Raw genomic sequence first — 54,504 nt, forward strand, 5'->3', positions numbered from 1 at the left:
TCGACTTGGTCTACGACCGACAATTTAAAAGCTAGCGTGTAATCGCGTTGGCTGCGCCTTTTTCTCGTATCCATTGAGTCCTCCTGAACAAAGGTCAGAAGGTGTAAACCTTATTCAGGACGGGACATCGAACATAAAAAAGGCGACCCTAACACGGTCGCCTTTTGTCATTGCGCGTACTGCTTGCTCAACCCCGGCGGCACGCCTTGCACGTTGGTTTCTTCCCATGGCCCGTTGGGGCTGATGGAGCGGCTCCAGCCGTTGCTCCAGCGGTAGTAGGTGCGCTGGCGGTAGAAGGTGTCGGGCTGGCCATCGAGCACGTAGACCTGCATCTTGCCGTCCCAGTGGCTGGCGGCGCCCGGTGGCGGGGCGAACGTCGGCGATTTGGTCGGCACAGGCTTCGGCGGCGGGGTAACCGGGCCGGAAGGCCTGGTGCTCGGCTGAGTCGAAGGGCCGGACGGCGGGATCGTCGGGCCGGTCGGGCCAGGAGGTGGCCGATGGACCGCACAGGCGCTCAGGCCCACTACCAGGCTGAGCAGGGTGATGCGTGCGAATGCGGTCGTCATGGGCGTTTCCTCAGGATTACTTGTCCGGACTGTCGATGGTCAGCTGTTGCAGTGCAGTAGTGCTGCTGGCCAGGGGTTGACTGCGGCCGATCCACTCGCCAGCGGTCGGAAGACCTGCCCGGGATATGCGCGCAACCAGTTGGACTTCGGCGAAGTTGGACAGTTTCAATTGCGGCATCATTGCGTCGGCGTCACCCAACTCGACGGTGACCGGCAGTTCGGCGACGGTAATGCGTTTAGCCGCCAACGGTGCCGGAGGGCCACTGACGGCGCGGGCGAAGATGAACACAGTGTCGCTCGGCAGCGCCTTGGCCTTCACATCGGCGGACACATCCACCCGCACCTTTATCACGGCTTTTTCGGCGACGGTGCCCCCGCTTTCCTTCAGGCTCTGCGCCGCCCGGTCGATGCCGCCTTGCAGCGCGGCACGGGAATTATCCTCCGGTGGCAGTTGGGCCAGCAGGCGTGTCCAGTAGTCGATGGCCTCTTGATAACGCTTGCCTTCAAACGCCGCGATACCCAACAGGCCGAGGCTGGTGACTTCCTTCGGATCCAGCTTCAGGGCTTCATCGGTCAACGCCTGAACCTTGGGCGACCACTGCTTATCGTCAGCGAAGTATTGCGCCTGGGCCCACTGGCCAAGCAGCTCCGGCTGGCGGCCAGCCAACGCCACGGCACGCTCGAAGACTCTGGCCGCATCGGCCGAACGATCCTGGGCCATATAGGCGCGGCCAAGGAAGTACAGGCCTTCGGCTGAATCCGGTTGGGCCACAGCCGCGCGCTCCAGGCGCTGGGTCATGTCTTCCATGGACACCGGCGGCTGGGAGAACTCGCGGGTCAGTTCGACTTTGTCGCTGGCGCCAAAGTGCAGGTACAGGCCCAAGCCAAGCACGGGCACGAGGACGGCGGCGAGCAACGGCAGCGGTTTGCCCAGACGCGACTCGCGGGGCTTTTCGACGCCTTCGGTATCAGCCAGCAGTTCGCGGGCCGCTTCGGCGCGACCGGTGTCGAGTTGCGCGGCGTTGAGCACGCCTTCGTCCTGCTGCACTTGCAGCTCGGCGACACGCTCTTGGTACAGCGCCACGTTCAGCGCGGTGCGATCCTCTTCGCGCTGGGCACGACGGCCACGCAACACAGGGATCAACAGGAAACTCAGGGCAATCAGAAGCAGCAAGCCGGCTGCGAGCCAGAAATCAATCATCAGTCTTGGTGTCCAGCAATTGGTCGAGGCGTTTACGCTCTTCGGGGGACAGTGCGTCGGAACCATCGGTTGGCGCCGCGCGGCGACGGCGCACGATCACCGCCATAACCACCACGCCCGCCAACAACAACCCGGCGGGGCCGAACCAGAGCAGTGCGGTCTTGCCGGTGAGGGCCGGTTTGTAGCGCACGAAATCACCGTAGCGGTCGACCATGAAGTCGATGATCTGCTGGTTGTCCTTGCCCTCACCCAGCATGCGGAAGATCTCCTTGCGCAGGTCGGCGGCGATGGGCGCGTTGGAGTCGGCGATGTCCTGGTTCTGGCACTTGGGGCAGCGCAGTTCCTTGGTCAGTTCGCGAAAACGCTCGCGATCACCGTCCTTGGCAAACTCGTAGGTGTCGATGGCCGCGTGGGCCACACCGACCAAGCCCAGCGCCAGCACGGCAGCGGCTAACAGACGTTTCATGGTTTGGCCTCATCGACCAGCGCCTGGTACTTGGCGGCCAGTTGCTCACGCCACACGACTTCGTCGATCACACCGACGTACTTGTCGCGGATCACGCCCTTGGCGTCGATAAAGAAGGTTTCCGGGGCCCCGTAGACGCCGAGGTTGAGGCCGAGATTGCCGTCTTCATCACGGATATCCAGCTGGTATGGGTTGTGAAACTCGGCCAGCCATTTCAAGGCTGCTGCGTTGTCGTCCTTGTAGTTGATGCCGTAGATCACCACACCCTTCTCCGCCAATTTGTTGAGCACTGGGTGTTCGACGCGGCAGGAGATACACCAGGTGCCCCACACGTTGACCAGCGCCGGTTTGCCCAGCAGGTCGGCACGGGTCAGCGTCTTGTCGCCTTGCACGTTCGACAGAGAGAACTCGGGGAACGGCTTGCCGATCATTGCCGAAGGCAGCTCGGCCGGGTCCAGGTACAGGCCGCGATACAGGAACACCGCCACCACCAGGAACAACGCCAGCGGCAACACCATCAACCAACGCTTCATACCGCCGCTCCTTGCAGACCGAGGGCTTCACGCACCCGGCTCTTGACCTTGACTCGATACCGCCGATCCAGCGCGGCCAGCAAACCACCAAAGCCGGTGAGCAAACCGCCAAACCAGATCCAGCGCACAAACGGCTTCACATGCACGCGCACGGCCCAGGCGCCCTCGCCCAGCGGTTCGCCCAACGCCACATAGAGGTCACGGGTGAAACCGGCGTCGATACCGGCTTCGGTCATCATCGAGCTCTGCACGGTGTAGAGGCGTTTTTCCGGGTGCAGCACGCTGATTTCCTTACCGTCGCGCACTACCCGCACAGTGCCTTTGTCGGACGTAAAATTCGGCCCTTCAAAGTGCTTGGCGCCCTCAAAGATAAACTGATAACCGCCCAGGTCCATGGACTCGCCCGGCGCCAGGCGCAGGTCGCGTTCGGCGCTGTTCTGGCTGGACAGCACCACGCCCAGCGCACACACGGCGATGCCAATGTGGGCGATCTGCATGCCCCAGTAGCTGCGGGTCAGCGTCGGCAGGCCTTTGATCAAGCCTTTGTGGCGGGTCTTGTCGAAGAGGTCGCGAACACCGGCCAGCAGTACCCAGGCGGCGAGCATAAAGGTGGCCAGTACCGCCCAGTTGAAGTCGCCATAGGCAATGCCGGCGATCACGGCCAGCGCGACGCTGCCCAGCAGTACCGGCATCAGCATGCCGGCCAGCCATTTCACCGGTGTGTCTTTCCAGCGCACCAGTACGCCGACCGCCATCACCACCATCAGCAACCCCATCAACGGGATAAACAGCGCGTTGAAATACGGTGGGCCGACGGACAGCTTGGCGCCGCTCAGGGCATCCAGCACCAGCGGGTAAAGAGTGCCGAGCAGGATCATCGACGCAGCGACCACCAGCACCAGGTTGTTGCCCAGCAGCAGGGTTTCCCGCGACCACAGGTTGAAGCCAACGTGGCTCTTGACCACCGGCGCACGCAGGGCGAACAGGGTGAGTGAGCCGCCCACCACAAACAGCAGGAAGATCAGGATGAACACGCCGCGCTCCGGGTCGGACGCAAACGCATGCACCGAAGTCAGTACGCCCGAACGCACGAGGAACGTGCCGAGCAGGCTGAGGGAAAATGCGGCGATGGCCAGCAGCACCGTCCAGCTCTTGAACACGCCGCGCTTTTCAGTGACGGCCAGGGAGTGAATCAGCGCGGTGCCCACCAACCACGGCATGAACGAGGCGTTTTCCACCGGGTCCCAGAACCACCAGCCGCCCCAGCCGAGTTCGTAGTACGCCCACCAGGAGCCCAACGTAATGCCAATCCCCAGGAAGGCCCAGGCGACGATGGTCCACGGCCGCGACCAGCGCGCCCAGGCGGCATCCAGGCGCCCGCCCAACAAGGCGGCGATGGCGAAGGCGAAGGCCACGGAGAAACCGACGTAACCCATGTACAGCATCGGCGGGTGAACGATCAGGCCAATGTCCTGCAGCAAGGGGTTGAGGTCATGCCCATTCGACGGGATCTGCGGCAGGATGCGGCTGAACGGGTTTGAGGTCATGATCAGGAACAGCAGAAAACCAATGCTGATCATGCCCATCACCGCCAGCACCCGCGCCAGCATCACTTGCGGCAGTTGGCGCGAGAACACCGACACGGCGAAGGTCCAGCCGCCGAGGATCAATGCCCACAGCAGCAACGAACCTTCGTGGGCGCCCCACACGGCGCTGAACTTGTAGTACCAAGGCAGCGCGGTGTTGGAATTATTGGCGACGTAGGCGACGGAAAAATCGTCGGTCATAAACGCGTAGGTCAGGCAGCCAAACGCGAACAACAGGAAGGCGAACTGACCCCAGGCGGCCGGCTGCGCCAGGCTCATCCACAGGCGATCACCACGCCAGGCGCCGAGCAACGGCACCACGGCCTGCACGATGGCGAAGCACAGGGCGAGGATCATCGCCAACTGGCCCAACTCGGGGATAAACAGTGCGGACGTCATCACTCAACCCTCCTTAACGGGTGTTGGCGCGGATTGGCCGCTTTCTTTCAAGGCCTTGGTGACTTCCGGCGGCATGTATTTCTCATCGTGCTTGGCCAGCACTTCATCGGCCACCACCACGCCGTCGGCGTTGAGTTTGCCCAGGGCGACAATGCCCTGGCCTTCGCGGAACAGGTCCGGGAGGATGCCGCGGTAGGTGATGGTCACGGCCTTGTTGAAGTCGGTGACCACGAAGGTCACGTCGAGGGAATCGCCGGAGCGTTTCAGCGAGCCCTTCTCCACCATGCCGCCGGCGCGGATGCGCGTATCGACAGGCGCTTCGCCATTGGCGATCTGGGTCGGGGTGTAGAACAGGTTGATGTTCTGTTGCAGGGCGCTCAGGGCCAGGGCCACGGCAATGCCGACGCCGGCCAGGATGGCAAGGATGATCAACAGACGCTTTCTACGCAGCGGATTCACTTTTCGGTCTCCCGGCGCAGACGACGCGCCTCTTGTTGCAGGTAACGCTTGCGGGCCAGGATCGGCGCGGCGACGTTGAGGGCCAGCACCGCCAGGCAAATGCCATAGGCCGTCCAGACATACAGGCCGTGGTGGCCCATGGCGAGAAAATCACTGAAAGAAGCAAAGCTCATCCACGCGCTCCCAGGCAGGTTTGCACTTCGGCCTTGACCCAACTGGCGCGGGCTTCACGCTTGAGCACTTCAAGGCGCATGCGCATCAGCAGCACGGCGCCGAAGAAGCAGTAGAACCCCAGCACCATCAGCAGCAACGGCGCCCACATTTCCACGGGCATTGCCGGTTTTTCGGTGAGGGTGAAGGTGGCGCCCTGGTGCAGGGTGTTCCACCACTCCACCGAGTATTTGATGATCGGGATGTTGATCACGCCGACAATCGCCAGTACCGCACAGGCCTTGGCGGCGCTGTCACGATTACTGATCGCGTTGCCCAGGGCAATCAGACCGAAGTACAGAAACAGCAGGATCAACATGGACGTTAGTCGCGCATCCCAGACCCACCATGATCCCCAGGTGGGTTTGCCCCAGATCGCACCGGTGACCAGCGCCACGGCGGTCATCCACGCGCCGATGGGCGCAGCGCATTGCAGGGCCACGTCGGCCAGTTTCATCTTCCACACCAGGCCAACGATGCCGCACACCGCCAGCATCACGTAGCAGGACTGGGCCAGCATCGCGGCGGGCACGTGGATATAGATGATGCGAAAGCTGTTGCCTTGCTGGTAGTCCGGCGGCGCGAAAGCCAGGCCCCAGACCAGGCCGATGCCGATCAGCAACACGGCGAAGAGGCTCAACCACGGCAGCAGTTTGCCACTGATGCCATAGAACCATTTGGGCGAGCCAAGCTTGTGAAACCAGGTCCAGTTCATTGCTGTTTCTCACGGTTGCTTCGCGTCATGGCGAGAAGCGTAGGGTCTTTACTGACTCAGCGTGTCACGCTGGGTCAGACCTCATTATTCACCGACGCTGATCTTCAGGCCGGCGGCTATGGCAAAGGGTGTCAGGGTTACCGCCAGGGCGGTCAGGCTACCAAGCCACAGGAGGTAACCGGTCGCCGGCATGCCCATGAGCGCGGCCTGCAAAGCGCCGCTGCCAAGGATCAGTACCGGGATGTACAACGGCAGAATCAACAGGGCCAATAACAGGCCACCGCGCTTCAAACCGACGGTCAACGCTGCGCCCACGGCCCCCAACAGGCTGAGCACTGGCGTGCCGAGTAACAAGGACAGAAGCAAAACCGGCAGGCATTCAACGGGCAAGCCCAGCATCATCGCCAACAGCGGCGAGAGCAAGACTAGCGCGAGGCCGGAAAAAGCCCAGTGTGCCAGCACCTTGGCCAGTACCAGAAGTGGCAAAGGGTGCGACGAAAGGACCCACTGTTCCAGGGAACCGTCTTCGAAATCACTGCGAAACAGCCCGTCCAGCGAGAGCAGAACCGATAAAAGCGCCGCCACCCACACCAGTCCCGGAGACAAGCTTTGCAACAGTTTAGTCTCGGGGCCGACCGCCAGCGGGAACAGCGCAATCACAATGGCAAAGAACACCAGCGGGTTGGCCAATTCAGCCGGGCGACGGCACAACAGCCGCGCTTCACGGGCGACCAGCAGGGCGAAGACACTCATGCCGACCACCGGCCCAGGTCGAGGTCGCGGTAACCGGCGGGCATGCGAGCCAGGGTGTGATGGGTGGTGAGCAACACGGTGCCGCCCTGCTCGCAGTGCCGCGCCAGGTGCTCTTCCAGTTGGGCGACACCTTGTTTATCCAGGGCAGTAAAGGGCTCGTCGAGAATCCACAACGGCGGGCCCGGCAGGTACAGGCGCGCCAGGGCCACGCGGCGCTGTTGGCCGGCGGACAGGGTATGGCAAGGAACGTCTTCAAAGCCCTTGAGACCGACAGCGGCCAGGGCCTGCCAGATGGCGTCACAGGGAGCAGGATGATGCAGGGCGCTGAGCCAACTGAGGTTTTCTTCGGCGGTGAGCACGTCCTTGATGCCGGCGGCGTGGCCGATCCAGATCAGGTTTCGCGCCAGTTCAGTGCGTTGTTCGCTGAGGGGTTTACCGTTGAGCCGCACTTCGCCCGCCGTCGGCTGCATCAGCCCGGCCAGCAGGCGCAGCAGACTGGTCTTGCCACTGCCGTTGGGGCCGCTGACCTGCACCATATCGCCACCCGCCACACGCAGGTCGAGGTGCTCGAACAGCAGGCGCAAGTCGCGTTCACAGGCAAGCGCTACGGCTTCAAGAAGAGGGCTGGTCAAGAGATCGCGGGCCTTTACGGTTCAAGTCGGCGGTGCAGCGGCCGTTAAAGAGAGATGCACAATAACGGCTTTGGCGACCGATTTTAGAGAGCTGGATCAAATAGTTGTGAGGTTTTTACCGCTCTCTTTGCAGACGGGCGGCATTATACATGTGATGCCCTACGCTAAAGAGGGCAATTTCCCCAGAGACGATGCGCACGATGACCGGCGAGATCAACCTTCCTACGCTCCCTCCCACCCCGACAGCCGGGCAAAGCCCCGCGCCTGCGACGGGTGAATTGCTGAAACTGCTGGAGCCGCAGATCGGGCTGATCGACCCGGGAAAAACCGCGAACGCCGAAGTCATCGCGCTCAAGCAAGGCGGTGAAGCCTTTCAGCTTCTGCTCAAGCTGACCCTTGAAGGCGGCCGCCAGACCCTGGTGCAAGCCAGCAGCGCCCAGCCGTTGCCATTGGGCAGCAATGTGGCGGTGAGCCAGACGCCGGCGGGCAACCTGACCTTGAGCTTGCAACAGGCCTTGAGTGCCAATGTGGCGGCCCTGACCCGCATCGACACTGATCAGATGCCCGTGGGCACGCTGTTGCAGGCCAAGGTGCTGACCACCCAGATGTTGCCCCAGGGCACCGCACAACCGGCGATCTACCGCTCGCTGGTGACGGTGCTCAACAACGCCCTGGCCGGTGCGACGCTGACGGTGGAAAGCCCTCAGCCCCTGCGCGTGGGCAGCCTGCTCAGCGCCGTGGTGCAGAACGCGCAGACCCTGAGCTTCGTACCGTTGAGCGGGCTCAAGGATCAATTGGCCGTCACTCAACAACTCTCGACCCAGCAAAGTCGGCAAGGCTCGCTGGATGCGGTGTTCACTGCACTGCAGAACCTGCCGCGCGGCGACAGCACCTCCGCCGACCTGCGCGCCGCCGCCGACCGCTTGCTCGCCGCCCTGCCGGACCTGGCCCAGGTAAGTAATCCCAAAGTGCTGGCCCAGGTGGTCCAGAACAGCGGCGCATTTCTTGAAGCCAAGCTGCTCGCCGGGCAAAACCCGCAAGTGCCGCCCCTGGATATGAAGGGCGCGCTGCTGCGCCTGGTCGCGGATCTGCTGCCTGCCCTGCCCACCAGCACCAACTTGAATGCGATCCTCGCCGCCAACACCCTGGCCCAGGTGATGCCGAATTTCGTGCGCAGCCCGCTGAATACGCTCGGCCAAGTCAGCGCGCGACAGGCACCGGTTGGCTTCCCACTGCCGGAGCGGCTGATGGCCAAACTGGAAGGCGAAGGCGACCTGGAGAACCTGCTGCGCCTGGCTGCGGGGGCCATCTCCCGCTTGCAGAGCCATCAGTTGTCGAGCCTGGAACAAACCGGCACCACCGCCGATGGCCGCCTGCAAACCACCTGGCAGTTGGAAATCCCCATGCGCAGCCTGCAAGACATCGTGCCCTTGCAGGTCAAGTTCCAGCGCGAGGAACCGGCGCAGGACAAGGACCAGCCCGAACGCAAGGACAGGAAAGACCCCAGGCAAATGCTCTGGCGCGTCGAGTTGGCGTTCGATATGGAGCCGCTGGGGCCATTGCAGGTCCAGGCGCAACTGACCCAGGGCAAACTGTCCAGCCAACTGTGGGCAACCCGCCCGTTCACGGCCAGCCTGATCGAAAGCCATTTAGGCAGCCTGCGCGAGCGGCTGGTGACCTCTGGCCTCAACGTCGGCGACTTGGATTGCCACCTCGGCACGCCGCCACGCGGGCCGAAAACCGGACTGGAGCAACGCTGGGTGGATGAAACCGCATGAACAACGCAAACCCGCCACGCCAGGCGATTGCCCTTAAGTACGACGGCCAGCAGGCGCCCACGCTCACTGCCAAGGGCGACGATGCCCTGGCCGAAGCCATCCTGAAATTGGCGCGGGAAAATGAAGTGCCGATCTATGAAAACGCCGAGCTGGTGAAGCTGCTGGCACGCATGGAGCTGGGCGACAGTATCCCGGAAGAGCTGTACCGCACGATTGCCGAGATCATTGCGTTTGCCTGGACGCTGAAGGGCAAGTTCCCGGTGGGCTATGACCCGTACGCCGCGCCGGCAGAGCGCGACGTGACCGAACGCGGGGATGACTACTGAATCAGCCCGGCACCACACTGGCCAATACGCGGGCCGCTACCGAGGTGGTAACCGGCTTGCGCTGAGCGTGCTGTTTCAACGCCTGCTCGAACGTCTGCCCCTCATACCGCCGCAATGCCGCACCAAACGCACTCGCCTGCGCAGGCGGAAGTGGCGCGGTGAAGGCCTCGATGAACGGCGCGTCAATCACGGTGTTGCGAACACGCTCTACCTCTGCCTGTACGGAACGGCTATCCCGGGCAGTGACCTTATCGAACAGGGCTTGATCCTTGATCACAAAATCCTTGGCACCGGGTGCGCGTTGAGCAACGAGCACATTCTGCTGACCGTTCCAGGCCGACAGTGAATATTCCTTAAGCCTGTCCTGACTGTTCTTGACCGACTCGATACTCGGGCCACGATGCTCCAGACCGGCACTGAAAAACTGGCTCAGGACATTGAAGTCCATCACCGCCTCATCGGTGCCGCGCTTGAGAATCCGACAGCACAAGGTCGCGAGGTCCACCTGGATATCGTGGAAATGCAACTTGGGTTCCTGGCTCAAGCGTGCGATATCGGCGATTTTCTGGTTGAAATCGTTTGGCCACAGGTACAACGCATCCCGCGTCAGTGGCTGCCCCAGGCGCTTTTCCATGGGGCTCATGAACTGCTGAACCAACGCCGCGCCCTGGTCATGCACCTGCAACATGCTCGTGCCGGGCATACGGTTTTGGATCATGTTCTTGACAACATCGGTGTTGAGCGCGAACTGGCCGGTGAGAAAGGTGGTTTTACCCGCTGATGGCGCACCCCGAACTATCGAGACATCCTGCGACAAGGCAGGTGCCGGGTCTTGAAGAATGGACTGGAATTGCGTCAGGTATTTTTCTGCCACCTGTGCGGTCAGGTTCTTCAGAATGTTGGCATTGAGGCTGTCCACCTCGGGCAGCCAGACATTTTTCTTGCCCAGGGCCTGCGCCAGTGTCGGCAAGGTTTTGTCAGCCGCAGCCGGGTCGGCCCACCGCAGCCGCTCATTGTCCTGCAATCGTTGCAACTGCCCAGGATCACGCGTCAGCGCCTGCCAGGAGGTAATGCTCGGATCGGCGATCATGCAGGCAAGCCGCTCCCGATAAGTATTCTCGGAAAGCGGCGTGCCGATCAGTTGATTCAAAACCCCACGTGCAGTGCTTGAATTGATCGACGCTGCAGTGAGCAAGCCGGGTTCGGCGAGAGCGGGTGCCGCCACGCCAGGAGCGGAAGTAGCAGGTTGGATAGTCATCGTCAGGCCTCCAGTAACCAAGACTCAGAAAATTAACCTGCCCGTTCTGGATGGCTCATAGGACTTATCTTGACTGTGCCCCCGCCACCGGTGAATTGTGTGTCAGCCAAATACCTCACTCAACGGAATGAAGTTGACCCGATCGCCGATAGCCAGCGTCGTGCCTTCCAACACCTCCACAAACCCTTCCGCCCACGCCGCACTGCGCAGCACACCGGAGCTCTGGTTGCGGTAGATGATCGCTTTGCCTTGCTCGACGCGACCGCGCAGGTATTCGCGGCGGTTGCCTGGCTTGGGCCACTCGAACCCTACCGGCACTTCAAAGCGCAGCGGCTCGACGTCTTGCACCCCTTGGCGGCGCAGCAGATAAGGGCGTGCCAGCAGTGCGAACGTGACCAGCGTCGACGCCGGGTTGCCGGGCAGGCCGATCACCGGCACGCCACGGAAGTGGCCAAAGGTCAGCGGCTTGCCGGGTTTGATCGCGAGTTTCCACAACGCCAGCTCACCCTCTTCACGCAGGGCGATCCCAAGGAAGTCCGCCTCGCCCACCGACACACCGCCCGTGGACAGGATCAAGTCGACACGGCCCAAACCGCCCAGGCGCGCGCGGGTTTGCTCCAGGTCGTCAGGCAGGATGCCAGCGTCAATCACTTCGCACCCCATGCGCGTAAGCCATGAGCACAGCACGCGTCGGTTACTGTTGTAGATCTGCCCCGGCCCGAGCGGTAAGCCGGGTTCGATCAATTCATCGCCGGTCGACAACACCGCCACGCGCGGGCGACGTATCACCGCCAAGCGATCATGGCCGAGGGACGCCGCCAGTCCCAGTTCAATCGGGCCCAGACGCGTGCCGGCCGACAATACCAACTCGCCTACGCTAGTTTCCTGGCCCTGGGGACGGATGTTCTGGTCGAGGTGCAGGGGCTCGGTGAAGCTCACGCGCTCATCGGCGTGGACCACGGCGTTCTCCTGCATTTCCACGCAGTCTGCCCCTTCCGGTACCGGGGCGCCGGTGAAGATGCGGGCGCAGGTGCCGGCGGCCAGGGGTTGTGGCGCCTGGCCTGCAAAAATGCGTTGGCTGACCACCAGCGGTTCGCCGGTCCAATCCGCCAGGCGCACGGCATAACCGTCCATGGCACTGTTTGGCCACGGCGGCAGGTCGAGGGTTGAGATCAAGTCTTGCGCCAGAACACGGCCGTCGCACTCCGCCAGCAGCAGGGCATCCTGCTCACGGATCGGCGCGGCGTCGGCCATGGCCAGCAGTTGGGCCAAAGCGTCCTCTACCGGCAGCAGCGCGCCGGTCTTGCCGGGCTTACCCACGGGATTCACAGGGTTCGGCCTGTTTCAGGTGCGGGACGAAGTTGCATGGGCGGTGACGGTTGTCCAGTTGCTCGGCGAGGATGCCGTCCCAGCCGGTACGCACCGCATTGGTAGAGCCCGGCAGGCAGCACACCAGGGTGCCATTGGCCAGACCGGCCAGGGCACGGGACTGCACAGTGGACGTGCCGATGTCGGCCACGGAAATCTGGCGGAACAGTTCGCCGAAACCGTCGACCTGCTTGTCCAGCAGGCAGCTCACGGCTTCGGGGGTGCTGTCACGGCCGGTGAAGCCGGTGCCGCCGGTGATCAGCACAACTTGCACCACGTCTTCGGCGATCCAGTGGGCGACCTGGGCGCGAATTTTGTAGAGGTCATCCTTGAGCAGCACGCGCTCGGCCAGGTTATGGCCGGCGGCTGTCAGTCGGTCAACGAAGACCTGGCCCGAGGTGTCGGTGTCCAGGGTGCGGGTGTCGCTGACGGTCAATACAGCAATGTTCAGGGGTACGAAGGGCGCATCTGCCTTGGCTTTCATGGCACGGTCCGGTTGTCGAAGGAACAGCCCGGTGTTATATCACAGGCCCCTGTTTACCTGCCGTAGCGGAACCCCTATGTCGTTAGATTCTTCGCCCCTGCCCTGCTCGATTCTGCTGTTGTCGGGTGGACGCGGCCAGCGCATGGGCGGCCAGGACAAGGGCCTGCTGGCGTGGCGCGGCCAGCCCTTGATCGCCCATCTGCAAGGCCTGGTGCGGCCACTGACGGATGACCTGATCATCTCGTGCAACCGCAACCAGGATCGCTACGCGCCCTATGCCGATACGCTGGTGAGTGACGACAGCCCGGACTTCCCGGGCCCCCTCGCAGGTATCCGCGCCGGGCTCGCCGTAGCGCGCCATGAGCACCTGCTGATATTGCCGTGCGATGTGCCGAATATCGACACACGACTACTGGCCGACCTGCGCGAGACCGCGCGGCAAAACCCATTGGTGCCCGTGATGGTGCGTCACGGCGCATTCTGGGAACCCTTGATCTGCATCATCCCCACCCACCTCAAAACCGAGGTAGAACGGGCCTGGAACACGGGTGAGCGCAGCCCGCGCAAGATCTTCCTGCAGTTGGGCGGCGTGGGCCTGGCGTGCCCGGCAGATGACCCGCGCTTGGCAAACCTTAATACGCCCGAGCTGTTAAAGCCGAGCGCTGACGTGTCAGAATGAAATTTCGCACAAGGAACTTTGGCGACGTCTTACACGTCTCAAGGTCAGCAATCAAAAAGTATTCTCTCGGAGACAAACCCATGACTCAACGGACCATCGCCGCTCTCATGCTTGCACTGGGCCTCGCCACCCTCGCAGGTTGCGCTTCGCCAACAGTGATCACACTGAATGACGGTCGCGAAATCCAGGCCGTCGACACCCCGAAATACAACGAAGATTCGGGTTTCTACGAATTCGAACAACTTGACGGCAAGCGCACCCGCATCAATAAAGATCAGGTTCGCACCGTAAAAGACCTGTAAATCTTAGCGTTTGCCAACAAGGCCCGCCTCGCGCGGGCCTTGTCGTTTCTGGCGGTTACCAGTCTAGGGTTATCTGGCTGCGGAAACTGCGTTCTTCACCCGTAACCGGGTCGATGAACCGCACCCCCTGGGCGAGCAGTTTGAGGGGGTTGGCGTAGTCGTCTACCGCGTCCTTGATCACGTCGGGGTAGAACGGGTCGTTGCAAATACTCGCGCCGAGGGCGCTCATATGCACACGCAACTGGTGCTTCTTGCCGGTCACCGGGAACAGGCCGTAGCGCCACAGATCGCCGTTTTTCTCGCGCACCTCCACCGCCGTTTCGGTGTTGGCGGTGCCAGGGCCTTCCTGCATGCGAAAGAACGGCTCGCCATCGACCAGTCGGCTTTTATGCACCCTGGGAAAGCTCAGGTCAGGCAACGCTGGTGCAATGGCTTCGTAGAACTTATCGATCTGGCGTGTGGGAAACAGCTGCTGATAGGCCGAGCGGCTGGCGGGGTTGGCCGAGAACAGCACCAGCCCGGCGGTGTGCCGGTCGATACGGTGCAAGGGCACCAGTGAGGGATTATCCAGGCAGCGAATCAGGCGGCGCAGCAAGGTTTGCTCGACGTACTCGCCGGCCGGGGTCACGGGCAGGAAGTGCGGTTTATCCGCCACCACCAGATGCTCGTCGGCATACAGGATGGTTTCCTGCGCCGGGATCACCTTTTCGTTCGGTACTTCACGGAAGTAGTAAATGCACAGACCTTCCTTGTAGGCCAGGTCCAGCTGGATGGGGCTGCCGTTGATATCCAACACCCGCCCACGGCCGATGCGGTCCAACCAGTGTTCACGGCTGATCGCCGGGAAGTGCCCGCACAGGCAATCGAGCACGGTCGCCCAAGGGCCAGGCGGCAGGTACAGGGTGCTGGCTTGATGTTGGGACGCGGAAAAACCGGAAGTGGACATGCCGATGCTCGAAGCCTTGAAAAACCGGCAGGCATTATCCCGCATGAAGCGGGACTCAGCCTAGGGCGGATCTCAGGCTTTGGCCAATTGCGCCCGCAGGACAGGCGACGCACTGGCCGCGTCGGTGAACTCCTTCAGCCAGCGCAGCACATCCACCGCGTCCCAGCGGCCCGGATCGTACAAAGCGTAAAGCAGCCCCTGATAACCCACCACGTCCAGTTGCTTGTGGTAACCGGCGCGCTGGAACAACGCTTCGATCTCCGCGAAGCAGGTATTGAAATGCACTTTGTTAAAGGGCGTCTTGCCTTCCGTGACCAGGCCATCGAGGCGCAGCTCGTTCACCGCGTCGCGCACGACGTCGGCGGACATGCGATTGACGCTGCTTTTCAGTTGTTCAACATTCACCACGGGCGTTCCCTCTATTCAATCGCTGTACAAACATACAGTAACGTAATAATTGGAAACCCGCCATCGCAGAAGCGTCAGCGCAAGAAGGCGACAACCTGCTCAGTGTCGAAAGGCCAATCCAGTTCGGCACCGGTGTCCACCCTTCTGAGCACCGGAATCCGCAGGCCGTAGGCTTCGGTGAGGTCAGCGGGATCGGTGATATCCACCAGTTCCACCAGCAACCCGTGTTCGACGAGCGGCATGATTTCGGCTTCGGCAATCTCACAAAGATGGCAACCCAGGGTGCCGAACAGCTGGCATTCAGGAAGCATGACGAAAGGACCTGATCAGAAAACAGATCAACATTCTAGGCCTGCTCAGTACTGGTGGCGAGCCGATAAACCCTGATCCAGATCAGCATGGCCTATAACTGATTCAGCGATTCTCGCGGCTTTTTGCCCGCTCACCCTGCAACGGAGATGCTTGTGTTCGCCAACCTGCTGATCATTCTGGCCTCATCCCTGGTGGTGATTGCGCTGTTTCGCCGGCTGCAACTGCCGCCCGTGCTGGGCTACCTGTGCGTGGGCCTGGCGGTGGGGCCTACGGCGCTGGACTGGGTGAACGACAGCGAAGAGCTGCCCGACCTCGCCGAGCTTGGCGTGGTGTTCCTGCTGTTTTCCCTGGGCCTGGAGTTCTCCCTGACCAAGATGCTCGCCCTGCGCCGCGTGGTGTTTGGCCTGGGTAGTTTGCAGGTGCTGGGGTGCAGTGCGCTGTTGGGGGGCGTGTTGATGGGCTTTGGCGTGGCGCCCGGCATCGCCTTGCTGCTGGGGGCGGGGCTGGCGTTGTCCTCCACGGCGATCGTCAGTAAAGAGCTGGGCAGCCTTGGGGAAATTTTCAGCAGCCATGGGCAGAATGCGATTGGCGTACTGCTGTTTCAGGACGTGGTCGCCGTTTTGCTGCTGACCCTGGTGCCGGTGTTTGCCGGCAGCAGCGACCACGCCTGGTACTGGGCGCTGCCGCTGACCCTGGGCAAAACCGTGGTGCTGTTTGTTGGCCTGCTGCTGGCCAGTCGCTGGTTGTTGCCGCGCCTGTTCCGTGAGGTCGCCGCGTCCCATTCGGCAGAACTGTTTGTGCTGCTGGCGCTGGTGATCGTGTTGCTGACCGCCTGGCTCACCCACTTGCTTGGCCTGTCCCCGGCCCTCGGTGCGTTCCTGGCCGGTATGCTGCTGGGAGAGAGCCATTACCGTCACCAGATCGAAGCGGATATCCGCCCGTTTCGCGACATCCTGCTGGGGCTGTTTTTCGTCAGCATCGGCATGTTGATTGACCTGCAGTTGTTCATCAGCCACAGCCTGCTGATCCTTGGCCTGACGCTTACACTGATGCTGGTTAAAGGTTGCGTGGTGGCGGTGCTGGTCAAGCTGCGCGGCAGCGACAGCGAAACAGCCTGGCGCAGCGGCCTGGCCCTCGCCCAAGGCGGTGAGTTCTGTTTTGCACTGATGGCGCAAATGCAGCAAAGCCGGCTGATCCCGGATCAATTCAATGGCCTGCTGCTTGCCGCCACGTTTTGCTCAATGCTGCTGACGCCACTGCTGTTGCGTGCCGCACCGGCAATTGCCCTGCGCCTGCACCGCAAGCCCAACCAGCAAGTGCAACTGGAAGAAATCACCGCGCTCAATGCCGAGCTGCGCGACCACGCGGTGATCTGTGGCTACGGCCGCGTCGGGCAGTCCATCGGGCGTTTTCTGCGCCACGAACAACAAACGTTTATCGCCCTGGATGACGACCCGGAACGGGTACAGGAAACCGCCACCGAAGACAGCAGCGTGCATTACGGCGACTGCCGTCGCGGCGCCTTGCTCAGTGCAGTGGGGCTGGAACGCGCGCGGTTGGTGGTGATTGCCGTGGACAACAGCGATGTCGCCCTGGTGGTGCTGAAGGAGGCGCGTCGCATCAACCCCGATGTGCCGATCCTGGTGCGTACCCGCGATGACAGCCAGTGGGCCGAGTTGAAAGCTGCGGGCGCCAGCGAAGTGGTGCCCGAGCTATTGGAGTCGAGCCTGATGCTTGCCTCCCACGCCTTGATCCTGCTGGGCCTGCCGGACCAACAGGTGCAGGCGCGGGTCGACGAAGTGCGGCATAACCGCTATCGACTGCTCCACGGCTTTTACACGCCGCCGAACAGCGACGACGCGCCGATCAATCCTGACTGACCGCGCCGATCTTGTGGATCGACAGATCCGCGCCGTAGTACTCCTGCTCCTGGCTCAGGCGCAGGCCGCCGACGCGCTTGATCCCGCCGTACACCAACAGGCCGCCGCCAAATGCAACCGCCACGCCGAGGCCGGTGCCGATCAACTGGCTGATCAGGCTCACGCCGCCCAGGCCGCCCAACGCCGTCTGGCCAAAGATGCCGCAGGCAATCCCGCCCCACACACCGCACAGGCCATGCAGCGGCCACACACCCAGCACGTCGTCAATCTTCCAGCGATCCTGGGCGGCGATGAAGCACCACACAAACAGCCCTCCGGCGACTACCCCAGTGACCAGCGCGCCCACCGGGTGCATCAAGTCGGACCCGGCGCAGATCGCCACCAGCCCGGCGAGCGGGCCGTTATGCAGGAAGCCTGGGTCGTTACGCCCGATCACCAACGCAGCCACTGTGCCACCGACCATCGCCATCAACGAGTTGACCGCCACCAGGCCGCTGACGCCGTTGAGGGTTTGCGCGCTCATCACGTTAAAGCCGAACCAGCCGACGATGAGAATCCACGACCCGAGCGCCAGGAACGGAATGCTCGACGGTGCAAATGCAACCAGGCGCCCTTCCCTGTAGCGCCCGTTACGCGGGCCGAGCAGCAACACCGCCGCCAACGCCAGCCAGCCGCCCATGGCGTGTACCACCACGGAACCGGCAAAGTCATGGAAGCTGGCACCAAAGGTCGCAAGCAACCAGGCTTGCAGGCCGAAATTGCCGTTCCAGACCATGCCTTCGAAAAACGGATAGATAAACGCCACGATCAATGCGGTGGCGCACAACTGCGGAGCGAACTTTGCACGCTCGGCAATGCCGCCGGAGATAATCGCCGGGATTGCCGCCGCGAATGTCAGCAGGAAGAAGAACTTCACCAGGCCATAACCGTGGTCGGCGCTGATCACCGCCGCCGGTTGCATGAAGCTCACGCCGTAGGAGATCCAATAGCCTATAAAGAAATAGGCCAGGGTGGAGATGGCGAAGTCGCTGAGGATCTTCGACAGTGCATTGACCTGGTTTTTCTGGCGTACCGTGCCGACTTCCAGGAACGCGAAGCCGGCGTGCATGGCCAGCACCATGACCGCGCCGATCAGGATAAACAGGGTGTTTGAGCTGTGGACCAGGGTGTCCACCGCACTTTGCAAATTTTCCATGGAGGTTGGCAGGCCTGCATTAAAGGCAAAAAGCACCAAAGCGGTTCAGGCCACGATTGCACGCACTAAATTGGCACCGCCGGCTCCGCCCCTCTTGAGAGGGCGTGAACCGCTTTAGCGCAGCGTTCAACACAACAGGCCGTTGCCGACAGGGTTTTTCCGCGAGTTTCAGTTATTTAGGGTAAGGTTTTTGATGGCTTGAGGCCTTACCGCCCAGATTCAGCGCAGGCACTCGTGCATGCGCACCATGGCAAAGCAAAAGCTGTACCACACAATTGCACTGAACCTTCACCGATGCGGGTGACTCGAAACCACACGTACCGATCAGCCAATCACGGAGATAACCATGGCCAGAAAAACAGCACAGACAGCCCAGGAAATACTGATGGCGGATTTTCAAACCCTGGTCAGTGACACCGAAAAACTGCTGGATGACACGGCGATCCTGGCCGGCGACCAGGCCGACGAGCTGCGCAGCAAGATTCATGAAAGCCTGCTCAAGGCCCGCGAAACACTGCAACTGACCGAAGATTCCTTGCGCGAGCGCGGTCAGGCGGCGGTCACTGCTACGGAAGATTACGTACAAGCCAACCCTTGGCAGTCGGTGGGTATCGCGGCCGGCGTGGGCTTTTTGATCGGCCTGCTGGCTACAAGGCGCTAATCATGTCTATCGGCGAAAGCGGCTCGGCTACGGGCGCAAGTTCTACCTCACGACGCCTGGGCGCGGCCGTTCTAGGCTTGCTGCACAGCCACGTCGAACTGTTCGGCATCGAATTGCAGGAGCAGAAAGCACGCACCGTCAGCCTGCTGCTGTTTGCCGGCTTGGCCTTGGTGTTTGCCCTGTTATTGCTGGTGGGGTTGTCGACACTGGTGATGATCCTCGTCTGGGACACCGGCTACCGTCTGACCGGCATCATCTGCCTCTGCGTGTTCTACAGCCTGGCCGCCGCGTTCTGCGGGGTGCGCTTGAAAGCTGCGGTGTTCGATGAATCCACGCCCTTCCACGCCACGCTTGAAGAGCTGGCCAATGATCGGGAGCGCCTGCTGCCATGAGCCTGACTGAGATCCCGCACAACACTTCCCGTCGGGAAATGCGCAAGGCGCTGATCCGCCTGCGCATGGAAATGCACCGCCAGGAAATCCGTCACGAGTCCCAACAATTGATGGCACCGCTGCACAAAGTGCGCGACATGCGCCACAACTGGCAGGACAGCCTGGGTATCAAGCACGCGCCGCTGTGGGGCGTGGCGGCGGTGACGCTGATGGGTTTCTTTACCGGCAAGGGGGCCAAGGGCGGCAGTATCAGCAGCATCACCCGACTGGTGCGGCTGGGCGCCGGTTTGATCCCTCTGATCAAATTGGCGATGGCGGGGACTTCACGCAAAGGATAAGCCCTGCTGGCTGCATTCTTGCAAACAGAATCGGCCCGGCCTTCGTCATTGAAGGCCGGGCCTCTTTTTTTCGCTATCTCCCATAAGGAGGCCCTGTGATTGACGGGCAACCGCTCGCCTGCTTCCAGCCGTTTATCGACACTGCCACCGGACGCATTGCCGGCGTAGAGGCACTGGGACGCCTGCGCCAGGCCGACGGCAGCTTGCAGTCCGTGGGCCCGTTGTTCGCCGACCCGCGCACGCCAGGCACGACCTTGCGCCGCCTCGACCGGCAGCTGCGCGACAACGCCTTGAGCCGCCTGCATGAAGCGCCCCAAGACTGGTTTCTGAGCCTCAACATCTCGCCGCGCTGGATCAACCGATTGCGTCCGGGCCAGGCCCTGCCGAGCCTGAAACAAATCCACGCCCATGGAGTTGACCCGCAGCGCATCGTGTTCGAGATCACTGAACTGGGCGGTGATATCCAGCGCCTGGCCGATGTGGTCGCGCGGTATCGCCAGGCCGGTGCGCGCATCGCGATTGATGACTTCGGCGCGGGCTACTCCCAGCTTGACCGGGTACTGGCGTTGCAGCCGGATATCCTCAAGCTGGACATGCGCCTGTTCCAGGAAGCCGCCAAGGGCGGGCCAAGCAGTGATGTGGTGCGGGCACTGGCTCAGATGGCGGAAAAAACCGGCTGCTGGATCATTGCCGAAGGCGTGGAAACCGAGGCACAACTGAGCTTTGCCCTGGAATGCGGCTCGCGCTATGTACAAGGCTATCTGTTTGCCCAGGCACAGTTGGACTGGTTCGCCGCCGACGCTTTCGTACCGCGCTTTGCCCAACTGCGCACGACATACGTCCAGCAGAAACTGGCGGAGCGTGGGCGCATCATGCACCTGCGCCAGCAATTGACCGAGTTGATGAAAATCCTGCAAAGCTGGGCCCTGGGCCAGGCGCCGCTTGACCAGTTGCCGCAATTGCCGGATTTCCCCTGGCTGCTGCGTTTTTATCAGTGCGACCGGCATGGCACGCAGCTCACGCCCAACCTGGAATGGCGCCATGACGCCTGGCAAGCCGACAACCGTTACCTGGGCCACAACTGGTCGTGGCGCCCGTATTTCTACCACCTGCTGGCCGAAGGTTGGGACGAGCGGCGCCTGACGTTGTCCTCGACTTATCGCGACGCCACCACCAACCAGTATTGCCTCACCGCCGGACAATTCTTCGATAACGGTCAGCGCTTGCTGTTAATCGATATCGACGCGGCCGGGTTGTAGATTTTCGCTTGCCCCGCCAGGGCGGAACCGGGAAGCTGGGCGGGTCATTCACCGCACGGAGAGTACCCGCCTTGGATTGGCCTACCCTGCTTACCCGCGAACGGCTTGGAAAGCCCCTGCACAGCCCGGAAGAACTCGGCCGCAGCCCCTTTCACAAAGACCATGACCGCATTATTTTCTCCGGCGCGTTTCGCCGCCTGGGCCGCAAGACCCAAGTGCACCCGGTGTCCAGCAACGATCATATCCACACCCGCCTGACCCACTCCCTGGAAGTCAGTTGCGTGGGCCGCTCCCTCGGCATGCGCGTCGGCGAAACCCTGCGCAGCGCCCTGCCCGACTGGTGCGACCCGAGTGATCTGGGCATGGTGGTGCAATCGGCCTGCCTGGCCCACGACATCGGCAATCCGCCATTCGGGCATTCCGGGGAAGACGCTATCCGCCACTGGTTCCAACAGGCAGCCGGGCGCGGCTGGCTGGATGACATGAGCAGCGCCGAGCGCAATGACTTCCTCAATTTCGAAGGCAATGCCCAAGGTTTCCGGGTACTGACCCAGCTTGAATACCACCAGTTCGACGGCGGTACGCGGCTGACGTATGCCACCCTGGGCACTTACCTGAAATACCCCTGGACCGCTCGCCACGCCGACGCTCTGGGCTACAAGAAACACAAGTTCGGTTGCTACCAGAGCGAGCTGCCGATTCTCGAACAGATCGCCCACAAGCTCGGCCTGCCACAACTCGAAGAACAACGCTGGGCTCGTCACCCACTGGTCTATCTGATGGAAGCCGCGGATGACATCTGCTACGCCCTGATCGACCTGGAAGACGGCCTGGAAATGGATCTGCTGGAATACGCCGAAGTCGAGTCGCTGCTGCTTGATCTGGTGGGCGACGACCTGCCGCAGACCTATCGGCAACTCGGCCCCCAGGACTCGCGCCGACGCAAGCTGGCGATACTGCGCGGCAAGGCCATCGAGCATTTGACCAACGCGGCGGCCAGAGCCTTCGTCGAACAGCAGGATGCGTTGCTGGCCGGCACCCTGCCCGGCGACCTGGTGGAGCATATGCACGGCCCGGCCAAACGCTGCGTGCTGGATGCCAAAGATATGGCGCGCAAGAAGATCTTCCAGGACAAACGCAAGACTTTGCATGAAATTGGCGCCTACACCACGCTGGAAATACTGCTGAACGCCTTTTGTGGCGCGGCATTGGAGCAGCATGGCGGGCGTACGCCGTCCTTCAAGAACCGGCGCATTCTCGATCTGCTGGGCAACAATGCACCGAATCCTGCTTGGCCACTGCACGCCTCGTTTCTGCGCATGATCGACTTTATCGCCGGCATGACCGACAGCTATGCCACTGAGATGGCGCGGGAAATGACCGGGCGTTCAAGCCCTCAGTAACGTCATGCATCAAGTTGCCTGTTCCCTGAAGAGAATCGCCCTACGACGGGAACAGAGCGGCCTGATCGAATTCGCACAAACACCCGAGGAATAATCGCGCACGCTCCGGGCGAATCTGGCGAACCGTTCTTGCGTGCCTCCCATCGACGCTTGACTCACCGTGTGCCTTCTATGCCCAAGTACCCCCTTCGGATCCTGTTGGTAGAGGATCACCCCTTTCAATTGCTCGCCACCCAATGCCTGCTCAAAAGCTTCGGCTTTGAGCATCTGACCCCGGCGGAAAACGCCGAACAGGCGATTCGCTTCATGACGCAGGCCGAGGCGCCCTTCGACATTATCCTGTGCGATCAGTGCCTGCCCGATCTGCCTGGGCTTGAACTGATTGAAATCGCCAGCCGCCGTGGCTTTATCAAGGCCGCCATCCTGCTCAGCGGGCTGCCCGTGACAGAACTTTCAACGCTGCAGGCCCTGGCGCTCAAACGGGGCCTGCCGTTGCTCGGCTACTTGCCGAAGCCATTAAACAAAGATGAACTTGCAGGTTTGACCCTGCCATTACTCACACTATAAATGTAGGACTTAAAACATATAAACCCGTCGAAAACTGCACGCATAACGTCCGCAAAATCCCTGGCACCACGATTCAGTTCACGCCCCTGCGAAATATAGGCTTTTCGCCCTACAACGCCTTATCAGCCGGTAGGCCTTTACCTTTTTTGATGTAGGAATTTTCCTGTTTTATACCTACTCCCCTTCAAGTTCATGCTCCTGCCTTAGCTTCTGAGCTAATGTGCCCGCTTTATTTGCACACGCATGGAATACGATCATGAACACAGTTTTTATTATTGATGACCACCCGGTTATAAGGCTCGCCATACGAATGTTGTTGGAACATGAAGAGAATTTCAAAGTCGTCGGCGAAACGGATAACGGGTGCGACGCCATCCAAATGGTCCGCGAATGCATGCCGGACCTGATCATCCTCGACATCAGCATTCCGAAACTCGATGGACTGGAAGTGCTGTGCCGGTTCAACGCCATGAACACCTCGATGAAAACCCTGGTGCTGACGGCTCAATCGCCCACCCTGTTTGCCACCCGCTGCATGCGTTCAGGTGCCGATGGCTATGTGTGCAAGGAAGGCGACCTGAGTGAACTGATGAGCGCCATCCGTGCCGTCTTGTCAGGTTACAACTACTTCCCCAGCCAGGCCTTGAACACCAATGACGAAAGCGGCAAGGAGCTTGAACTGTTCAAGGCCGTTAACGATCGCGAGTTAATGGTATTGCAACTTTTCGCACAAGGTCGCACCAACAAGGAAATCGCCAAAGGCATGTTTCTGAGCAACAAAACAGTAAGCACCTACAAAAAGAGGTTAATGCAAAAACTTCAAGCCAAGTCTTTGGTAGAACTTATCGAGATGGCAAAACGAAACGCGCTAGTGTGAGAAAGCGGATGCCCAGCCGTATAAAGGACTATTTGATTATATTGAGTGCCGGTTTGTGCTTCAGCACTGCCGTGCCTGCAACCCCTCCAGCGAGCCCGGAACATTTCGACCTATTGAGTCGCGCAAACTCCATGCAACTGGAAACCCACCTGAACAAGGCCCAGCGCCAATGGCTCCAAAACAAACGGGAATTGGTGCTGGGAACGGCATACCCGGACTATCCGCCGTTTGACCTGACCTCCAGCGGGCACGACTACGAGGGACTCACCGCGGACTACGCCGGCCTCCTGGCCACGGCATTGGCCTTACCGATAAAGGTATTGCGCTACCCCTCCCGAGAAGCCGCCATTCGGGCCCTTGAAGCTGGGGATATCGATTTACTGGGCTCCTCCAACAGTTTTGAAGCGGCAAACCCCAACCTGACCCTGTCTGAGCCCTATGCCGCAGACCGGCCGGTGCTGGTGACCCGCGAAGGCGAGACCCGCAGCCTGAGCGACGGACTGGCCGGGATGCGTCTGGCACTGGTCTACCACTACCTGCCGCTGGGCGAGGTGGAGAAGCTGTACCCCAAGGCGATCATCCGCGCCTACCCCTCTTATCAAAACGCCTTGAATGCGGTGGCTTTCGACCAGGCTGACGTTTTTCTCGGCGATACCATCTCCACGCACTACATGATCAACAAGGGCTACCTGAAAAACATCCGCATGGCGAACTTCGGCAAACATGAAGCCTATGGATTCAGCTTTGCGATGCCCCAGGAGCAGCAAACCCTGTTGAGCATCGTCGACGCAGCACTGAGGGCCGTGCCTACCACCGAAAGGGAAGCGATCGCCAAGCGCTGGAGTGCCGGCAGCGACATCCTGTTGACCGACCAGAAGCTGCAACTGACGCAGCGCGAGGAACGCTGGCTCAGAGACAATCCGGTGGTCAAGGTGATCGTGAACCCCACCTTTGCGCCGCTGACGTTCTTCGATGCCGATGGCAATTTCCACGGCGTCACCGCCGACCTGCTGGAACTGATTCGCCTGCGCACCGGGCTGCGCTTCGAGATCCAGCGCGGGCGGGATGTGAACGCAATGATCGAAGACGTCGAGACAGGCAAAGCGGACATCATCGGGGCGATCATCCCGAGCGTCGAACGCGAGGCTCAAATCAACTTCAGCCGCCCTTACCTGGAAAACTCCTACGTAATGCTGACGCGCAAGGACGGCCAGGCACCCACAGGTCTGGAGGAAATGGAGGGCAAACGCCTGGCGATCACTCAGGGCAGCCCGCTGAAAAAATTCCTGCGCGAGCAGTTCCCAAAGATTCAACTGGTAGAAGCCGGTGACACCTTCAAGTCAGCCGAGATGCTCGTACAAGGCCATGTGGAGGGCGCCGTGAATACCCTGGTGGTCGCCAATTACTTTCTGACCTCGCAGATGTTCCAGGACAAGGTTCAAATCAGCTTCAGCATTGGCACCATGCCCGCCACCTTTGGATTGGCGACGTCACGCAGCGCCACGGAACTCAGCTCGATCCTCGACAAAGCCCTGCTCAGCATCGCCCCGGATGAGCTGGGGGTGATCAACAGTCGTTGGCGCGGCTATACCGCCGCCTCAGACAGTTACTGGCGTGACTATCACCAACTCATTGCACGCATCATCATCGGCACCGGGTTGCTGCTGCTGATTTCCCTGAGCTGGAACGCTTACATGCGCCGCCAGATCAGTCACCGGAAAATGGCCGAGCGCGCCCTCAATGATCAGTTCGAGTTCATGCGCGCACTGGTCAATGAAACCCCGCACCCGATCTATGTACGTGATAGCAGGGGGCTGCTGCAGACCTGCAATGACAGCTACCTGCAGGTGTTCGACGTCAAGCGCGAAGACGTGATAGGCAAAAGTGCGGTCCAGATCAGCACAGCCCTTGCAACGGAAGCGGCGCAATACCATGCCGACTATCAACGCGTGGTGGCCGAAGGCAAACCGATGATCCTGGACCGTCCCCTGCATATTCGCGGAAAAAAACTCACGATCTACCACTGGATCCTGCCGTACCGTGACTCGGTCGGTGAAGTTCAGGGCATCATCGGTGGCTGGATAGACATCAGTGAGCGACGCCAGCTGTTCGACGAACTTCGTACCGCCAAGGAACGAGCCGACGAAGCCAACCGGGCCAAGAGCACGTTCCTCGCGACCATGAGCCATGAAATCCGCACACCGATGAACGCGGTGATCGGCATGCTGGAACTGACCCTCAAGCGGGCGGACCAGGGCCACCTTGATCGCCCGGCCATCGAAGTGGCCTATAACTCAGCCAAGGATCTGCTGGAACTGATCGGCGACATCCTGGACATCGCGCGTATCGAATCCGGGCGCCTGAGCCTGGCACCGGAGCGCGTCAACCTGCGGGAAGTGATCGAGTCGGTGGTGCGTGTCTTCGACGGCCTGGCGCGTCAAAAGAGCCTCAGCCTGATGCTGGAGTTCACGCCAGACCTTGAAGACACTGAAGTCTTGATCGACCCACTGCGCTTCAAGCAGGTGCTGTCGAACCTGGTCAGCAATGCCATCAAGTTCACCGAGCGTGGCCAGGTAAAAATCAAGGTACAAGTCTTACCCACTGAGCTGGCGCAACAGGTCGAGATGAAACTGGTGGTGGAAGACACCGGCATCGGTATCAGCCGGGACGACCAGAAGCGCCTGTTCGAACCCTTTGCCCAGGCCGACAATTCCGGGCAACTGGCCAGGAGCGGCGCAGGCCTGGGGCTGGTGATCTGTCGCAGCCTGTGCGCCATGATGGGCGGGCAACTGAGCCTGAGCAGCGTGCCCATGGTGGGTACCCAAGTGCATGTGAGCCTGAGGATGACGCGCCTGCAACCGGTGACGACGGCGGACGAACTCAAATCCGAGGCGCCTGCAAGCGCGACCGTGCTCAATGTGCTGGTGGTGGACGATCACCCGGCGAACCGTTTGCTGATGTGTCAGCAACTCGGTTTCCTGGGCCACCAGTTCACTGCCGCCCAGAACGGGGCCACCGGTTTCCAGGCGTGGCGCCAGGAGCACTTCGATCTGGTGATCGCCGATTGCAACATGCCCATCATGAACGGCTACGAGTTGAGTCGCTCAATCCGCGAATATGAACAACGCGAACACCTGAAGCCCTGCGTCGTGCTGGGCTTCACCGCCAATGCACAGCCCGAGGAGAAGCATCGCTGCGCAGAAGCAGGCATGAACGACTGCCTGTTCAAACCCATTAGCCTCACGGCGCTGGAACGGCAACTGGCAAAGATCAGTCCGCAACCCACCCACATGATCCTGGACCTCGGCAATTTCGAGAACCTTACCGGTGGCGACCCGCACATGAGCCGTCGCTTGCTGGAAGAGCTACTGAAAAGCAGCCGTCAGGATCGCCAAGAGTTGGTCGCACTGATGGCTGCGCAGGCCCCGGCCCAGAACATCATCGAACAGGCTCACAAGATCAAGGGCGCTGCCCGCATCGTTCAAGCCAGTACGCTGGCCTCGCACTGCGAAGCCCTTGAACAGACCTGTGCCCACGGCGATGAACGACACCTGATCAATGCGGGTGTGAAATCCCTGGAAAAGCTGATGCTGGAGATGGAGAGGATGCTGCAGGTGCAGCTTGACGGGATGGAGGGTCAGTAAGGGGGCGTGCTGCGCCCCCCTGCTTGATCAGCAGTCGGTCAAGCGCAGGAAGATCGCCGCCAGATGTTCGATTCCCGCCTGGTCCTGAGGGGTAAAGCGGGCCAGCAAGGGGCTATCGAGGTCGAGGACGCCAATCAACTTGCCGTCCTTGACCAGTGGCACCACCAGTTCGCTGTTGGACGCGCTGTCACAAGCGATATGCCCGGGGAACGCGTGCACATCTTCCACCCGTTGGGTTTGCCGCGAGGCCGCAGCGGCACCGCAGACCCCTCGGCCAAACGGAATACGCACACACGCGATCTGCCCCTGGAATGGGCCGAGTACCAGCTCTTCATTGCGGTTGAGGTAAAAGCCGGCCCAGTTCAGGTCATCCAACTGGCTAAACAGGAAAGCGGAGAACTGCGCGCTGTTGGCGATGAAATCGCGTTCATCCGCCAGCAGCGACTCCAACTGGGCACACAGCAGGGCATAGCCACCGAGACCGGTGCCGGCTTGTTGTAAATCGATCATGGTTGACGCTCCAATAATTTGAGGCCCACCCAATAACGGGCGAATTGATACGCGCAACGGCCGTTGCGGTTGCCGCGCCCGGTCGCCCAGCGCACGGCCAGAATGTCGAGGGCTTCATCGCGCTGCCACTGCAAACCCGCCTTGTTCGCCAGCTCACCGATCCAGTGCTCGACCACATCCAGAAAATGCTCCTGGGTGAACGGGTAAAACGACAGCCACAAGCCAAAACGGTCGGACAGGGCAATCTTGTCTTCCACCGCCTCACTGGGGTGCAGTTCGCCATCCACGCGCTTCCAATTGTCGTTGTCGCTCTGGTTTTCCGGCACCAAGTGACGGCGGTTGGACGTGGCATACAACAGGACGTTTTCAGGCGCCTGTTCCAGGGAGCCATCCAGTACGCTCTTGAGTACCCGGTAGTCGCCCTCGCCGGCCTCGAACGACAGGTCGTCACAAAACAGGATGAAACGCTGCGGCAGCTTGAGCAGTTGCTCAACCACACGGGGCAAGTCGGCCAGGTGGTCACGCTCGATTTCGATCAGGCGCAAACCGGCCTCGGCATGCTGGGCGAGCAACGCGCGCACCATGGACGATTTACCGGTACCGCGCGAACCCCACAGCAACGCATGGTTGGCGGGCAGCCCATCCAGAAACTGCTGAGTGTTGCGCGCCAGTGTTTCACGTTGCTTGTCCACGCCAATCAGGTCGGACAGGCGCATGTCCAGGCTCACATCCAGGGGCAACAGGAAACCACTGCGGCCTTCACGCTGCCAACGGGCGGCCAGGCAATGGTTCCAGTCGATGGCTTGGCGTGGCGCGGGCAACAAGGGTTCCAGACGAGCGAGCACTGCATCGGCCCGCTCCAGAAAGGCATTCAATCGAGAGTCCACGATTATTCCTCTGGCAAGTTCTTGTAAAAGATGGCGTATTGGCAACCCTGCGACAGACCGCTTGGGGCTGCGTAAAAAACGATTTATGCCGGGCAAGCCTGAGCCTGTGGATGTTCAGCTATGCTTGCCGGGCGAAGGGAAACGTGAAGTGGTTCAACACTCGATGGATATCAAATTCGCCCACCGCTTGTCTTTTAAACAAGCCAGATTGACTGTGCTGGTCGGTTTCGTCTTGGGAACCTTGCTCAGCCTGATCCAAATCGGCATTGATTATGCCAGTGAAGACGCATCCATCAACCGTGAAATACGCTCGCTGATCGAAATCAGCCATAACCCGGCGTCACGTATTGCCTACAACATCGATGCGGAACTGGCCCAGGAGCTGACCCGCGGCCTGTTGCACTCCCCAGCCATCATTCGCGCGCAGTTGATCGACAACAACGGCGTGGTACTCGCCGATGTCGACCGGCCACGCAAGGAAAGCACTTACCGGCCTATCAGTGACTTCATGTTTGGCGCCAACCGCCAGTTCGAAGACCAACTGTTCCTGAGCCACATGCCTAACGAGTCACTGGGCGTACTACGTCTGGATGTCGACACCTACGCTTTTGGCAGCCGGTTCCTACGCCGCGCCGAGATCACCCTGCTCAACGGATTTGCCCGCAGCCTGCTGCTGACCGGGATTCTGCTGGGCCTGTTCTATGTGATGCTGACTCAACCGCTGGTGCGCATTATCCGTGAACTGAGCACCCGCAAGCAGGCCCGCCTGGATTGCCCGCCGGGGCATGAGCACGATGAAATCGGCGTGTTGGTGAATGTCGCCAACCAGCAATTCGAAAACATGGAAACCGAAATCCAGCAACGCCGTCACGCCGAAGACCGATTGACGGAATACCTGGGGCAACTGGAGGACATCGTCTCCGCTCGCACCCTCGAACTCAAGGCCAGCAACCAGCGCCTGACCCAGACCAACAATGAGCTCGAAGCGGCAAAGATGAATGCATTGGCCATGGCTCAGGCCCGGGCGGCTTTCCTCGCAAACATGAGCCACGAAATCCGCACCCCGCTCAACGGCCTGCTGGGCATGATCGCGCTGTCGCTGGACAGCCCGTTGAACGCCGAGCAACGCCAGCAACTGTCTATCGCCCATGACTCGGGCAAAGTGCTGGTGGAGTTGCTCAACGATATTCTCGACCTGTCCAAGTTTGATGCCGGGCAGTTGGAGCTGGAGCGCATCCCGTTCGACCTCGGCGCGCTGGTGGAAGACACCGCGAACCTCTTGTCACAGAACGCAGCGCCGAGCGTGGAACTGACGTGCCTGATCGACCCGCAGTTTCCGGCCCAGGTACTGGGCGACCCGACCCGTGTGCGGCAGATCGTCAGCAACTTACTGTCCAACGCCCTCAAGTTCACACGCTTCGGTCGCGTTGATGTGCGCCTGCACACCCACGACGGCGGCGTGCGTATTGAAGTCTGCGATACCGGCATCGGCATTGCGCAGGATGCCCAGGTGAAGATCTTCCAACCGTTCACCCAGGCCGGTGCCGGTATCACTCGCCAGTTTGGCGGGACGGGCCTGGGTCTGGCGCTGACCCACAACCTCTGTGAAGCCATGAAGGGACGGTTGAGTATCAGCTCGGAGGTGGGCTTTGGCAGCCAATTCTGCGCAGACCTGCCGCTGACCACCCATTTGCCCGCCGTGCAGCCGCCGCCGCTGAGCGGCCAGGTCATCGCCATCACCAGCGCTGGCGGCGGCCTGACGGAGTTGCTCACCACACTGCTGCCCAGTTGGGGGCTGACACCGCGTTGTTTCACCATGGATGACGATTTGAGCGGGCAAACGCCTGACCTGCTGATTACCGATTGCCCGGAATGCCTGTTCCGCATACGGCCGGGCATTACCGCGCCCATTTTGCTGGTGACGGCCTATGGCAATTTCATGCCCAGCGAGGAAGTGGCAGCGCTGGTACCCCTGCACCAACAGGCGCGTCCTTTGAGCCGCACCGCGCTGTATCAGATCCTGCTGCGCAACATGCACAGAGGCACGCAGTTGATCCTTGATCCGATCCAGCTGGATGCGGCCCCCCTCGCGCATCGCGCGCGCATCCTGCTGGTGGAGGACAACCCGGTCAATCAACTGGTGGCCAAGGGCATGCTCAGCAAACTGGGCTGCGAGGTGATTGTGGCGCCCCATGGCGGCGAAGCGCTCAAACTCCTCGAAGAGCAACCCTTCGACCTGGTGCTGATGGACTGCAACATGCCGGTGATGGATGGCTATGAAGCCAGCCGACAGATTCGCCGCAGCGGGCGCTGGCCGGACCTGCCGATTGTCGCGTTGACCGCCAACGCCCTGTCCGAGGAGCGCGAGCGGTGCCGTGCGGCGGGCATGAATGACTACCTGGCCAAACCGTTCCGCCGCGAAGAACTCAATGCCCTGCTGGACCTGTGGGTGCCTCGGACGACAACGCTCTGATCTGCGCCAGCAACTGATCCAGACCGTCACGCAAGGCGTCAGCCTGGTTCAGGTCAACCCCACTGGCGCACAGCAACCGGGTTTTCAGGGCGAGGGTCTGATCACGCAGCTGTACGCCGCTGTCACTCAGGCTCAGGTGAACCTCCCGCTCATCCTGGGCACTGCGCCGGCGCCGCACCAGCGCAAGTTGCTCCAGACGCTTGAGCAAGGGCGTCAACGTACCCGAGTCGAGCATCAGGCGTTCGCCCAGGGCTTTGACTGTTGGTTGCGACGTTGGCGTGTCGTGCCACTCCCACAACACCAGCATCACCACATATTGCGGATAGGTCAGGCCCAATTGGTCGAGCATCGGCTTATAGGCGCGTGTAACAGCCCTGGAAGCAGCGTAGAGCTTGAAACACAGCTGGTTGTCCAGGGCCAGGGACACGGCGGGCGGCTGGATCATTTGAGCAGGGCTTCGATCTCTTGGGTCAGGTCCTGCGGCTTGGTGGTGGGGCCAAAGCGCTTGACCACCTGGCCGTCGCGGCCGATGAGGAACTTGGTGAAGTTCCACTTGATGCCTTTGGAACCCAGCAGGCCCGGCGCCTGTTTTTTCAGTTGCACGAACAGTGGATGGGCATCGCTGCCATTCACGTCGATCTTCTTGAACAACGGGAAGCTGACACCGAAATTCAGCTCGCAGAATTCTGAGATCGCGCCTTCGTCACCCGGCTCCTGCTTGCCGAACTGGTTGCAGGGAAAGCCCAGCACCACCAAGCCCTGATCCTTGTATTGCTGCCAAAGCTGTTCCAGCCCCTTGTACTGCGGGGTGAAACCGCACTTGCTGGCAGTGTTGACCACCAGCACGGCCTTGCCGGCGAAATCGGCCAAGGTCTTTTGCTCACCTTTGATGGTGGTGCAAGGGATGCTCAGCAGGTTGTCGCTCATGGCAGTGCCTCAAGAAAAAGGGAGAAGAAGGAGAAAGATAGTAGGCGATTCAATTGTGTGCAATTGAATTGATCGGAATGATAGTGCCTTATGGGCACGGGATGAGGGAGCAGGCTCCCTCACCACGAGGACTCAGCGCGGGACCAGGTCCAGGCACACCGAGTTGATGCAATAACGCAGACCGGTCGGCGGCGGACCATCCGGGAACACGTGGCCTAGATGCGCATCACACTTGGCGCAGGTGACTTCGGTGCGGATCATGCCGTGGCTGACGTCACGGATCTCGATCATCGCGCTGTCGGCAATCGGCGCGTAAAAGCTCGGCCAGCCGCAGCCGGAATCAAATTTGGTGGCGGAGTCGAACAGCGGCTCATTGCAGCAGATGCAGTGGTACACGCCGCCGGTCTTGGTGTCGTTGTACTTGCCGCTGAACGGGCGCTCGGTACCTTTGAGCCGGCACACGTTGTACTGCTCGGGATCGAGCATGGCTTTCCACTCTTCAACGGTTTTCTGCAACTTATCCATCGGTACACCTCGGCAACTGAAAAAGCCTGATCTGTGTCTTTTCCATGGATCAGGCGGCACGTATGATTGCGCCTCTTCAAAACGCCAGTCTGGCACCCGCGCTATCGGCATTCAAACGTATTTATGGGTGCGGGCCCCGCAGGTTTCACAGTACGGTAGTGTCCACACCGTCTGGATCGTTCATTTTCAGGATCACATCGCCATGCAGGTCAGCAAATCGAACAAGCTCGCCAACGTCTGCTATGACATTCGCGGCCCAGTGCTCAAGCACGCCAAGCGCCTGGAAGAGGAAGGCCATCGCATCCTCAAGCTGAACATTGGCAACCCGGCGCCCTTTGGTTTCGAAGCGCCGGACGAAATCCTCCAGGACGTGATCCGCAACCTGCCTACCGCACAGGGCTACAGCGACTCCAAGGGCCTGTTCAGCGCACGCAAGGCGGTGATGCAGTACTACCAGCAGAAGCAGGTTGAAGGTGTCGGCATCGAAGACATCTACCTGGGCAATGGCGTGTCCGAGCTGATCGTGATGTCCATGCAGGCGCTGCTCAACAACGGCGACGAAGTGCTGGTACCAGCACCGGACTATCCACTGTGGACCGCCGCCGTGACCCTGGCCGGTGGCCACCCGGTGCACTACCTGTGCGACGAGGGCGCCGATTGGTTCCCGGACCTGGCCGACATCAAGGCCAAGATCACCCCGAACACCAAGGCACTGGTGATCATCAACCCGAACAACCCTACCGGCGCGGTTTACTCTAAAGAAGTGCTGCTGGGCATGCTCGAACTGGCCCGCCAGCACAACCTGGTGGTGTTCTCCGACGAGATCTACGACAAGATTCTCTACGACGATGCGGTCCATATCTGCACGGGCTCCCTGGCGCCGGACCTGCTGTGCCTGACCTTCAACGGCCTGTCCAAGTCCTACCGCGTGGCGGGCTTCCGCTCCGGCTGGATCGCCATCTCCGGTCCCAAGCACAACGCCCAGAGCTACATCGAAGGTATCGACATGCTGGCCAACATGCGCCTGTGTGCCAACGTGCCGAGCCAACACGCAATCCAGACCGCACTGGGCGGCTACCAGAGCATCAATGACCTGGTTCTGCCCCAGGGCCGCCTGCTGGAGCAGCGCAACCGCACGTGGGAACTGCTCAACGCGATCCCGGGCGTGAGCTGCGTGAAACCCATGGGTGCGTTGTACGCGTTCCCACGGATCGACCCGAAGGTGTGCCCGATCCTCAACGACGAGAAGTTCGTGCTCGACTTGCTGCTGTCGGAAAAACTGCTGGTGGTGCAGGGCACCGCGTTCAACTGGCCGTGGCCGGATCACTTCCGCGTGGTTACCTTACCGCGTGTGGATGACCTGGACATGGCGATTGGACGTATCGGCAATTTCCTCAAGTCCTATCGCCAGTAGGGGATATGGCGCTGTACGACCGACATTCGGTCGTACAGCGATTATCTGGCAACACTTCTCTGTCTTTACCCCTCCCCTCATACCGCCCGTGCCGCTCTATGGCCTCAAGCCCCCTATAATTGTTGGGCCACAAGACCATGAACGGCTTGTAAGGGGTAGCATTCCCGGTCGGAAAATCCCTTCAAGACTCTACATTCGAGCTGTAGGACACAGTTTGAAATAGTCGCTCGGTTGAATCACCCCATGCCGCACCTTATATACCCCGCAGTAAGCGACATATTAAGCATGAGGAGAACTCTACAACCATGATGCGCATCCTGCTGTTCTTGGCCACCAACCTGGCGGTCGTGCTGATTGCCAGCATCACCCTGAGCCTTTTCGGCTTCAACGGGTTCATGGCGGCCAACGGGGTTGATCTGAACCTCAATCAGCTGCTGATTTTCTGTGCGGTCTTTGGTTTTGCCGGCTCGCTGTTCTCGCTGTTCATCTCCAAGTGGATGGCGAAGATGAGCACCAGCACCCAGGTCATCACCCAACCACGCACTCGCCATGAACAATGGCTGATGCAAACCGTGGAGCAGTTGTCCCAAGAGGCAGGTATCAAAATGCCCGAAGTCGGGATTTTCCCTGCTTATGAGGCCAACGCCTTTGCAACGGGCTGGAACAAGAACGACGCGCTCGTGGCCGTCAGCCAGGGCTTGCTCGAACGTTTCTCACCCGATGAAGTAAAGGCAGTACTCGCGCACGAGATTGGCCACGTTGCCAACGGCGACATGATCACCCTGGCATTGGTGCAAGGCGTGGTGAACACCTTCGTGATGTTCTTTGCGCGGATCATCGGCAATTTTGTCGACAAGGTGATCTTCAAGAACGAAGGCGGTCGCGGTATCGCCTACTTCGTGGCGACCATCTTTGCCGAAGTGGTACTGGGCTTCCTGGCCAGTGCGATCGTGATGTGGTTCTCGCGCAAACGCGAGTTCCGGGCAGACGAAGCCGGCGCACGCCTGGCGGGCACCAGCGCAATGATCAGTGCGCTGCAACGCCTGCGCTCCGAACAGGGCCTGCCGGTGCACATGCCTGACAGCCTGACCGCCTTCGGCATCAACGGCGGCATCAAGCAGGGCCTGGCGCGCATGTTCATGAGCCACCCACCGCTGGAAGAGCGTATTGACGCGCTACGTCGTCGGGGCTGATACCCGGTAATGCAAAAAAAAGGGGCGATCGGATCGCCCCTTTTTTGTGGGCGCCCCTTTATACCCACGCCATTTTGTAGACGCGCTCGTCCAAGCCTGTGACGCCGTCCTGCACGAACTTCCAGCTCTCACCAAGAATGTCTTGCTCCTCGATCACCTGCAGGCTCCAGTGCGCTTCCAGCAGCACCTTCACCTCGTCATCCGTCACGGCAAACGGCGGGCCGGCCTTTTGCGTCTGGTCGTAGTCGAGGGTGATGAGCAATCCTTGGCAGCCTGGGCGCAAGCGGCTGTTCAGATGCTCGGCGTACTGCGCGCGCATCAGCGGTGGCAAGGCGATCAGGGCGGCGCGGTCGTAGAGCGCAGTGCAATCAGCCAGCACCTCAGCGTCCAGGGCGAAGAAATCACCGCACCACACTTCGATCAAATCCGCCTGGTACACCTTGAACGCGCCGTGCCGAGTGGTTCGCGGCGTCAGGTTCTGCTCACTGAAGAAGGCTTCAACCGCTTGCTCCGACAGTTCAACGCCGAGCACGCGATAGCCGTGGCTGGCCAGCCACATCAAGTCCAGGCTTTTGCCACACAGCGGCACCAGTACTTTGGCCCCCTCAGCAAGCCCCAACGAAAGCCAGTGCCGCTGCAGGTAAGGGTTGACCTCGGACCGATGGAAGCCGATCTGATTGCGCGCCCAGCGCTCCTGCCAAAACTTAGGTTCCATGGATCCCCCAGAAATCTCGATCAAAAGGCACTAAAACTTATATTAGATTTAGATCAATGATCTGATTGAAGATGGGCCCATGTTAACGCTCAGGACCCCCCTTATGTTCCCCAGCCTGTTTATCTCACACGGTTCGCCCATGCTCGCCCTGCAACCTGGCGCCAGCGGCCCGGCGCTGCAACGCCTGGCGGCCGAGCTGCCCCGCCCGAAGGCAATAGTGGTGGTGTCGGCGCATTGGGAAAGCCAGGATTTGCTTGTCAGCGGCAGCGCCACACCGGAAACCTGGCACGACTTCGGCGGCTTCCCCCGTGAACTGTTTGCCGTGCAGTACCCGGCGCCGGGCGACCCGCAACTGGCCCGCGAGATTGTCCAACTGTTACACGCCGATGGCCTGAATGCGCGCATTGACGACCAGCGCCCTTTCGACCACGGCACTTGGGTGCCGCTGTCGCTGATGTACCCCGCCGCGGATATCCCGGTGGTGCAGGTGTCCCTGCCCAGCCACATGGGCCCTGCCCTGCAGACACAAGTCGGCCATGCCTTGGCCAGCTTGCGCGAGCAAGGTGTTCTGCTGATCGGTTCCGGCAGTATCACTCACAACCTGGGCGAACTGGACTGGCACGCCGGGCCTGAAAGCATCGAGCCTTGGGCGAGGGGTTTCCGCGACTGGGTCGTGGAGAAGCTTGTTGCCAACGACGAAGCCGCACTGCACGACTATCGCCGCCAAGCGCCCTACGCAGTTCGCAGCCATCCAAGCGATGAACACCTGTTGCCGCTCTACTTTGCGCGTGGTGCGGGCGGGGGTTTCAGCATCGCGCACCAAGGTTTCACCATGGGCGCGCTGGGCATGGACATTTACCGCTTCGGCTAACTCGTAATGGTTAAAACAGCGACGCAAAAAAAATCCCCGAACCAGTCGGGGATTTTTTATGTGCGATCAATCAGCCCAAGGGCGGATCAATCTTCGCGGTAGCGACGCAGCTTCAGCTGCTTACCGGCAACGCGAGTGTCTTTCAGTTTGGTCAGCAGCTTTTCCAGACCGTCTTCCGGCAGCTCCACCAGGGAGAAGCTGTCACGGACCTGGATGCGACCGATGGCTTCACGTGCCAGGCCACCCTCGTTGAGGATAGCGCCCAGCAGGTTCTTGGCAGCGATACCGTCACGCGCGCCCAGCGCGGTACGGCAACGAGCACGACCTTCAGCCAATGGAACCGGAGCACGACGCTCACGATCACCACGGTCTGGACGGTCGCCAGTACGCTCTGGACGATCACCGCGTGGCGCGTTGTTCGGTACCAGTGGGCGTTCTTTCTCGATGGCTGCCAGGGTCAGGGCCTGACCGTTGGTTGCCTTGCGCAGCAGAGCTGCAGCCAGGGCACGTGGGGTGCAGCCGATATCGGCGGTCAGGCGGTCCAGCAGGTCGCCGTGGGTCGATTCAGCGTCAGCCACCAGTGGCGACAGGCTGTTGGTCAGTTTCTTGATGCGGGCATCGAGAACAGCCTGGGCATCCGGCAGGCGGACTTCGGCAACTTTCTGACCGGTTACACGCTCGATCACTTGCAGCATGCGGCGCTCACGTGGAGTCACCAGCAACAGTGCACGACCTTCGCGACCTGCACGGCCGGTACGGCCGATACGGTGAACGTAGGACTCTGGATCGTAAGGCATGTCAACGTTGAACACGTGGGTGATACGTGGAACGTCGAGACCACGAGCGGCTACGTCGGTCGCTACAACGATGTCCAGACGGCCATCCTTGAGGGAGTCGATCACGCGCTCGCGTTGGTTCTGGGCGATGTCACCGTTCAGCGCAGCGGCTTTGTAGCCTTTGGCTTCCAGGGCACTTGCCAGGTCCAGGGTCGCTTGCTTGGTACGCACGAACATGATCAGGGCATCGAAGTCTTCGACTTCCAGCAGGCTCAATACAGCCGAGGTCTTCTGGTCAGCGTGAACCAACAGGTGAGCCTGTTCGATCGCGGTAACGGTCTGAGTCTTGGTCTGGATCTTCACGTGTTGCGGATCGCGCAGGTGGCGTTCGGCAATGGCACGGATCGACTGTGGCAGAGTGGCCGAGAACAGTACGGTCTGACGGGTCGGTGGCAGCGCCTTGAAGATGACTTCCAGGTCATCCATGAAGCCCAGCTTCAACATTTCGTCAGCTTCGTCGAGAACCAGGTGGTTCACGGTCGACAGTACTTTTTCGTCGCGACGCAGGTGGTCGCACAGGCGGCCTGGGGTCGCCACAACAATCTGAGCGCCATTACGGATGGCTTTCAGTTGCGGGCCCATCGGCGCGCCGCCGTAAACGGCAACAACGGTAACGCCTGGCATTTGCTTGGCGTAGGTTTCAAAAGCGGTTGCTACTTGCAGCGCCAACTCACGGGTTGGCGCCAGGATCAGGGCTTGCGGCTCGCGCTTGGCAGGATCGATGCAGTGCAGGATAGGCAGGGCGAACGCGGCGGTTTTACCGGTACCGGTTTGCGCCTGGCCAATCATGTCCTGGCCGGCCATGATGATCGGGATCGATTGCTGCTGAATCGCCGAAGGTTCTTCGTAGCCGGTCGCAATGACGGCAGCAAGAATGTTCGGGTTAAGATTAAAAGCGGCGAAGCCGCCGGTTTCCTGGGTCATGGGTCTGCCTCTAAGTGCATCCGCAAAGACCCATGCTCCAAAGCTGCGCATGCCGTGTTGAGACTCAAGAGTCGCCCTGGCTGCTTTGTCGGCGGGGATTTGCGAAAACGAATGAATGAAAAAGATTCGTCAAGGGAGAGTCCGCTGTGCGGACGTGCAGCCGAAGCTGACTTCGGGGAATTGCGCTACCTAAACGCGGCCCGGTTAAAGGCCGGCGCGCACTATACCGGAAATACCTGAAAAAGGGAGCTTTTTTTATCGCAAAGCGCCGATAAACCGCGCTGCGTCACAGTCTTTGCAGATAAGCCGGCCAGGGTCTATTTTTCAAAGGCCCGGCCCTGTTGGTGATAACGCTTAAACGATTCACCCAATGTTCGAGACCTTTGGTCTGAAATCCTTCCCTGCGCCCGAGGGCACACCCGATGAATCAAGCCAGCAGCAGCCGCGTCAGCCGTGAACTCCAGGGCCATGTCCTGCTGTTGGGCCTGGACCGGGTGGCCAAGCGCAATGCCTTTGACCTGGATTTGCTCAATGAGCTGAGCCTGGCGTATGGCGAATTTGATCGAAACGACGCTGCGCGGGTCGCTGTCGTCTTTGCCCACGGCGACCACTTCACCGCCGGGCTGGACCTGGCCAATGTCAGCGCCGTGATGGCCGGCGGCTGGCAACCGCCGCTGGGGGGCTGCGATCCGTGGGGCGTGTTCGCGGGTCCGCGGGTAAGCAAACCGGTGATCGTCGCCGCCCAAGGCTACTGCCTGACCATCGGTATCGAATTGATGCTGGCAGCGGATATCAACCTCTGTGCGAGCAACACGCGCTTTGCGCAGATGGAAGTACAACGTGGGATCTTTCCGTTTGGCGGTGCGACATTGCGCTTCCATCAGATCGCCGGCTGGGGCAACGCCATGCGCTGGCTGCTCACTGGCGATGAGTTCGACGCCCATGAAGCCCTGCGCCTGGGTCTGGTGCAGGAAGTGATGGCCAGCGAAGACTTGCTGCCCCGCGCCATTGAACTGGCCAACCGCATTGCGCGCCAGGCTCCGCTGGGCGTGCAGGCTACCTTGATGTCGGCGCGACTGGCGCGCATGGAGGGTGAGACCGTGGCCGCCGCCGCCTTGCCGCCGATGGTCGACAAGCTGTTCAACAGTGCAGATGCCAAGGAAGGTGTACGGGCGATGATCGAGAAGCGGCCGGGGGTATTCAAAGGCATATGAGTGGGCAACTCCGGCGCCATCAGGGCAAGCCCCCTCCCACAGGAGAATGCGGTCCAATGTGGGAAGGGGCTTGCCCCCGATGACGTCAGCACAGACAACTAAGTAGCCGGCCGAATCGCCTTGATCAACGGCTGCAACGAATACCCCAGACGCGGCGCCAACACTTCAGCCCGATTAGAAAGCGCAGCCAGATCCAGCACCTGATCCAACTCCGAAGGCACCAGCAAAATCACATTGCCCTCCTTCACCGGCAGCTCCCAGTAATGCCGGTGATACAGCCCACGCAACAACGCCGCGCCCAGTGGTTTACCGTCGTCAGTCGCCCACTGGTTGATCACCAGCCAACCACCGGGGTTGAGCTTTTTCTGGCAGTTTTCCAGGAAGGTCCAGGCCAGGTGCCCGACGCCTGGGCCGACATCGGTATAAAGGTCGACGAAAATCAGGTCGGCCGATTCGGCAGTCTCCAGCAATTCCAGGGCGTCGCCGATGCGGATGTACAGGCGCGGATCATCGTCCAACCCCAGGTACTCGATGGCCAGACGTGGTACGTCCGGGCGCAGCTCGATGGCTTCGACGTCTTCCAGGGGCAAGAACTTCAGGCACGCCTGGGTCAACGTGCCAGCGCCGAGACCGAGGAACAACGCGCTTTCCGGCTGTTCATGGCACAACGCGCCGATCAGCATCGCGCGGGTGTAGTCGTACTCCAGCCAGCTCGGATCGGCGGTGAACACGCAGCTCTGCTCGATGGCGTCGCCGAATTCGAGAAACCGGTAATCGGCCACTTCGAGCACACGGATCATGCCGAAGTCATCATGGACCTCGGCCAGCAGGCGCTCGACACGCTCCTCTGTCATCACTACTCCTAACGGGTTTGCTCTACGCCAAAGGCGCGATTGTCGGCCAACCGGCAGCAGCAGGTCACGCACTAATTGCTGATAACATTGGCGCCCGACCGTCAATCAACCAATCGAGTTCATGATGAGCCAACCCTGGAGCCCCGACAGCTGGCGCGCCCTGCCGATCCAGCAACAACCCCAGTACCCGGACGCCGCACACCTGTTGCGGGTGGAGCAGAACCTGGCCAGCTACCCGCCGCTGGTGTTTGCCGGGGAAGCCCGTGAGTTGCGCCGCCAGTTTGCCGAAGTGACTCAGGGTCGCGCCTTCCTGTTGCAAGGCGGTGACTGCGCCGAAAGCTTCGTTGAGTTTTCTGCGGCGAAAATCCGCGACACCTTCAAGGTGTTGTTGCAGATGGCGATTGTGATGACCTTCGCCGCCGGCTGCCCGGTGGTGAAAGTCGGGCGCATGGCCGGCCAGTTCGCCAAGCCGCGCTCATCCAACGACGAGACCATCGACGGCATCACCCTGCCCGCCTACCGTGGCGATATCGTCAACGGCATCGGCTTTGACGAAAAAAGCCGCGTACCCGACCCGGACCGCCTGTTGCAGTCGTACCACCAGTCCACCGCCACCCTCAACCTGCTGCGCGCCTTCGCCCAGGGCGGTTTCGCCGACCTGCACCAGGTTCATCAGTGGAACCTGGACTTTATCGCCAACTCCGCGCTGGCCGAGAAGTACAGCCAACTGGCGGACCGCATCGACGAAACCCTGGCCTTCATGCGTGCCTGCGGCATGGACAGCTCGCCGCAACTGCGCGAAACCAGCTTCTTCACCGCCCACGAAGCGCTGCTGCTGAACTACGAACAAGCTTTCGTACGCCGTGACAGCCTGACCAACGACTACTACGACTGTTCGGCCCATATGCTGTGGATCGGCGACCGCACCCGCCAGTTGGATGGCGCCCACGTCGAGTTTCTGCGCGGCGTAAACAACCCGATCGGGGTCAAGGTCGGCCCGAGCATGAACCCCGACGACCTGATCCGCCTGATCGACATCCTCAACCCGGACAACGACCCAGGCCGCTTGAACCTGATCGCCCGCATGGGCGCAGGCAAGGTCGGCGACCACCTGCCCAACCTGATCCGCGCCGTACAGCGCGAGGGCAAGCAGGTGCTGTGGAGCTCGGACCCGATGCATGGCAACACCATCAAGGCCAGCAGCGGCTACAAGACCCGCGACTTTGCGCAGATCCTCGGCGAAGTGAAAGAATTCTTCCAGGTGCACCAGGCCGAGGGCAGCTACGCCGGCGGAATTCATATCGAGATGACCGGGCAGAACGTCACCGAGTGCATCGGCGGCGCGCGGCCGATTACCGAGGATGGCTTGTCGGACCGCTATCACACCCATTGCGACCCACGGATGAATGCCGATCAGTCGCTGGAGCTGGCGTTTCTGATTGCCGAGACCTTGAAACAGGTCAAGCGCTGAGATTTAGGCTGACAGGACTGAGGCCATCGGGGGCAAGCCCCCTCCCACAGTTTGACTGCGTTCACAAATCCAAATGTGGGAGGGGGCTTGCCCCCGATGGGGCCCTAGAGCCCAGCAAGCCGCAGCCGAGCGGCACTTGGCCGCTGGCAATTGAGCTGCACCTGCTCAAGCCCCAACCATTGCGCCATTTGCCGCAGATGCTGCGCCAGCGCCAGCATCCCCTCCTCATCCAGCCCAGGCTCTTCCTCGTGCACCGCATGCACCGCCAAGCGCCCATTGGCGCGTTCGGCCCGCAGGTCGACGCGGGCGGCGATCCGCTCGTTGTGCAAAAACGGCAGCACGTAATAGCCATACACCCGTTTGTCTTGCGGGGTGTAGATCTCCAGTCGGTAACGGAAATCGAACAGGCGTTCAGTGCGGGCGCGTTCCCAGATCAACGAGTCAAAGGGCGACAGCAAGGCGCTGGCCGGTACGTTGCGCGGCGTTTTTGGCTCCGGCAGGCAATATGCCGACTGCTTCCAGCCCTGAACCCGGCAGGTCAGCAATTGGCCGTTCTCCACCAGCTCAGCCAAGCGAGCGCGACTGTCGGCAGGGTCGAGGCGAAAGTAATCACGCAAATCTTTTTCAGTGCTGACCCCCAGGGCGGTGGCACTGTGCAGCAACAACCCGCGCTGGGCCTCGGCTTCAGCCAACGGGGCTTGCTGGAGAATGTCAGCGGGCATGACGCGCTCGGGCAAGTCGTAAAGGCGCTCGAAACCGCGTCGACCGGCCACGGTGACCAGCCCGGCAGCAAACAACCATTCCAGCGCGTGCTTTTCATTACTCCAGTCCCACCAGGGGCCGGCGCGCTCCTCACGGGTGGACAGGCTGCCGGCGCCGAGTGCGCCCTGTTGTTCAACGGTCTTGAGCACACGCTGAATGATGGCCTGCTGCTCGCGCCCAAAACGCGCCATCTGCGCATAAATGCCCTGGCCCTGCTGCGCCCGCACCATGCGCCACCGCATCAATGGGTACAACGCCATGGGCAATAGCGAGGCTTCATGCCCCCAGTATTCGAACAGCGAACGCCGCCGGCCCTGGCTCCAGGCAGCCTCCTCAAGCAGTAAAGGGGAATAGTGACCCAGGCGGGAAAACAGCGGCAGGTAATGAGAACGCACCACGGCGTTGACCGAATCAATCTGCAACACGCCCAAGCGGTCGATCAATCGGTTGAGGTGCGCGGCCTTGATCTGCGCAGGCGGCTGGCGCCCGGAAAAACCCTGAGCCGCCAGCGCCATGCGTCGAGCTTGCTTGAGTGAAAAGGACAGGTCGGCGGGCATGGAAAACTCCTTGAGGGCTCGCGACCTACCCTACTGCATCCCGGGTCATTTTCGCAGCGGGTCTTCCCAGAAATGCCGATGGGTTTCCTGTTCCACATCGGCGCGGCTGAGGCCGATGTCCTTGAGCGCATCATCGCTCATGCTCGCCAGCATCTGGCGTTCGTAGCGCAATGCCTGCCAGCGGGCAATCCTTTGAAACAACCCGGCAAACGGATGCTTCGCCATCAACACGTAACCTTTCTGACCTTTCATCTTCTCGCCCTCCCTTGGGGATGACGCCAGTGTGTGCGGGGCACTATGATCAATCCAACGAATGTTTCTTATGCAACACATCCCGGAGATTGATCAATTGTCCGGCTACCCGAGCATCGACACTGAAGTGCTGCGTACCTTCGTTGCCATCGCTGACCAGGGCGGTTTTACCCGCGCTGGCGAGCTGGTCAACCGCACTCAATCGGCAGTAAGCATGCAGATGAAGCGTCTGGAAGAAGACGTGTTGCAGCGCAAGCTGTTCGAGCGCGATGGCCGGCAGGTGCGACTGACACCCGAGGGCCAGGTGCTGCTGGGTTATGCGCGGCGCATCCTGAAACTGCACAGCGAGGTGTTCAACACCCTGCGCGAGCCGCATATGGTGGGGCTGGTGCGGATCGGCACGCCAGACGACTATGTGATGCGCTTCCTGCCGGGGATCCTCAAGCAATTTTCCAAGGCGTACCCGCTGATCCAGATCGAGCTGCATTGCGAGTCGTCAACGGTGCTGATGCAGCGGCGGGACCTGGCGCTGACCGTGATCAGCCGCGAGCCCGGCAAAGAAATCGGCGAACTGTTGCGCACTGAGCGGATGGTCTGGGCTGCAGCGCCGTGCTTCTGCGTGGAGGAACACGACGCCGTGCCCCTGGCGGTTTCCGGCGACGACTGCCTGTATACGCAGTGGACCCGTGCCGCACTGGATGCCTGCGGCCGGGACTATCGCCTGGCGTACCACAGCACCAACGTCGCGGCGATCCAGGCGGTGGTGAGTGCCGGCCTCGCCGCGATGATCTGCATGGAAAGCCTGGTGACCGACGACTTGCGCATACTCGGCAGCGACGAGGGGTTCCCACCGCTGCCGTCGATGAATCTGCACTTGCTGCGCAACCCGCACATCACCTCGCCGATCACCGAATGCCTGGCCGAGTACATTCTGGAAGGCTTCAGAGTTTAAAGGTCAGCATCACCGCGCACACCACCAGGAAGCCGCAGAACAGGCCACGCAACAAACGCTCGGGCAAGGCATGGGCAACTTTCACGCCCCAACTGATACTGAGCAGGCCACCCACTGCCAGGGGTATGCCGATCATCCAATCCACTTCGTGGTGCCAGGCGTAGGTGACCAGGGTCACGCCGGTGCTGGGCAGGGCCAAGGCCAGAGACAAGCCTTGGGCGACCACTTGGGTAGTGCCGAACACACTGGTCAGCACCGGCGTGGCCACCACGGCCCCGCCTACACCAAACAAGCCGCCCATGGAGCCGGACGCGGCGCCCAGCACGCCCAGCCAGGGCCAGGAATAACGCATCTGCGCGGTCGGCGGTGCGTTGCGGGTGAACATGCGCAACAGGTTGTAGGCCGACAACGCCACCAGAAACGCAATGAAGCCAATCCGCATCGCCCCTGCATCCAGGCCCACTGCCCAGATCGAGCCCAACCAGGCAAAGCTGAAACCCGTGATGCCCAGCGGCAGCGCGTGACGCAGTTCAATCCGGTTGCGCTGGTGATAACGCCACAGGGCGAGCATCACGTTTGGCACCACCATCACCAGCGCGGTGCCTTGGGCGATCTGTTGATCCAGGCCAAACAATACGCCGAGCACCGGGATCGCAATCAGCCCGCCGCCGATGCCAAACAGCCCGCCCACTGTGCCCAAGGCCGCGCCCAATACGAGGTACATCGCTAAATCCCACACCGCTCATTACTCCATAATCCAGGCCTCGCATGCTACGCAGTCGGCCCTGGCGCGGAAACGCACAGCAACGCACAATGGCTGTGCCAATCTCGCATAAGCATTCAGTCATGAACCCCAATACCCTTACCGACCAGCTGAGTCTATTTCTCGATGTACTGGAAACCGGCAGCTTTTCCGCCGCCGCACGCCGTCATCCGTTGACGCCCTCAACGGTGGCGCGGCGCATCGACAGCCTGGAAAGCTCCGTGGGCAGCCGCTTGTTCCAGCGCAGTACCCACGCGGTAGTGCCGACGCCAGCGGGCCTGGCGTTTGCAGAGCGGGCGCGGCGGATTGTCAGCGAGTTGCAACTGGCACGGGCTGAAGCGGTGTCTCTGAGCCATGCGCCGGAGGGCTTGATCCGCGTGGATGCGCCCGCGGCGTTTGGTCGACGGCACCTGGCGCCAGTCATCGCGGATTTCCTGAAGGTGTACCCCGGCCTGGATGTACATCTGCATCTGATCGATAGTTTTGTGGATATGCAGGGCGCGCATCTTGGCAAGGTCGACCTGGTGCTGCGGGCCGGGCATATCGTCGATACCCGTCTGATCGCCACGCCCCTGGCCAGCATCGTGCGTATCGCCTGCGCCAGCCCGGCCTACCTCAAAAGCCGTGGCACGCCGGCCCATCCCCGGGAGTTGAGTGATCATGATGGCCTGGACTGGGATGGCCTGGCTCCGATGTTCGCGTGGCGCTTCGAACTGGACGGGCGCCGTGCGACCTATCGCCCACAGCGCATCCGCATGAGCGCCAACAACGCAGAAGCGCTGCTCTCAGGCGCCTTGGCAGGCTTGGGCATCGCCCATCTACCCACTTGGCTGGCCAGCGAATACCTGGTGCGTGGCGAATTGCTGCCGCTGTTTTGCGAAGATGGTCTGCCCAGCCCGGAAACTACCGGGATCTATGCGCTGCGCCTGGAACAACAGGCCAACGCACGCAGCCGCTTGCTGCTGGAATACCTCAAATCCCGTTTCAGCCCTGTTCCGCCATGGGATCTGGCGCTGCAGAGCGGCCTGGTCTGACCTCCTGGACAGAATTGTCTGGCGCATTAAAGATTTGCTCGCTAGATTCCAGCCCATACACGTATTTAAGGCACCGCCATGAGCAAAAATCCTGACCCGTGCGAACCCCTGATGCTGAATAACCAGCTGTGTTTCGCGTTGCACTCCACTTCATTGCTGATGACGAAGGTCTACAAGCCTCTGCTGCAAGCGCTCGGCCTGACGTACCCGCAGTACCTGGCCATGATGGTGCTGTGGGAAGAGGATGGTTTGACTGTCGGCGAAATCAGCAGCCGCCTGCTCACGGACCCTGGCTCCCTGACGCCACTGCTCAAACGCCTGGAAGCCGAAGGCCTGCTCAGCCGAACGCGCAGCCGCGAGGATGAACGCGTGGTGGTGGTGGAACTGACTACCGCCGGCCGTGCCTTGCAGGACAAGGCCATGGGTATTCCACAGTGCATCCTTGGGGCCAGCGGGTTGGAGTTGGAACAATTGCGCAAGCTGCAAGCGGATCTGATTGCATTGCGCAGCAACCTGCAAGGCGCCGTTTAATACGCCCAATGAAAATGCGGGATGTGGCGCTTCACGAAAAATACTTTTAAATTTATCTTGCGCGCTAAACATTAGCGCTATACATTCGCCTCACCAACTACTTAGCGCGCAAACATTTAGCGCTATACACCAGTGAGGACAACACCATGCAAACGCTCTATACCGCAGTAGCCACCGCCACCGGCGGCCGTGATGGTCGCGCTGTTTCCAGCGATAACATCCTCGACGTCAAGCTCTCCACGCCAAAAGAACTGGGCGGCGCCGGAGGTCAAGCGACCAACCCGGAACAACTGTTTGCTGCCGGCTACTCGGCCTGCTTCATCGGCGCCCTGAAATTCGTCGCCAGCCAGACCCAACGCAAAATCCCGGCTGACGCCTCGATCACTGCCTACGTCGGCATCGGCCAGATCCCCGGCGGTTTCGGCCTGGACATCGACCTGCATATCAGCCTGCCTGGCCTGGCGCAGGATGACGCGCAAAGTTTGGTCGACGCAGCTCACCAGGTCTGCCCGTACTCAAACGCCACCCGTGGCAACGTCGATGTGCGCCTGCATGTAACCGTCTAACCCACGCCGCCGCTCAAGGAGAAGAACATGAACACATTTGGTAAAGCGCTCACCGGCACCCTGCTCGCCTTGTCCATCAGCCACGCGTTCGCCGCCAATGGCGACGTTGAGCACAACACCCAGGCTTTCCTGGATGTATTGAACGCCGGCACCGGCAAGCCGATGGAACAATTGACGCCCAAGGAAGCGCGCGCGGTGCTGACCGGCGCCCAAGCCGGGGTGAAGCTGACGCTGCCCAAGGCTGATGTGAGCCAGAAGACCATCCAGGTCGATGGCAAGCCGCTGGACCTGACCATCGTGCGTCCGGCCGGGGTCAAAGGCACATTGCCAGTGTTCATGTTCTTCCACGGCGGCGGTTGGGTGCTGGGGGATTATCCGACCCACGAACGCCTGGTGCGTGATCTGGTCGTGGGTTCCGGGGCGGTGGCGGTGTTCGTCAACTACACGCCGTCACCCGAGGCGCATTACCCAGTGGCGATCAACCAGGCGTACGGCGCAACGAAATGGGTGGCCGAGCACGGTAAAGAGATCAATGTCGACGGCAAGCGCCTGGCGGTCGCGGGCAACAGCGTCGGCGGCAATATGGCGGCCGTGGTCAGCCTGATGGCCAAGGACAAGGGCACGCCGGCGATCAAATTCCAACTGCTGTTATGGCCGGTGACTGACGCCAATTTCGAGACCGCGTCCTACAACCAGTACGCCGAAGGGCACTTCCTCACCAAAAATATGATGAAGTGGTTCTGGGACAACTACACCACCGACGCCAACCAGCGAGCCGAGATCTATGCCTCGCCGCTGCGGGCCACCACGGACCAACTAAAGGGTTTGCCGCCCGCGCTGATTCAGACGGCCGGCGCCGATGTGCTGCGTGATGAAGGCGAAGCCTATGCCCGCAAACTGGATGCAGCCGGTGTGCCGGTGACCACCGTACGTTACAACGGCATGATTCACGACTACGGTTTGCTCAATGTAGTCAGCCAGGTGCCGGCGGTGCGTTCGGCACTGCTGCAGGCATCGGATGAGTTGAAGCAACACTTGAAGTAAAAACAGCGCCCATAAAAAACCCGACTCATGGTCGGGTTTTTTTATTTCGTACGGTAGGGCCAGAATTACTTCTTGGCGCGACCTTTGTACGAACCGCCTTCGCGGGTGTCGATCTCGATCAGGTCGTCGATTTCGATGAAGTCAGCTACCTGCAGCTCGGTACCGTTAGCCAACTTGGCTGGCTTCATTACCTTGCCCGAAGTGTCGCCGCGAGCGGAACCTTCGGTGTAAGCAACTTTACGCACGATAGTGGTCGGCAGCTCTACGGAAACCAGGCGCTCTTCGAAGAAGATCGCTTCGCAGATGTCTTCCATGCCTTCTTCCACGAACGGCAGAACGGCTTCGATGTCTTCAGCGTTCAGCTCGTACATGGTGTAGTCGGTGGTGTCCATGAACGTGTAGGTGTCGCCGCTGATGAAGGACAGGGTCGCTTCTTTACGGTCGAGGATTACGTCGTCCAGTTTGTCATCGGCGCTGTAAACGATCTCGGTCTTGTAACCGGTCAGCAGGTTCTTCAGCTTGGTCTTCATGATTGCGCTGTTACGACCAGACTTGGTGAACTCAGCTTTCTGAACCAGCCAAGGGTCGTTTTCGAGACGGATCACTGTACCGGGTTTCAGTTCTTTACCAGTTTTCATTGCATATATCCGAAATTTGGATGGGATTTACAAAAATCAAGGTGGCGTATCATATCCAACTTTCATAAAACTGTACCAGCGCCGTCGCAAGATCGGCCTGCAAGGCCTGCTCCAGACACCACGTTTCGGCGTTCTGGCTGACATCTGGCCAGTGTTCCAGCAGCATTTTCCACGGCTGCGCCATGTCGCCCTCGGTGTTCCAGGCCTGCCAAAGCGCGATCAGCGCCGCCTTTGCAGCCGGTGACAAGGCGGCGGTGTACAGCTCCAGGAAGGCATCGAGCTTGTCGAGGTGGATGTCTTCGTCCTGGCGATAGATGTGCCACAGCAGCGGGCGCCCGGCCCACTGGGCGCGCACGAACGAGTCTTCACCGCGCACGGCGTTGAAGTCGCAGCACCACAGCAGGTGGTCATATTGCTCCTGACGCACGAACGGCAGTATCTGCACGGTCAGTGCATCACGCTGATGAACATCCCCGGCGGCGAGCTCTTCTACTCCAAGCCAGCGCTCTACATCACCGAGGATGCGCCCTTCCGGCACCAATAGATGAGTGGCACGCCCGTCCGTCGACAATACGTCCAGCCAACTGGCCAGTCCGGCATTTTCATACGCAAACAGTGAGAACAGACGCGCACCATCAGTTGGAAACACCCCCAGCGATTGCAGGAATTGTCGCTGCGCAACAACATCCCGCTGAAAAGCCCTACGCTGTTCCAGCAACCCGGCCTCACGCAACAGACCACCCGTACCGGGCCGGAAGCCAGGGAAAAAGAAATACTTTTGTACCCCCTTGAACTTCACCGACGGCAGGCGATGACAGCCCACTACCCAATCCTCGGCGCTGAGATAATCCAGGTTCATCCACAACGGCGTGCGCTCACACTCGGCCATGGCTTCCATATAGTCAGGCGGTAACTGGCAAGCGAAAGCGGCTATCACCGCATCAGCGGCAGGGGTTGGTGACCAATCGGCTGGCCAGTGGCGCACATCGACGCCCTCTTGCCATTGTTGCTCGCGCTGCACATCCACCTCGGGGCACATGCGTTCGAAGGCCCGCAGGTCATCGACCCACAAACGCACCTCGCAGCCATGCTCCGCCACCAATTGCCGGGCCAGGCGCCATGTCACGCCAATGTCGCCGAAGTTATCGACAACGCTGCAAAAAATATCCCAGCGGGCTTTCATTCCGGGCTCCAACACTCAAAGGCTCGATTGTCCGCATAAATGCGCCGATGCAGAAGGCTTGATCGCGATTATTCTGCATGGAGGCTGTGCGACAATCGCCGCCATTATCCCCGTAGCAAGGAGTTCCACATGCCCTCTAGCGCGCCTTTGTCGCTGCTCAAGCTGTGCATCGCTATCGCCTTGGGCGTATGGCTGGGGTTTATCGCCATCGCGCTGACCACTTGGCTGGCCTCGCGCTACCTGTTTCCGCAAAGCCTCGCGCCGGTGGCCCAGGCGGTCCAGCAATTGGGTAAACCGGCCGTTGTCGCGCCGGAGCCGCCCAACCGCATGTTCGAGCAGTACCAACAAAACCTGCAAAAGCAGGAACAGCAACAAACCCTGGACCAGGCGCGTAGCAACGCCCGTAACCTGTCCAACCCCAAATGCCAGTTCTGGCTGCAACAAGACCAGAATGCGCCCAATGAAAAAAGCCGGGCCAATGTCCTGCAATTCTGCGAATGATCAAGCACAGCCATGAATAAGCACGCCGTCCTCCAGTTGATCCTGGAAAAGCTCACCGTCGACCTCGATATAGCCCAACGCGCCGCGCAGACTGCCTACGAAACCGCGACTCATGAAGAAAACATCGCGGAGAACAAGTACGACACCTTGGGGTTGGAAGCTTCTTATCTAGCGGCCGGGCAAGCCAAACGGGTCGAGGAAATCAAGCAGTCGCTGGCGCTTTGCCAGAACCTGCAGTTGCGCGCCTACGATGATCAGCGAGGGATAGAAGTCGGTGCACTACTGGGTCTGGAGGACGAGAACGGTCGCCAGCAATGGCTGTTCCTGGCGCCTGATGCTGCGGGCTTGAAGGTGGATGTGGTCGGGCAACCGGTGACGGTCATCACCCCGCGCTCGCCTCTGGGCAAAAGCCTGCTGGGCAAGTTCGAAGGGGATGAAGTGGAGATTCTGGTGGCAGGCGCTCGGCAACTGTTTACGGTTACCGAGGCCCGATAAACCACTCAGTGAACAGGCAGTTCAACGCCGTCGAACAGCTCTTCCAACTCCTGCTTGTTGTGGCACTGGATCGCCTTGGCCATGACTTCGCGGGTCAAGTGCGGCGCAAACTTCTCGATGAAGTCGCACATGAAGCCCCGCAGGAACGTGCCACGGCGGAAGCCGATCTTGGTCACACTGGATTCGAACAGCTCGCTGGCGTCGAGTACCACCAGGTCTTTGTCGAGGTTGGTGTCGACCGCCATCTTGGCGACGATACCCACGCCCAGGCCCAGGCGCACGTAGGTCTTGATCACGTCGGCGTCGGCGGCGGTGAACACGACTTTCGGCGTGAGGCCGCGATGACTGAAGGCTTCGTCCAGCTTGGAACGGCCGGTGAAACCGAACACGTAGGTCACGATCGGGTATTCGGCCAGGGCTTCGAGGGTCAGCTTCGGCAACTTGGCCAATGGGTGACCCTGAGGCACCACCACGCAACGGTTCCAGCGGTAGCACGGCATCATCACCAAATCACCGAACAGCTCCAGGGCTTCAGTGGCGATGGCAAAATCGACGGTGCCGTCAGCGGCCATCTCGGCGATCTGCATCGGCGAACCCTGGTGCATGTGCAGGGCCACGTCCGGATATTGCTTGATGAAATCGCGAATCACCGGAGGCAATGCATACCGCGCCTGGGTGTGCGTGGTGGCGATCGACAGGGTGCCTTTCTTCTCGTTGGAGAACTCCTGGGCAATCTGCTTGATGCTTTCGACTTTACGCAGGATCTCGCCGGCGGTGGTGATGATGCGCTCACCGGCCGGGGTGACGCGGGTCAGGTGCTTGCCGCTGCGCGCGAACACTTCAACGCCCAGCTCGTCTTCGAGCAGGCGGATCTGCTTGCTGATACCGGGTTGCGAGGTGTACAGGCTTTGAGCGGTAGCGGAAACGTTGAGGTCGTGGTGCGCCACTTCCCAGATGTAGCGCAGTTGTTGAAGCTTCATATGTGTCCCTCAAAGCAGATAGACGCCACGGGTATCAGCGACGGTATATAACTATATTAAAGGTTAGACAGATAAATCTAGAACTTTTTATCGTTTCCTACCGATCACATGTCATCACTGCGGCGACGTTGTAACGACGGCACCAGGTAAACCGGTACGCTGGACAGTTGCAGTACCCGTGCCGCGGTACGCCCCAGAGGCGTGGTCGCACCCGTTGCGTGGCTGTGGCTGCCGACTATCAGCAGATCTACCGACAGTTTGCGCAGTTGGTCCAGAATCACCTCGCACGGATCTCCCTGGATCACGCGTACCGAACGGATCAACTTCAGGTCCTGCTCACCCTCCCCCAACTCCTCGCGGAAACTGTCGAGCACCCGCTGCTCGATAGTCGCCATCACCGTGTTCAGCCCCCGGCTCTGCCACTCGCTCAACGCGGCTTCATCAAGGTAGCTCTGCAACACCGATTCGGCGAACAGCCCGATCGGCTCGACCACGTGAATCACATACAGGTCAGCCTTGAACGTTCGCGCCAGCGCCAGCGCATGTTGCATCACATAGGGCGCGTAAAGACCGAGGTCCGTGGCGTACAGCATCGAACGAATCATAAAACCTCCTGGACTGCCAGGCTGGAGGAGATTGAATGAGCTTAGCAGCGCGCCTAACTCTCGGCCTGAATCCTCAATTCATTACTGATGCCATGGGGCACGTGCCCAGTGGCCACCACTTCCCTGGCTTTCTCGCAATGACCGGCCTGGTCATCGAAAAACACATCAGCGGCAAACGCCTCCAGAAACGCGGACTTCTCCAAGCCGCCAAGGAACAACGACTCGTCCAGGCGAATATCCCACTCACGCAACGTGCGAATCACCCGCTCGTGAGACGGCGCCGAACGGGCGGTGACCAATGCGGTGCGGATCGGGCAGGCCTCGTCAGGGAACTCTCGCTGCAATAAGTTCAGCGCCGCCAGGAACCCCTTGAACGGACCGCCAGGCAACGGCTGGCGTGCGGATTCGCGCTCACTGGCCTGGAACGCCGCCAACCCGTCGGCCTGGTACACGCGCTCCGACACATCGGAAAACAACACTGCGTCACCATCAAAGGCGATGTGCAGTTCCTCGCTGGAGGCACGGCGCGGCCCGCCCGACAGAATCGTCGCTGCTGCAAAGCCCGCATCAAGGGCACTGCGCACATCTTCAGCATGGGTCGAAAGAAACAGGTGGCAACCAAATGCAGCCAAATAAGGATACGGACTACGCCCTCCTACGAAAGCAGCGCGGGAAATATCCAGGCCGTAGTGCTGAATCGAGTTGAATACACGCAGGCCTGTGTCAGCACTGTTGCGCGATACCAGCACCACTTCGACCCGAGCGCGCCCTAGGCTGGCATTGAGGCTCAGCAGCTTCTTGACGAGTGGGAAGGCGTCGCCGGGTTCGAGGATTTCTTCCTCGTGTTCGATCTGGTATTTGCGGTAAGCCTCAACCCCTTGGGCCAGATAGACCTTGTGGCTGTCGCTCAGGTCGAACAAGGCCCGTGACGAAATCGCCAACACCAGTTTGTCGCCCAATCCCTTCGCCATGCGTTTACCCCCGACTCAGCGGTTATGCCGATCAATAAAGCTCAAGGCCTGGTACAGCGCCTGCATTCGCGGCAACTCGCAACCGGCGGCCTTGGCCGCGACCAGCGGGCGCGCGTAGATCGCTGCCAGTTCCAGCGGACGTTTGTGCACGTGGTCGTGATACATGCTCGGCAGGTAGTCGTCCATGGATTCAGTCATGGTGAACATCTGCCCCGCGTAACTGGCGGGAATCTCATGGCCGCAGGCGTGCGCGCCCTGC

At 60.7% G+C, this 54,504-nt stretch carries 60 protein-coding genes (1 of these 60 only partly in view); 26 read left to right on the plus strand and 34 right to left on the minus strand.

The genetic code is table 11. The features are described from left to right. Positions 1 to 167: 167 nt before the first annotated feature. From EJD88_RS19625 to ccmA, 10 genes are all read right to left on the minus strand, one after another. On the minus strand, positions 168 to 566 hold the full coding sequence (locus tag EJD88_RS19625; protein WP_158878798.1) for a hypothetical protein: 399 nt from the start codon (positions 564 to 566) through the stop codon (positions 168 to 170). Between the two features lie 16 nt (positions 567 to 582). Beyond that, positions 583 to 1,767: a c-type cytochrome biogenesis protein CcmI gene (gene ccmI / locus EJD88_RS19630; protein ID WP_112194287.1), complete on the minus strand. Its 1,185-nt coding sequence runs from the start codon at positions 1,765 to 1,767 to the stop codon at positions 583 to 585. After that, positions 1,760 to 2,233 (minus strand): cytochrome c-type biogenesis protein, encoded by a 474-nt coding sequence (locus EJD88_RS19635; protein ID WP_012723038.1) that lies wholly within the window; start codon positions 2,231 to 2,233, stop codon positions 1,760 to 1,762. The genes ccmI and EJD88_RS19635 overlap by 8 nt, the downstream gene beginning before the upstream one ends. Further along, complete coding sequence (locus EJD88_RS19640) at positions 2,230 to 2,766, minus strand: DsbE family thiol:disulfide interchange protein (protein WP_032889103.1); 537 nt, start codon at positions 2,764 to 2,766, stop codon at positions 2,230 to 2,232. The genes EJD88_RS19635 and EJD88_RS19640 overlap by 4 nt, the downstream gene beginning before the upstream one ends. Beyond that, on the minus strand, positions 2,763 to 4,751 hold the full coding sequence (locus tag EJD88_RS19645; RefSeq protein ID WP_158878799.1) for a heme lyase CcmF/NrfE family subunit: 1,989 nt from the start codon (positions 4,749 to 4,751) through the stop codon (positions 2,763 to 2,765). The genes EJD88_RS19640 and EJD88_RS19645 overlap by 4 nt, the downstream gene beginning before the upstream one ends. A gap of 3 nt (positions 4,752 to 4,754) precedes the next feature. After that, positions 4,755 to 5,210, minus strand: a complete 456-nt coding sequence (gene ccmE / locus EJD88_RS19650) for a cytochrome c maturation protein CcmE (protein WP_112194281.1) — start codon at positions 5,208 to 5,210, stop codon at positions 4,755 to 4,757. Then, entirely contained in the window at positions 5,207 to 5,383 is a 177-nt protein-coding gene (ccmD, locus tag EJD88_RS19655; protein ID WP_003172771.1) for a heme exporter protein CcmD, read from the minus strand. The genes ccmE and ccmD overlap by 4 nt, the downstream gene beginning before the upstream one ends. Continuing rightward, a complete protein-coding gene (locus EJD88_RS19660; RefSeq protein ID WP_099586776.1) occupies positions 5,380 to 6,135 on the minus strand; it encodes a heme ABC transporter permease in 756 nt (251 codons plus the stop codon). The genes ccmD and EJD88_RS19660 overlap by 4 nt, the downstream gene beginning before the upstream one ends. 84 nt (positions 6,136 to 6,219) lie before the next feature. Further along, entirely contained in the window at positions 6,220 to 6,888 is a 669-nt protein-coding gene (ccmB, locus tag EJD88_RS19665) for a heme exporter protein CcmB (protein WP_158878800.1), read from the minus strand. Continuing rightward, positions 6,885 to 7,520, minus strand: coding sequence for a cytochrome c biogenesis heme-transporting ATPase CcmA (gene ccmA / locus EJD88_RS19670; protein ID WP_158878801.1), 636 nt, complete (start codon positions 7,518 to 7,520; stop codon positions 6,885 to 6,887). Before ccmA ends, ccmB begins: the two co-directional genes overlap by 4 nt. Before the next feature lie 200 nt (positions 7,521 to 7,720). Between ccmA and EJD88_RS19675 the strand changes: the two genes are divergently transcribed. Next, the gene (locus EJD88_RS19675; RefSeq protein ID WP_158878802.1) at positions 7,721 to 9,298 is read left to right on the plus strand and encodes a flagellar hook-length control protein FliK; all 1,578 of its coding nucleotides are present in this window, start codon (positions 7,721 to 7,723) and stop codon (positions 9,296 to 9,298) included. Then, a complete protein-coding gene (locus tag EJD88_RS19680) occupies positions 9,295 to 9,624 on the plus strand; it encodes an EscU/YscU/HrcU family type III secretion system export apparatus switch protein (RefSeq protein WP_158878803.1) in 330 nt (109 codons plus the stop codon). Before EJD88_RS19675 ends, EJD88_RS19680 begins: the two co-directional genes overlap by 4 nt. Before the next feature lies 1 nt (position 9,625). On the opposite strand, the gene EJD88_RS19685 is transcribed toward EJD88_RS19680, so the two are convergent. From EJD88_RS19685 to moaB, 3 genes are all read right to left on the minus strand, one after another. Then, positions 9,626 to 10,882, minus strand: coding sequence for a hypothetical protein (locus EJD88_RS19685; protein ID WP_158878804.1), 1,257 nt, complete (start codon positions 10,880 to 10,882; stop codon positions 9,626 to 9,628). Between the two features lie 102 nt (positions 10,883 to 10,984). Continuing rightward, positions 10,985 to 12,211, minus strand: coding sequence for a gephyrin-like molybdotransferase Glp (gene glp, locus EJD88_RS19690; protein ID WP_099586780.1), 1,227 nt, complete (start codon positions 12,209 to 12,211; stop codon positions 10,985 to 10,987). After that, positions 12,195 to 12,734, minus strand: coding sequence for a molybdenum cofactor biosynthesis protein B (gene moaB, locus EJD88_RS19695; protein WP_056857153.1), 540 nt, complete (start codon positions 12,732 to 12,734; stop codon positions 12,195 to 12,197). The genes glp and moaB overlap by 17 nt, the downstream gene beginning before the upstream one ends. A gap of 76 nt (positions 12,735 to 12,810) precedes the next feature. Between moaB and mobA the strand changes: the two genes are divergently transcribed. Both mobA and EJD88_RS19705 read left to right on the plus strand, forming a co-directional pair. Further along, positions 12,811 to 13,413 carry a molybdenum cofactor guanylyltransferase MobA gene (mobA, locus tag EJD88_RS19700; RefSeq protein WP_099586782.1) on the plus strand — a complete coding sequence of 201 codons (603 nt, stop codon included), beginning with the start codon at positions 12,811 to 12,813 and terminating at the stop codon, positions 13,411 to 13,413. 80 nt (positions 13,414 to 13,493) lie between these two features. Next, entirely contained in the window at positions 13,494 to 13,715 is a 222-nt protein-coding gene (locus tag EJD88_RS19705; protein WP_010211805.1) for a YgdI/YgdR family lipoprotein, read from the plus strand. A gap of 55 nt (positions 13,716 to 13,770) precedes the next feature. Here EJD88_RS19705 and EJD88_RS19710 read toward each other — a convergent pair whose 3' ends face one another. The 3 genes from EJD88_RS19710 to EJD88_RS19720 all read right to left on the minus strand — a co-directional run bounded on the left by EJD88_RS19710 (position 13,771) and on the right by EJD88_RS19720 (position 15,380). Next, a complete protein-coding gene (locus tag EJD88_RS19710; protein WP_099586836.1) occupies positions 13,771 to 14,661 on the minus strand; it encodes a pseudouridine synthase in 891 nt (296 codons plus the stop codon). A gap of 72 nt (positions 14,662 to 14,733) precedes the next feature. Further along, positions 14,734 to 15,069, minus strand: coding sequence for a transcriptional regulator (locus EJD88_RS19715; RefSeq protein WP_099586783.1), 336 nt, complete (start codon positions 15,067 to 15,069; stop codon positions 14,734 to 14,736). A 74-nt stretch (positions 15,070 to 15,143) separates the two neighbouring features. Beyond that, on the minus strand, positions 15,144 to 15,380 hold the full coding sequence (locus EJD88_RS19720; RefSeq protein WP_099586784.1) for a glutaredoxin family protein: 237 nt from the start codon (positions 15,378 to 15,380) through the stop codon (positions 15,144 to 15,146). 147 nt (positions 15,381 to 15,527) lie between these two features. On the opposite strand from EJD88_RS19720, the gene EJD88_RS19725 reads away from it, so the two are divergent. Continuing rightward, positions 15,528 to 17,261, plus strand: coding sequence for a monovalent cation:proton antiporter-2 (CPA2) family protein (locus EJD88_RS19725; protein WP_143522565.1), 1,734 nt, complete (start codon positions 15,528 to 15,530; stop codon positions 17,259 to 17,261). Here EJD88_RS19725 and EJD88_RS19730 read toward each other — a convergent pair. Beyond that, on the minus strand, positions 17,248 to 18,456 hold the full coding sequence (locus EJD88_RS19730; protein ID WP_112194271.1) for an ammonium transporter: 1,209 nt from the start codon (positions 18,454 to 18,456) through the stop codon (positions 17,248 to 17,250). The genes EJD88_RS19725 and EJD88_RS19730 overlap by 14 nt on opposite strands. Positions 18,457 to 18,802: 346 nt before the next feature. On the opposite strand from EJD88_RS19730, the gene EJD88_RS19735 reads away from it, so the two are divergent. From EJD88_RS19735 to EJD88_RS19770, 8 genes are all read left to right on the plus strand, one after another. After that, positions 18,803 to 19,117, plus strand: coding sequence for a YqjD family protein (locus EJD88_RS19735; RefSeq protein WP_032889079.1), 315 nt, complete (start codon positions 18,803 to 18,805; stop codon positions 19,115 to 19,117). 2 nt (positions 19,118 to 19,119) lie between these two features. Continuing rightward, on the plus strand, positions 19,120 to 19,509 hold the full coding sequence (locus EJD88_RS19740) for a phage holin family protein (protein WP_099586785.1): 390 nt from the start codon (positions 19,120 to 19,122) through the stop codon (positions 19,507 to 19,509). Then, a complete protein-coding gene (locus tag EJD88_RS19745; protein ID WP_099586786.1) occupies positions 19,506 to 19,847 on the plus strand; it encodes a hypothetical protein in 342 nt (113 codons plus the stop codon). Before EJD88_RS19740 ends, EJD88_RS19745 begins: the two co-directional genes overlap by 4 nt. 95 nt (positions 19,848 to 19,942) lie before the next feature. After that, the gene (locus tag EJD88_RS19750; protein ID WP_099586787.1) at positions 19,943 to 21,106 is read left to right on the plus strand and encodes an EAL domain-containing protein; all 1,164 of its coding nucleotides are present in this window, start codon (positions 19,943 to 19,945) and stop codon (positions 21,104 to 21,106) included. Between the two features lie 71 nt (positions 21,107 to 21,177). Continuing rightward, entirely contained in the window at positions 21,178 to 22,509 is a 1,332-nt protein-coding gene (locus tag EJD88_RS19755) for a deoxyguanosinetriphosphate triphosphohydrolase (RefSeq protein WP_099586788.1), read from the plus strand. A 171-nt stretch (positions 22,510 to 22,680) separates the two neighbouring features. Next, entirely contained in the window at positions 22,681 to 23,076 is a 396-nt protein-coding gene (locus EJD88_RS19760; RefSeq protein ID WP_099586789.1) for a response regulator, read from the plus strand. A gap of 256 nt (positions 23,077 to 23,332) precedes the next feature. Further along, positions 23,333 to 23,953 carry a response regulator transcription factor gene (locus EJD88_RS19765; protein WP_099586790.1) on the plus strand — a complete coding sequence of 207 codons (621 nt, stop codon included), beginning with the start codon at positions 23,333 to 23,335 and terminating at the stop codon, positions 23,951 to 23,953. A gap of 8 nt (positions 23,954 to 23,961) precedes the next feature. Next, on the plus strand, positions 23,962 to 27,597 hold the full coding sequence (locus EJD88_RS19770) for a transporter substrate-binding domain-containing protein (protein ID WP_158878805.1): 3,636 nt from the start codon (positions 23,962 to 23,964) through the stop codon (positions 27,595 to 27,597). A 27-nt stretch (positions 27,598 to 27,624) separates the two neighbouring features. Here the strand turns inward: EJD88_RS19770 and EJD88_RS19775 are convergent, their stop codons facing one another. Together EJD88_RS19775 and EJD88_RS19780 are read right to left on the minus strand one after the other, a co-directional pair. Beyond that, entirely contained in the window at positions 27,625 to 28,107 is a 483-nt protein-coding gene (locus EJD88_RS19775) for a GAF domain-containing protein (RefSeq protein ID WP_112194267.1), read from the minus strand. Continuing rightward, on the minus strand, positions 28,104 to 28,994 hold the full coding sequence (locus EJD88_RS19780; protein WP_099586793.1) for an ATP-binding protein: 891 nt from the start codon (positions 28,992 to 28,994) through the stop codon (positions 28,104 to 28,106). The genes EJD88_RS19775 and EJD88_RS19780 overlap by 4 nt, the downstream gene beginning before the upstream one ends. Before the next feature lie 163 nt (positions 28,995 to 29,157). On the opposite strand from EJD88_RS19780, the gene EJD88_RS19785 reads away from it, so the two are divergent. Beyond that, positions 29,158 to 31,467, plus strand: a complete 2,310-nt coding sequence (locus EJD88_RS19785; RefSeq protein ID WP_158878806.1) for a response regulator — start codon at positions 29,158 to 29,160, stop codon at positions 31,465 to 31,467. Here the strand turns inward: EJD88_RS19785 and EJD88_RS19790 are convergent. The 3 genes from EJD88_RS19790 to msrB all read right to left on the minus strand — a co-directional run bounded on the left by EJD88_RS19790 (position 31,421) and on the right by msrB (position 32,919). Continuing rightward, positions 31,421 to 31,912, minus strand: coding sequence for a MarR family winged helix-turn-helix transcriptional regulator (locus tag EJD88_RS19790; protein ID WP_158878807.1), 492 nt, complete (start codon positions 31,910 to 31,912; stop codon positions 31,421 to 31,423). The two genes, EJD88_RS19785 and EJD88_RS19790, sit on opposite strands and share 47 nt — an antisense overlap. Further along, a complete protein-coding gene (locus EJD88_RS19795) occupies positions 31,909 to 32,394 on the minus strand; it encodes a glutathione peroxidase (RefSeq protein ID WP_099586796.1) in 486 nt (161 codons plus the stop codon). The genes EJD88_RS19790 and EJD88_RS19795 overlap by 4 nt, the downstream gene beginning before the upstream one ends. A 132-nt stretch (positions 32,395 to 32,526) precedes the next feature. Beyond that, a complete protein-coding gene (gene msrB / locus EJD88_RS19800) occupies positions 32,527 to 32,919 on the minus strand; it encodes a peptide-methionine (R)-S-oxide reductase MsrB (RefSeq protein ID WP_158878808.1) in 393 nt (130 codons plus the stop codon). 202 nt (positions 32,920 to 33,121) lie between these two features. Between msrB and EJD88_RS19805 the strand changes: the two genes are divergently transcribed. Together EJD88_RS19805 and htpX are read left to right on the plus strand one after the other, a co-directional pair. Then, on the plus strand, positions 33,122 to 34,333 hold the full coding sequence (locus EJD88_RS19805) for a pyridoxal phosphate-dependent aminotransferase (RefSeq protein ID WP_017136168.1): 1,212 nt from the start codon (positions 33,122 to 33,124) through the stop codon (positions 34,331 to 34,333). Positions 34,334 to 34,638: 305 nt separating this feature from the next. Next, positions 34,639 to 35,526, plus strand: coding sequence for a protease HtpX (gene htpX, locus EJD88_RS19810; protein WP_099586798.1), 888 nt, complete (start codon positions 34,639 to 34,641; stop codon positions 35,524 to 35,526). Positions 35,527 to 35,584: 58 nt separating this feature from the next. On the opposite strand, the gene EJD88_RS19815 is transcribed toward htpX, so the two are convergent. Further along, entirely contained in the window at positions 35,585 to 36,241 is a 657-nt protein-coding gene (locus tag EJD88_RS19815; protein WP_158878809.1) for a thiopurine S-methyltransferase, read from the minus strand. A gap of 103 nt (positions 36,242 to 36,344) precedes the next feature. Here EJD88_RS19815 and EJD88_RS19820 point away from each other — a divergent pair, with 103 nt between their 5' ends. Beyond that, the gene (locus EJD88_RS19820) at positions 36,345 to 37,112 is read left to right on the plus strand and encodes a class III extradiol ring-cleavage dioxygenase (RefSeq protein WP_158878810.1); all 768 of its coding nucleotides are present in this window, start codon (positions 36,345 to 36,347) and stop codon (positions 37,110 to 37,112) included. An 86-nt stretch (positions 37,113 to 37,198) separates the two neighbouring features. On the opposite strand, the gene EJD88_RS19825 is transcribed toward EJD88_RS19820, so the two are convergent. Continuing rightward, positions 37,199 to 38,872 carry a DEAD/DEAH box helicase gene (locus EJD88_RS19825; RefSeq protein WP_027606997.1) on the minus strand — a complete coding sequence of 558 codons (1,674 nt, stop codon included), beginning with the start codon at positions 38,870 to 38,872 and terminating at the stop codon, positions 37,199 to 37,201. A gap of 422 nt (positions 38,873 to 39,294) precedes the next feature. On the opposite strand from EJD88_RS19825, the gene EJD88_RS19830 reads away from it, so the two are divergent. Beyond that, complete coding sequence (locus EJD88_RS19830; RefSeq protein WP_099586801.1) at positions 39,295 to 40,086, plus strand: crotonase/enoyl-CoA hydratase family protein; 792 nt, start codon at positions 39,295 to 39,297, stop codon at positions 40,084 to 40,086. A 98-nt stretch (positions 40,087 to 40,184) separates the two neighbouring features. Here EJD88_RS19830 and EJD88_RS19835 read toward each other — a convergent pair whose 3' ends face one another. Further along, a complete protein-coding gene (locus EJD88_RS19835; RefSeq protein WP_112194253.1) occupies positions 40,185 to 40,940 on the minus strand; it encodes a spermidine synthase in 756 nt (251 codons plus the stop codon). A 124-nt stretch (positions 40,941 to 41,064) separates the two neighbouring features. On the opposite strand from EJD88_RS19835, the gene EJD88_RS19840 reads away from it, so the two are divergent. After that, entirely contained in the window at positions 41,065 to 42,411 is a 1,347-nt protein-coding gene (locus EJD88_RS19840; protein ID WP_112194251.1) for a class II 3-deoxy-7-phosphoheptulonate synthase, read from the plus strand. A 104-nt stretch (positions 42,412 to 42,515) separates the two neighbouring features. Here the strand turns inward: EJD88_RS19840 and EJD88_RS19845 are convergent, their stop codons facing one another. Further along, positions 42,516 to 43,730 (minus strand): winged helix-turn-helix domain-containing protein, encoded by a 1,215-nt coding sequence (locus EJD88_RS19845; protein ID WP_158878811.1) that lies wholly within the window; start codon positions 43,728 to 43,730, stop codon positions 42,516 to 42,518. Positions 43,731 to 43,775: 45 nt separating this feature from the next. Further along, positions 43,776 to 43,982 carry a DUF1127 domain-containing protein gene (locus EJD88_RS19850; protein ID WP_244653888.1) on the minus strand — a complete coding sequence of 69 codons (207 nt, stop codon included), beginning with the start codon at positions 43,980 to 43,982 and terminating at the stop codon, positions 43,776 to 43,778. A 70-nt stretch (positions 43,983 to 44,052) separates the two neighbouring features. Here EJD88_RS19850 and EJD88_RS19855 point away from each other — a divergent pair, with 70 nt between their 5' ends. Further along, on the plus strand, positions 44,053 to 44,934 hold the full coding sequence (locus tag EJD88_RS19855; protein WP_158878813.1) for a LysR family transcriptional regulator: 882 nt from the start codon (positions 44,053 to 44,055) through the stop codon (positions 44,932 to 44,934). Here the strand turns inward: EJD88_RS19855 and EJD88_RS19860 are convergent. Further along, positions 44,924 to 45,673 carry a sulfite exporter TauE/SafE family protein gene (locus tag EJD88_RS19860; RefSeq protein WP_099586807.1) on the minus strand — a complete coding sequence of 250 codons (750 nt, stop codon included), beginning with the start codon at positions 45,671 to 45,673 and terminating at the stop codon, positions 44,924 to 44,926. The genes EJD88_RS19855 and EJD88_RS19860 overlap by 11 nt on opposite strands. 107 nt (positions 45,674 to 45,780) lie before the next feature. Between EJD88_RS19860 and EJD88_RS19865 the strand changes: the two genes are divergently transcribed. From EJD88_RS19865 to EJD88_RS19880, 4 genes are all read left to right on the plus strand, one after another. Then, complete coding sequence (locus EJD88_RS19865) at positions 45,781 to 46,731, plus strand: LysR family transcriptional regulator (protein WP_158878814.1); 951 nt, start codon at positions 45,781 to 45,783, stop codon at positions 46,729 to 46,731. A 78-nt stretch (positions 46,732 to 46,809) separates the two neighbouring features. Next, positions 46,810 to 47,262 carry a MarR family winged helix-turn-helix transcriptional regulator gene (locus tag EJD88_RS19870; RefSeq protein ID WP_099586809.1) on the plus strand — a complete coding sequence of 151 codons (453 nt, stop codon included), beginning with the start codon at positions 46,810 to 46,812 and terminating at the stop codon, positions 47,260 to 47,262. 146 nt (positions 47,263 to 47,408) lie between these two features. Then, positions 47,409 to 47,828: an organic hydroperoxide resistance protein gene (locus EJD88_RS19875; RefSeq protein ID WP_158878815.1), complete on the plus strand. Its 420-nt coding sequence runs from the start codon at positions 47,409 to 47,411 to the stop codon at positions 47,826 to 47,828. 27 nt (positions 47,829 to 47,855) lie between these two features. Then, positions 47,856 to 48,872, plus strand: a complete 1,017-nt coding sequence (locus EJD88_RS19880) for an alpha/beta hydrolase (protein ID WP_099586811.1) — start codon at positions 47,856 to 47,858, stop codon at positions 48,870 to 48,872. Positions 48,873 to 48,937: 65 nt separating this feature from the next. On the opposite strand, the gene EJD88_RS19885 is transcribed toward EJD88_RS19880, so the two are convergent. Both EJD88_RS19885 and earP read right to left on the minus strand, forming a co-directional pair. Continuing rightward, positions 48,938 to 49,510, minus strand: coding sequence for an elongation factor P (locus EJD88_RS19885; protein ID WP_032889016.1), 573 nt, complete (start codon positions 49,508 to 49,510; stop codon positions 48,938 to 48,940). Positions 49,511 to 49,559: 49 nt separating this feature from the next. Then, on the minus strand, positions 49,560 to 50,693 hold the full coding sequence (gene earP / locus EJD88_RS19890) for an elongation factor P maturation arginine rhamnosyltransferase EarP (RefSeq protein ID WP_158878816.1): 1,134 nt from the start codon (positions 50,691 to 50,693) through the stop codon (positions 49,560 to 49,562). A gap of 129 nt (positions 50,694 to 50,822) precedes the next feature. On the opposite strand from earP, the gene EJD88_RS19895 reads away from it, so the two are divergent. Both EJD88_RS19895 and EJD88_RS19900 read left to right on the plus strand, forming a co-directional pair. Beyond that, positions 50,823 to 51,194 carry a hypothetical protein gene (locus EJD88_RS19895; RefSeq protein WP_099586813.1) on the plus strand — a complete coding sequence of 124 codons (372 nt, stop codon included), beginning with the start codon at positions 50,823 to 50,825 and terminating at the stop codon, positions 51,192 to 51,194. A 12-nt stretch (positions 51,195 to 51,206) separates the two neighbouring features. Further along, positions 51,207 to 51,689 (plus strand): GreA/GreB family elongation factor, encoded by a 483-nt coding sequence (locus EJD88_RS19900; protein WP_158878817.1) that lies wholly within the window; start codon positions 51,207 to 51,209, stop codon positions 51,687 to 51,689. A gap of 5 nt (positions 51,690 to 51,694) precedes the next feature. On the opposite strand, the gene cysB is transcribed toward EJD88_RS19900, so the two are convergent. The 4 genes from cysB to EJD88_RS19920 all read right to left on the minus strand — a co-directional run. Then, positions 51,695 to 52,669, minus strand: coding sequence for an HTH-type transcriptional regulator CysB (gene cysB, locus EJD88_RS19905; RefSeq protein WP_003189876.1), 975 nt, complete (start codon positions 52,667 to 52,669; stop codon positions 51,695 to 51,697). 104 nt (positions 52,670 to 52,773) lie between these two features. Beyond that, positions 52,774 to 53,274, minus strand: a complete 501-nt coding sequence (locus EJD88_RS19910) for a universal stress protein (RefSeq protein ID WP_099586815.1) — start codon at positions 53,272 to 53,274, stop codon at positions 52,774 to 52,776. 53 nt (positions 53,275 to 53,327) lie between these two features. Next, positions 53,328 to 54,245, minus strand: coding sequence for a 5'-nucleotidase (locus EJD88_RS19915; protein WP_158878818.1), 918 nt, complete (start codon positions 54,243 to 54,245; stop codon positions 53,328 to 53,330). A 15-nt stretch (positions 54,246 to 54,260) separates the two neighbouring features. Further along, a protein-coding gene (locus EJD88_RS19920; protein WP_158878819.1) for a putative 2-dehydropantoate 2-reductase crosses the window boundary here: on the minus strand, positions 54,261 to 54,504 show its end. 710 nt of this gene lie beyond the right edge of the window; only the last 244 of its 954 coding nucleotides appear in the window; the start codon falls outside the window, past its right edge; its stop codon occupies positions 54,261 to 54,263.

Origin of the sequence: Pseudomonas sp. PB105 (assembly GCF_009764655.1) — a bacterium.
GTDB classification, from domain to species: Bacteria; Pseudomonadota; Gammaproteobacteria; order Pseudomonadales; family Pseudomonadaceae; genus Aquipseudomonas; species Aquipseudomonas cyclaminis.

What these genes read in the sequence shown, in the direction of transcription:
- EJD88_RS19805 (WP_017136168.1), top strand. Translation starts at nt 33,122, where the DNA reads ATGCAGGTCAGCAAATCGAACAAGCTCGCCAACGTCTGCTATGACATT.
- EJD88_RS19820 (WP_158878810.1), top strand. Translation starts at nt 36,345, where the DNA reads ATGTTCCCCAGCCTGTTTATCTCACACGGTTCGCCCATGCTCGCCCTG.
- cysB (WP_003189876.1), bottom strand. Translation starts at nt 52,669, where the DNA reads ATGAAGCTTCAACAACTGCGCTACATCTGGGAAGTGGCGCACCACGAC.
- EJD88_RS19660 (WP_099586776.1), bottom strand. Translation starts at nt 6,135, where the DNA reads ATGAACTGGACCTGGTTTCACAAGCTTGGCTCGCCCAAATGGTTCTAT.
- mobA (WP_099586782.1), top strand. Translation starts at nt 12,811, where the DNA reads ATGTCGTTAGATTCTTCGCCCCTGCCCTGCTCGATTCTGCTGTTGTCG.
- EJD88_RS19915 (WP_158878818.1), bottom strand. Translation starts at nt 54,245, where the DNA reads ATGGCGAAGGGATTGGGCGACAAACTGGTGTTGGCGATTTCGTCACGG.
- EJD88_RS19795 (WP_099586796.1), bottom strand. Translation starts at nt 32,394, where the DNA reads ATGAGCGACAACCTGCTGAGCATCCCTTGCACCACCATCAAAGGTGAG.
- earP (WP_158878816.1), bottom strand. Translation starts at nt 50,693, where the DNA reads ATGAAAGCCCGCTGGGATATTTTTTGCAGCGTTGTCGATAACTTCGGC.
- msrB (WP_158878808.1), bottom strand. Translation starts at nt 32,919, where the DNA reads ATGGATAAGTTGCAGAAAACCGTTGAAGAGTGGAAAGCCATGCTCGAT.
- EJD88_RS19640 (WP_032889103.1), bottom strand. Translation starts at nt 2,766, where the DNA reads ATGAAGCGTTGGTTGATGGTGTTGCCGCTGGCGTTGTTCCTGGTGGTG.
- EJD88_RS19770 (WP_158878805.1), top strand. Translation starts at nt 23,962, where the DNA reads ATGCCCAGCCGTATAAAGGACTATTTGATTATATTGAGTGCCGGTTTG.
- EJD88_RS19740 (WP_099586785.1), top strand. Translation starts at nt 19,120, where the DNA reads ATGTCTATCGGCGAAAGCGGCTCGGCTACGGGCGCAAGTTCTACCTCA.
- moaB (WP_056857153.1), bottom strand. Translation starts at nt 12,734, where the DNA reads ATGAAAGCCAAGGCAGATGCGCCCTTCGTACCCCTGAACATTGCTGTA.
- EJD88_RS19790 (WP_158878807.1), bottom strand. Translation starts at nt 31,912, where the DNA reads ATGATCCAGCCGCCCGCCGTGTCCCTGGCCCTGGACAACCAGCTGTGT.
- EJD88_RS19885 (WP_032889016.1), bottom strand. Translation starts at nt 49,510, where the DNA reads ATGAAAACTGGTAAAGAACTGAAACCCGGTACAGTGATCCGTCTCGAA.
- htpX (WP_099586798.1), top strand. Translation starts at nt 34,639, where the DNA reads ATGATGCGCATCCTGCTGTTCTTGGCCACCAACCTGGCGGTCGTGCTG.
- EJD88_RS19825 (WP_027606997.1), bottom strand. Translation starts at nt 38,872, where the DNA reads ATGACCCAGGAAACCGGCGGCTTCGCCGCTTTTAATCTTAACCCGAAC.
- EJD88_RS19845 (WP_158878811.1), bottom strand. Translation starts at nt 43,730, where the DNA reads ATGCCCGCCGACCTGTCCTTTTCACTCAAGCAAGCTCGACGCATGGCG.
- EJD88_RS19760 (WP_099586789.1), top strand. Translation starts at nt 22,681, where the DNA reads ATGCCCAAGTACCCCCTTCGGATCCTGTTGGTAGAGGATCACCCCTTT.
- EJD88_RS19870 (WP_099586809.1), top strand. Translation starts at nt 46,810, where the DNA reads ATGAGCAAAAATCCTGACCCGTGCGAACCCCTGATGCTGAATAACCAG.
- EJD88_RS19835 (WP_112194253.1), bottom strand. Translation starts at nt 40,940, where the DNA reads ATGACAGAGGAGCGTGTCGAGCGCCTGCTGGCCGAGGTCCATGATGAC.
- EJD88_RS19875 (WP_158878815.1), top strand. Translation starts at nt 47,409, where the DNA reads ATGCAAACGCTCTATACCGCAGTAGCCACCGCCACCGGCGGCCGTGAT.
- EJD88_RS19680 (WP_158878803.1), top strand. Translation starts at nt 9,295, where the DNA reads ATGAACAACGCAAACCCGCCACGCCAGGCGATTGCCCTTAAGTACGAC.
- EJD88_RS19710 (WP_099586836.1), bottom strand. Translation starts at nt 14,661, where the DNA reads ATGTCCACTTCCGGTTTTTCCGCGTCCCAACATCAAGCCAGCACCCTG.
- EJD88_RS19900 (WP_158878817.1), top strand. Translation starts at nt 51,207, where the DNA reads ATGAATAAGCACGCCGTCCTCCAGTTGATCCTGGAAAAGCTCACCGTC.
- EJD88_RS19865 (WP_158878814.1), top strand. Translation starts at nt 45,781, where the DNA reads ATGAACCCCAATACCCTTACCGACCAGCTGAGTCTATTTCTCGATGTA.
- ccmB (WP_158878800.1), bottom strand. Translation starts at nt 6,888, where the DNA reads ATGAGTGTCTTCGCCCTGCTGGTCGCCCGTGAAGCGCGGCTGTTGTGC.
- EJD88_RS19815 (WP_158878809.1), bottom strand. Translation starts at nt 36,241, where the DNA reads ATGGAACCTAAGTTTTGGCAGGAGCGCTGGGCGCGCAATCAGATCGGC.
- EJD88_RS19635 (WP_012723038.1), bottom strand. Translation starts at nt 2,233, where the DNA reads ATGAAACGTCTGTTAGCCGCTGCCGTGCTGGCGCTGGGCTTGGTCGGT.
- EJD88_RS19685 (WP_158878804.1), bottom strand. Translation starts at nt 10,882, where the DNA reads ATGACTATCCAACCTGCTACTTCCGCTCCTGGCGTGGCGGCACCCGCT.
- EJD88_RS19625 (WP_158878798.1), bottom strand. Translation starts at nt 566, where the DNA reads ATGACGACCGCATTCGCACGCATCACCCTGCTCAGCCTGGTAGTGGGC.
- EJD88_RS19855 (WP_158878813.1), top strand. Translation starts at nt 44,053, where the DNA reads ATGCAACACATCCCGGAGATTGATCAATTGTCCGGCTACCCGAGCATC.
- EJD88_RS19765 (WP_099586790.1), top strand. Translation starts at nt 23,333, where the DNA reads ATGAACACAGTTTTTATTATTGATGACCACCCGGTTATAAGGCTCGCC.
- EJD88_RS19785 (WP_158878806.1), top strand. Translation starts at nt 29,158, where the DNA reads ATGGATATCAAATTCGCCCACCGCTTGTCTTTTAAACAAGCCAGATTG.
- EJD88_RS19730 (WP_112194271.1), bottom strand. Translation starts at nt 18,456, where the DNA reads ATGGAAAATTTGCAAAGTGCGGTGGACACCCTGGTCCACAGCTCAAAC.
- EJD88_RS19775 (WP_112194267.1), bottom strand. Translation starts at nt 28,107, where the DNA reads ATGATCGATTTACAACAAGCCGGCACCGGTCTCGGTGGCTATGCCCTG.
- EJD88_RS19850 (WP_244653888.1), bottom strand. Translation starts at nt 43,982, where the DNA reads ATGAAAGGTCAGAAAGGTTACGTGTTGATGGCGAAGCATCCGTTTGCC.
- EJD88_RS19880 (WP_099586811.1), top strand. Translation starts at nt 47,856, where the DNA reads ATGAACACATTTGGTAAAGCGCTCACCGGCACCCTGCTCGCCTTGTCC.
- EJD88_RS19735 (WP_032889079.1), top strand. Translation starts at nt 18,803, where the DNA reads ATGGCCAGAAAAACAGCACAGACAGCCCAGGAAATACTGATGGCGGAT.
- EJD88_RS19910 (WP_099586815.1), bottom strand. Translation starts at nt 53,274, where the DNA reads ATGATTCGTTCGATGCTGTACGCCACGGACCTCGGTCTTTACGCGCCC.
- EJD88_RS19720 (WP_099586784.1), bottom strand. Translation starts at nt 15,380, where the DNA reads ATGCTTCCTGAATGCCAGCTGTTCGGCACCCTGGGTTGCCATCTTTGT.
- EJD88_RS19725 (WP_143522565.1), top strand. Translation starts at nt 15,528, where the DNA reads ATGCTTGTGTTCGCCAACCTGCTGATCATTCTGGCCTCATCCCTGGTG.
- ccmD (WP_003172771.1), bottom strand. Translation starts at nt 5,383, where the DNA reads ATGAGCTTTGCTTCTTTCAGTGATTTTCTCGCCATGGGCCACCACGGC.
- EJD88_RS19675 (WP_158878802.1), top strand. Translation starts at nt 7,721, where the DNA reads ATGACCGGCGAGATCAACCTTCCTACGCTCCCTCCCACCCCGACAGCC.
- EJD88_RS19745 (WP_099586786.1), top strand. Translation starts at nt 19,506, where the DNA reads ATGAGCCTGACTGAGATCCCGCACAACACTTCCCGTCGGGAAATGCGC.
- EJD88_RS19645 (WP_158878799.1), bottom strand. Translation starts at nt 4,751, where the DNA reads ATGACGTCCGCACTGTTTATCCCCGAGTTGGGCCAGTTGGCGATGATC.
- EJD88_RS19705 (WP_010211805.1), top strand. Translation starts at nt 13,494, where the DNA reads ATGACTCAACGGACCATCGCCGCTCTCATGCTTGCACTGGGCCTCGCC.
- EJD88_RS19895 (WP_099586813.1), top strand. Translation starts at nt 50,823, where the DNA reads ATGCCCTCTAGCGCGCCTTTGTCGCTGCTCAAGCTGTGCATCGCTATC.
- EJD88_RS19830 (WP_099586801.1), top strand. Translation starts at nt 39,295, where the DNA reads ATGAATCAAGCCAGCAGCAGCCGCGTCAGCCGTGAACTCCAGGGCCAT.
- EJD88_RS19840 (WP_112194251.1), top strand. Translation starts at nt 41,065, where the DNA reads ATGAGCCAACCCTGGAGCCCCGACAGCTGGCGCGCCCTGCCGATCCAG.
- ccmI (WP_112194287.1), bottom strand. Translation starts at nt 1,767, where the DNA reads ATGATTGATTTCTGGCTCGCAGCCGGCTTGCTGCTTCTGATTGCCCTG.